Here is a 56,526-nt window from a genome sequence, read left to right as displayed (position 1 = left end):
TGGACTTGAGACGCGCCGCGGCAAACTTGACACCGACACCTCAAGCCTTTGTTTTATTACCGTTATCTTCCACCGAAGCCGGAGCCGACGCTGATGCCCTTGTAGATTACCCTCTGCAGCACGATGGCGAGGATCACCCCCGGCACCATGGAGATGGTGGCGCCCGCCATAATGTAGTTCCAGGCGGTGCCCTGCTGCGTCTGAAACAGTGTGAGCCCGAGCGGCAGCGTGGCCTTTTCGAGCCCACTGGTGGCGATCAGCGGCCACAGAAAGCTTTTCCACTGCGCGATGAAAGTAAAGAGCGACAGCAGGCCGATCGCCGGCATGGCGAGCGGAACGATGACCCTGACCAGGATGCGCAGGCGCGAGGCCCCGTCCATCATCGCCGCCTCGTCGAGATCCTTGGGAATGCCGAGGATGAACTGCCGCAGCAGGAAGGTGCCGAAGGAAGAGAAGGCGACCGGCAGGATCATGCCGTGATAGGTGTTGATCCAGCCGAGCTTGCTGACCAGAAGGAAGAGCGGGATGACCAGCATCACCTGCGGGATCATCAGTGTGCTGAGATAGGTGAGCAGCAGTCCCTCACGGCCGGGGAACCGCAGCCTGGCGAAAGCATAGGCCGACAGGCAGGAGACCACGATGACGATCGCGGTTACGCCGCAGGCAACGACGAAGGAGTTCAGCAGGAAGGTGCCGAAGGGCAGCGACACCAGCGCCTCGACGAAATTGCCCCACTGGTATTCCTCGGGAAGAATGCGAACCGGCACAGCCAGCACTTCGGTGTTGGAGCGAACCGCATTCGACACCATCCAGAAGAAGGGAAAGAGGAAGAGCAGCGCGATCAGCGACAATGCAGCGTAGCTGACGAAGGTGCCGATCCCCCGCATAATGCGGTACCCGTTCCGGGACTGGGAATGCGGATGCGGATGCCGTGGGGCCGGGTCAGTCGTCATAATGCACCCATTTGCGCTGCATGTGGAACTGCAGGATGGTGAGCGCCATGATCATGACGAACATCACCCAGGCGAGCGCCGACGCGTAACCCATCTGGAAATTGGTGAAGCCCTTCTGGTAGATGGCGAAGCCGAGGGTCGCCGTCGCCGAGCCAGGGCCGCCACGCGTCATGGCGAAGATCTCGTCGAAGACCTGCAGCGAGGTAATGGCCGTCATGACGGTGGCGAAGAAGACCGTCGGTGAGATGAGCGGCAGGCGGATGCGCCAGAAGCGTCGCCAGGGACCGGCGCCGTCGATCATCGCCGCTTCGAGATAGTGCTTCGGCACCAGGTCGAGCGCGGCGTTGAACATCACGACGTTGTAGCCGACATTGGCCCAGAGCGTGACGAGCACGACCGCCTGCATGGCCCAGCTCGAACTCAGCAGGAAATTCGGCAGGCCGAGGCCGAGCGAGCGGATGACGCTGTCGGCGAGCCCGTCCGGCGTGAAGATCAGCAGCCAGACCACGGAGGCTGCGATCGTCGGGGTAAAGGTCGGCAGGAAGAAGATCACCCGAAAGATCGCCTTGCCGCGCTTGAGACTCGATATCCAGACCGCGAGCGTCAGCGAAACGATGATATTCACGGCCAGATACTCGACAGCGAAGAACAGCGTGTTGCGCAATATGGTATAGAAGGCCGGATCGACGGTGAAGAGCTTGATGTAATTCTGAAAGCCGACGAAGGACGGAGTCGAGATCAGCTGCCAGTTGGTGAAGGAGAGCGCCAGCGACGCAACGATCGGCAGGGCCATGAAGATCATGAAGCCGAGGAAACTCGGCAACAGGAACAGCATGGCCGTCTGCGTCTCGGGCTTCAGGAAGCGCCTGGACTGACCGGGCTGCAGGGCAATTTCGGCAATGGCGCTTTCCGACATCTCTTCCTCCATGCACGGCAGCTCCTGCCGCCGCGCTCTAGCGGCACGCTCTATTGCTGCGCGAGGCTCTGGATGGTTTCCATTGCCTGCTTGGCGTCGGCGCTGCCGCCGAAGGCGGGCGGGAAATACTGGTTGAAGAGATTTTCGACCGCAGCCCAGTTGTTGGTGATGACATAGGGCACCGAATGCGCCAGCGAATAATCCAGCGCCTCGCCCCCATTGGTGATGTCCTTGGCAGCCACCTTGTACCAGGAGGATTGCGAGGCCGTACGCGCCGGCAGAGCGCGGCCCTGCTCGGCGAGATACTGCAATGCTTCCGGGCTGGTCAGCACCTGGATCGCCTTCCAGGCCGCGTCCTTGTTCTTGCTCGTCGTGGCAATGCCGAAACCGGAGCCCGCCGTGACGGCCGTAAGCTCTCCGTCTGCGCGCGGCAGCGTGGTGGAACCAACCTTGAACTTGACCTTGTCCTTCATGCCGATGATCGACCACGGACCGTCGACATACATGGCGACATTGCCTGAATAGAAGCGGCCCTGGATGACCGTGCCGGCATCGGCGCTCGACGGCACCAGCGGCGCGATCTTGTCCTTGGCGGCAAAGCCGATCACCCTCTCGGCAGCGACAATGGCGCTCGGATTGGTAAGATCGAGCTCGCCGGCATCGTTGACGTATTTAACGCCCCAGGCCGAGGCCAGCACCGAATAGTTCTGCGGGGTGATGCCGAAGCCATACTGGCCGTCTTTCGTCAGCTTCTTGGCGGCATCAGTAAACTCGGCGAGCGTCCAGCCCGGCTTCGGTAAAGGAATACCGGCGGCTTGGAGCGCATCCTGGTTATAATAGATGACCCACGGACCGACGTCATAGGGCAGGCCGTAGAGCTGCTTGTCGACGGACATGCCGCCGATGATCGAGGGGGTGAATGCCCCAACGTCGAACTTGTCGGCCGCGATCCGGTCATTCAGCGGTTCGAGCAGCGAATAGAAATTCGGCATACGCAGCGACTGCATCGAAACTATGTCGGCGAGCTGGCCCGACGCCGCCAGCACCGGCAGCCGCGTCCAGTAGTCGACCCAGCCCGTCGTCGTCAGCGTCACCTTGATATCGGGATATTTGGCGGTCACCATGTCGGCCAGGTGCTGCCAGCCTTTGGTGTCGGCGTCGGATCCGGTCCACATCTGCCAAGTCAGATTGACCTGTTCGGCCGAGGCGGATGTGACAAAGAGGCTGCCGCCAATCGCGGCAAGCAAAAGCGTTTTCTTCAGAACCTTCATGGGTTTCTCCTCCCTCCATGACGCAATGAACACGCGAGTGCGACCGAGTTCACGCCTTGAGGACGATCTCGATCACCGGGACGGTAACGTCAGGTCGCCGGACCGGCAGTTCGAGCGTGATCATGCCTTCCGGCACCATCACGCCGATATTGGAATCCACATCCCTGGTGTGGCTGAGCCAGCGCACTTCGCTGGCGTCGTGCAGGAACTGCGCATAGGCGATCCTGTCGGCGAGCCCCTCGATATGGATGTGGCGATAAGGCCAGTTATAGACATGCAAGTAGAGGCGGTTGCCGCGCTGGGTGTAGCGGCAGCCGGCCGGCACTGGAAATGTGGACGGACCGGCGCCGTAGATCGAACGTGCGTTGACCTCCATCCAGTTCTGGTAAACCTCGAGCGCGGCGATGGCGCGGGCATCGAAGGTGCCGCGGCCGGTCGGGCCGACGTTCATCAGGAGGTTGCCGCCGAGCGCGACGGAATCGATAAGCAACTGGATGATCTGCTCCGGGCTCTTCCAGCTATCCTCGTCGCGATGATAACCCCAGGAACCGCTGAAGGTGTGGCAGGCCTCCCAGAGCACTCCCTGGCTGGCGACAGCGGGCGCCACGCGCGGCGTATATTGCTCTGGCGTCGTGATATCGGGCAGCTTGCCCGGCGGCAGATCGAGGCGGTTGTTGACGATGATCTCGGGCTGCAACTCGCGCACCAGCTCGACTAGGCGTTCGCTCTCCCAGTCGGCGCGCCCTTTGCCGGGCAGGCCGCGATATTCGCGGCCTGGATAGCTGAAATCAAACCAGATGATATCGATTCGGCCGAAGCCGGTCAGAAGCTCGCGCACCTGTTCGCGCATATAGGCGGCATAGTTGGCGATGTCGCGGCCGGCGTTCAGCGCCTCGGCTTGCGGGTGATTGCGCAAGGGGTGGTGGACGTCGATCGGGAAATCGGGATGGTGCCAGTCGAGCAGCGAATAGTAGAAGCCGATCTTCAGCCCCTCAGCCCGAAAGGCCTCGACCAGCGGCGTCAGCAGGTCTCTGCCGCAGGGCGTGTTCGGCGCCTTGTAATCGGTGACCTTGCTGTCCCAGAGACAGAAACCTTCGTGATGCTTGGTCGTCACCACGACATATTTCATGCCGGCGAGACGTGCGCGGCGCGCCCACTCCTTCGGATCGTAAAGATCGGGATCGAAATTGTCGAAATAGCGCTGGTAGTGGTCGTCGGTCAGCTCTTCACGGTTCTTCAACCACTCATGCCGCGCTCCGAGGGCATAGAGGCCCCAATGGATGAACAGTCCAAGACGATCATGGCTGAACCAGGCGTGCTTACCCACTCCCGGCACCGAATTTTCCGACTGGCGCTCCGAACTCGTCACAGGTTTCTCCTCCCTGTTTTCCGGTTCCACTTCATATCGAACCGGTTCGGCGATTGAGCATCGTCCTTGACCCGGCACCTGTCAAGCCGAAATTCGCAGATGGCGGAACGATCCTTGAAACCGCGCGCCAGCAGCCAATAATGCGCAGCGTGTTGCAACAACAAATAAAATCTGACAAAAGAAAGCTTTAGAACCGGTTCGATAGACATGACGACCATACGAGATGTCGCGCGCCTGGCGGGGGTTTCGATCTCGACCGTCTCGCTCGCGCTCAATAGCCCCAAGCGGGTCGGCGCCGAGACGCTCGACCGCATCCAGAAGGCGATACAATCGACCGGCTACCGCATCGATCCCGTGGCCCAGACGCTGGCGCGCGGGCGCAGCTCGCTCATCGGTTTCGTGTCCGCCAATCTCGGCAACATGTTCTTTGGCGACATCCGCCGCGAGATCGAGCATCAGGCGCTCGACCACGGCTATTTCGTACTGATTGCCGATTCCTCCGGCAGGGCCGATCTCGAACGGGCGCTCTTGGAGCGGCTGCAGGCGCAGAAAATCGCCGGCATCGCCTTGGCGGCAAACGGACGCGGCGAGGAATACGCAACCTTCCTGCGCGACTTCAAGACGCCGATCGTGATGTTCGACCAGAAGGTGGAGGGCGCCGAGCGCGACTTCGTCGGCTCCGACAATCCGCTGACGACGACGATCCTGACCGAGCACCTGCTGCAACTCGGCCATCGGCGCATCGCCTTCATCTCCGGCCCGAGCGGCCTGCACACCGCCGACGAGCGCCTGAAGGGCTTCGTGGACACGATGGCCGGCGCCGGCGTCGACGTCGACCCGTCGCTCGTGGTCGAGGGCGGCTATACCAGGAGCGGCGGCCATACGCAGGCGATGCGCCTGCTCACCCGCCGCGACCGCCCGACCGCCATTATCGGCGCCAACAACATGACGGGGCTGGCAACCCTGCAGGTGATGCAGGAAATGGGCTTCCGCTGTCCCGACGACGTATCGCTGGCAATGGTCGACGACGTGCCTTGGAGCAACGTCATCACGCCCCGCATCACCATGGTCGTGCAGGATGCGCAGAAGCTCGGCGAACTGGCGGCACAGCGCCTGCTCGCCAGGATCGGAAGCCCGGAAGCCGCCGCCGAGCCGCCGCAGGATTTCATCCTGACGCCGAGATTCGTGCGCGGGGAGTCAACCAAGCGGCTGTAAGGGCTTGGCTAAATCTCATCACCAGGCGAGGAAAGAGGCGAAGAGGACATCGACTGGAGCCCCAAGAGAGCCTCATCCTTGTATGTTGCCGTTGGTGTATAAACGGGCTGCGCGACGGGGATGAGGGGCGCGGGAGAATGCCGCGCCCAAAGCTTACGAGATCCCATCCAAAAGACCATTCTTGCTGGCGATCCGGTAACGGCAGGCACGGTTCATCCATTGAAAGACCGCAATATTTGTCATACATGTGTGATGAATCGTAAATTTCGGCGCGCGGCTGGTTCCAACGGCGCCGGATCGAAGCCGATGCGGGGGTCGAGGCGTGGCTATGCAGGGGAAGGATCGCAGCAGGGGCTCGGGGTCGCTGGTTTCACAGGTCGGCGAAAGCCTGCGGCAAGCGATCCTCAGCGGCCAGTACGCCGCCGGCGACAAGCTTCCGAGCGAGCACGAGCTGACCGAGACACACAGCGTCAGCCGCACCGTGGTACGCGAGGCGGTGGCCGCGCTCCGTTCTGACGGGCTGGTCGAGGTGCGCCAGGGCGCGGGCATTTTCGTGATCAGCCCCGACCTGGCGCTGTCGGGCCGCAAAGTCGACAAAGCCCGCGTCGCCTCCGATCTGGAAGTGCTGGAGATCCGCACACCTGTCGAAATCGAGGCGGCGGGGCTTGCCGCGCTCCGCCGCTCGCCGGCGCAGGAGGAAGCGATCTTCGAATGCCACCGGAAAATCCTCCAGTGCATCGAGACTGATCAATCGATCCGCGAGGCCGATCTCGAACTCCATGTCGCGATCGCCGAGGCGACGAACAATCCGCTGTTCAAGCACTTCCTGGAGTCCCAAGGCTCGGCGATCATCCCGCAATCGAGGCTCGTGCCGGAAACAAGGACGGCCGAACAGACCGCCTACCGAAAGCTGATCCACAGGGAACACGAAGCGATCGTCGTCGCCATTTCCGACAGGGACGATCAGGCCGCCCGCAACGCCATGCGCGAGCATCTGGTCGGCAGCCAGGCGAGATATCGCAACCTGCTCAAGGATCTGCGAAACTTTACCAGCTGATATCCACTCCCGAGCGTCCGGGCGCCTTGGCGGGAGACAAAGCCAGCGGAAACGCTCTGCCGCCTTGTAAGCTGCCCGCCTTGCTGGCTCGGGCGCCGGCCCATCATTTTCCCCGCCGATTCACGCGATAGATTGATCGTTCGCGGCTGAAAGCTAGTTGAAAGCTTCGACGTCTTAGGAAAAGGCAGCATCGTGGAGGAGACACGGGTTGAGGTGACGAGACGACGATGCAGGCAAACCAACAGGAGGAGATATCAATGCGTTCTTCACGCAGCCTTTTTCACACCGTCGCTTTTTCCGCGCTTCTCGCCGCAGCCTCGTTCACGTCAGGCACCGCCCACGCGGCCGACAAGATCACCATCATGGTCGGCGGCTATGAGAAACAGATCTATCTGCCCGCTAAGCTCGCCGAATCCCTCGGTTACTTCAAAGACGAAGGTCTCGACGTCGAGCTGCTGAATGAAGCTGCCGGCGTCGATGCCGAAAACCAGCTGCTGGCAGGCGCCGTCCAAGGCGTCGTCGGCTTCTATGACCATTGTGTGGACCTGCAGGCCAAGGGCAAGTTCGTCGAATCCATCGTCCAGTTCAGCCAGGCGCCGGGCGAGGTCGAGATGGTTTCGAGCAAACATCCCGAGATCAAGTCGCCGGCCGACTTCAAGGGCAAGAGCCTCGGCGTTACCGGTCTCGGCTCCTCCACCAACTTCCTCACCCTCTTCATGGCCTCCAAGGCCGACCTCAAGCCTGGCGACGTCGTCACCATTCCGGTCGGCGCCGGCGGCACGTTCATCGCCGCGATGCAGCAGGATCAGATCCAGGCCGGCATGACGACGGAGCCGACGATCTCGCGCCTGATCAAGACGGGCGAAGCGAGTGTTCTCGTTGACATGCGCACGGTTGACGCGACCCGCAAGGCGCTCGGCGGAACCTATCCGGCCGCTTCGCTCTACATGGAAACTTCCTGGGTCGAGGAACATAAGGAAGAGGCACAGAAACTCGCCAACGCCTTCGTTAAGACGCTGCGCTACATCAATACGCATTCCGCCGCCGAGATCGCGGACAAGATGCCGAAGGATTTCTACGTCGGCGACAAGGACGGCTACATCAAGGCTCTCGACGAGGGCAAGGGCATGTTCACGCCTGACGGCGTGATGCCGGAGGACGGTCCGCAGACCGTGCTTGCCGTGCTCTCGGAGTTCTCCAAGAACGTCAAGGGCAAGCAGATCGACCTTTCCAAGACCTACACGACCGAGTTCGTCAAGAACGTCAAGTGAGGCCGTCGCGTCGCTTCCAGCTCCTGAGCGGAAGCGGCGTCCGTTCGATCATGGGCATTGCGTGCGCGCCCTTAAGCACGCCTCCAGGTATCACCATGCAACAGGACACCAAACAGACCCCAGCGATCGAGCTGATCAATGTCAGCCGACGCTTCGTCTCGCCGACCGGCAAGTCGCTGACTGCGCTGCGCGATTTCAACATGACGGTTGCCCGCGGCGAGTTCGTCGCCGTCGTCGGCCCCACCGGCTGCGGCAAGTCGACGACGCTCAACCTCGTGACGGGCCTCGCACGCCCGAGTGCCGGCGAAGTCCGCCTGATGGGCGGGCCGATCACCGGCATCGACCCGCGTGTCGGCTTTGCGTTCCAGACCGACGCGCTCTTTCCCTGGAAAAACGTGATCGACAATGTCATGGCCGGTCCGCTGTTCCGCGGCAAGTCGCGCGCCGAGGCGGAACAGAGCGCCCGCGACTGGCTGGCCCGCGTCGGCCTGTCGAAGTTTCTCCACCACTATCCCCATCAGCTTTCCGGCGGCATGCGCAAACGCGTCTCGCTGGCGCAGACCTTCATCAACGAACCTGAAATCCTGCTGATGGACGAGCCATTCTCGGCACTCGACGTGCAGACCCGCACGGTCATGCACGAAGAACTGCTGAAACTCTGGGCCGAGCGCAAGGCCTCGGTGGTGTTCGTCACCCATGATCTCGAAGAGGCCGTGGCACTTGCCGACAAGGTCTATGTTCTGACCGCCGGCCCCGCTACGGTGAAATCGGTCTATCCGATCGATCTTCCCCGCCCGCGCGTGGTGTCGGAGATCCGCTACGAGCAGAGCTTCATCGACTACTGCAAGACGATCTGGGAGGATCTCCGCGAAGAGGTCGAGACCAGCTACCGCCGCGCAAGCGAAGCGGCCTGACGGAGGATATCATGGCACACGTCACATTCGAGGCCGGTTCGGCCACCCTGTTTCGCCCGGGCACGTCAGATGCCGAGATCGAAGCCTCCGCGCTGAAGGCGATACGCCGGCGCAACACGTTGGTGCGCTTCTGGCAGATCGCCATCCTGGTTTTCGTAATCGGCATGTGGGAGCTCTCCTCCAACATGCAATGGATCGACCCGTTCTTCTATTCGAGCCCGAGCGGCGTGCTTGAGCGGCTCTACGAATGGGCGACCGAAGGCACCACCGAAGGGTCGCTCTGGTATAATCTTTGGGTGACGATGGAGGAGGCGCTGATCGGCTTCTTCGCCGGCTCGATCACCGGCGTCTTCGTCGGCATCGGCCTCGGCCGCAACCGTTTCCTCTCCGATATTTTCTCAGTCTACATTAAGGCGATCAACTCGATCCCGCGCGTCGTCCTGGCCCCGATCTTCATCATGATCATGGGTCTCGGTCTGCCGTCCAAGGTGGCGCTCGCCTTCATCATGGTGTTCTTCGTCGTCTTCGCTAACGCGTTCCAAGGCGTGCGCGAAGCCGACCGCAACATGATTGCCAATGCCCGCATCCTGGGCGCATCGGACTGGCAGGTGACGCGTACGGTTGTCATTCCCTCGGCGATGAGCTGGATCTTCGCCAGCCTGCATGTCTCCTTCGGCTTTGCGATCATCGGCGCAATCGTCGGCGAATTCGTCGGCGCCCGCTTCGGCATCGGCCAGTTGATCTCGATCGCAAAGGGCACCTTCGACGCGGCCGGCATGTTCGCGGCCATCCTCCTCGTCATGGTCGTCACTCTTTTTGCCGAATACATCATGACGTTGATCGAAAACCGCCTTGCGAAATGGCGTCCGCAGCAGCAGCTTGATACGCAGTAATCCGCCTCCTCCCAAGGCAGATCGAAGCGAAGGCCGGGCGCTATGCCCGGCCTTATTCATTTGATGCGTCGCCTGTTTTAAAGCGGAAGCCGCACCGTCACGACGAGGCCGCCGCCTTCAGCAGCACCGAGTGAAACCGAACCTCCGGCGCCGTCAACGACCTCGCGCACGATCGCAAGCCCGAGGCCGCTCCCTTCGCTTTCGGTTCCCATGATCCGGTAGAACCGTTCGAAAACCTGCTCGCGCTCCCCTTCGGGAATGCCCGGCCCATTATCCCAGACGGTGACGACGGCGTGGCCGTTCTCCTGCCCGACGGCGACGGTCACCCGTCCATCGGCTTTGCTATAACGGATTGCGTTGTCGATGAGGTTGACCAGCATCTCGCGCAGCATCGTCCCGTCGCCTTCGACGACAACGGAGCGGTCCGCCTCCAAACCGAGATCGATGTTGCGCTTGAGCGCCTCTTCGGCATAGGTCTCCAGGATCTCGCGGGCAGCTTTGCTGAGATCGGTCGCATCGCTGCGCGGGCGGCGGCTGCCGGGCTCGGCCCGCGACAAGGTCAGAAGCTGACTGGCGAGGCGCGAAATCTGCCGCGTGCTGGTGCGCAGGGCAGCAAGCGCCTCGTCGCGGCGGGCTGCATCGTCTTCGCGGGACGCGACACTCGCCTGCGTCGAAATCAGCGCGAGCGGCGTCCTCAACTGATGCGCCGCGTTCGATACGAAGCGCCGCTGTGCGGCCATCTGGTTCTGGACGCGCTCCATATGATCGTTCAGCGCATGGACGAGCGGGCGCAGCTCGCTCTGGACCATCTCCGGCGGCAGCGGATCGAGACGGTTGCGCCCGCGCCGGCGCACGGCGTCCCGCAGCCTCAGAGCGGGCGCAAGGCCGCGCTGGAGCCCCAGGATGGTCACCAGGCTTGCGAGGAAGACGAGCACGAACTGCTTCGAAAAATCCGAAAGCCACAACTGTCTTCGCATCGCATATTGGCTGTTATGCGTCACGGCGACGGTCACGGAGATCGTGCCGTCGTTGGGAAGACCGACGACCGGATGATCGAGCATCAGTATGCGCACATCGGCGCCGTGGAAGGCGCGATCCTCGCCGGCGCGCTGGACGGCCGGCAGCGGCAGATCGGGAAAGCCGCTCACCAGATTGCCCCAAGCGGTGATGACTCTGTAAAAGACGCGGTCGCCGAAGCCGGTATCGAACATCTCGAGCGCGGCCGGCGGCACATCCACCTGAACATTGCCGCCCTCGTCGACGCGCACCGCCTCGGCGATGACGCGCGCCGAGGCGAGGAGCGTTCGATCCGTCACCAGCTTTGCCGTCACGTCGGCCGACCAGAAGCTGTCGTAGAGATTGAAGGCGATGGCGCCGAAGAGCGTCAGCAGGACCCAACAGAGCAGTTGCACCCTCAGACTCTGGCTGAGCCGCACGATCGCTCCGCCGGCCTTTGTCACTACATTATTGGACATGTCTGAGGAGATAGCCGAGCCCGCGCAGCGTCGCGATCTGAACCGAACTGTTCTCGAGCTTCTTGCGCAGCCTGTGGACGTAGATTTCGATGGCGCTGGGATCGGCCTCGTCGTCGAAACCGAAGACGCTTCCGGAGAGGGCGGCTTTCGAGACCGTGGTGCCGAGCTTCATGACGAGCTGTTCGAGAACGGCATATTCCCGCGGCGTCAGTTGCAGCGGTTCGTCTGCGACGAAGAACTGCCGCGTCCCCCCGGAAAAACGCAGGTTCCCGACGGTGATCTCGGAGGATGCCCGGTCCTGGCCGCGGCGCACCACGGCACGGATCCTCGCCTCGAGTTCAGCAATTTCGAAAGGCTTGGCGAGATAGTCATCGGCGCCGCTGTCGAGCCCGGCCACACGGCCGTCCAGGCTCGCATTCGCAGTCAGGATAATGACCGGCAGCTTGCTGCCGGACTGTCTCAGCCGCTTCAAAAGCGTCAGCCCGTCAAGCTTGGGCAGCGAAAGGTCGAGGATCATCGCCGAATATTCCGCCACCTTCAGCAGATGCTCGGCGTCCTCGCCGTCATAGGCAAGGTCGATAGCGTATTGCGCCTGCCGCAGGGCTTTGCCCAGCCAGGCCGCCAGATCCTTGTTGTCCTCCACCACAAGCAGTTTCATCCGTCCCACTTAGCACGTGCTGAGGGCTTGGCGGAAGCGTGCGCATGCAAGGCCGGCAGGCGTTGGATATCGCCTTCCCCTCCGGGCTCAATCTCATTCATGGCATTCATTGGCGCGAATTGTCCGCTATTTGTCCAGTGCGGGCATTTTCCTGTGGCTTGAGATTGCCGAATATGGCTTCATCAGCAATATCCAAGGAGCAAGAAATGTCCGGCTATGATACCATTCTTCTCGTCATCGACGCCCAGGAGTCCTTCCGGCAGCGTGATTATTGGGATGAAAGCCTCGCACCCGCCTATATCGAACGCCAGCAGGCTCTGATCGACGGCGCAGAAGCCCGCGGAATACCCGTCATCCAGATCTTTCATGTCGATGGAAGCGGGCCGTTTTCGGAAAGCTCGGGCTTCGTCAGAACGCTCGCTCCGCTCAGGATCGCTCCCGAAGCGATCTTCAGAAAGAACCGTCATAGCGCACTCGTCGGTTCCGGCCTCGACGTATGGCTGACCAGGAATGGCGTTCGCCGCATCATCGTCTCCGGCATCCGCACCGAACAGTGCTGCGAGACCACGACCCGTCATGCCTCGGATCTCGGTTATCAAATCGACTACGTCGGCGAAGCGACCCTGACCTTCCCGATGACCGACGCATCGGGACGCACATGGAGCGCCGGGGAAATCCGGGGCCGCACGGAACTGGTCCTGTCGGGCCGTTTCGCCCGGATCGCCACCGTCGAACAGGCGCTGGCGGGGCGCGGAGAGCAACTCGCGGCATGACTGATAGAGCGCAGCCCTTCGATATTCCTGTCTACGTCGTCGTGCCCCCGCGCGTGCTGCTGCTCGACATCGCCGGTCCGATCGAAGTGCTGCGCAAGGCGAACCTCGAACAGAAGGCAGTCCGTTTCAGCGTCACCTATGTCGGTCCGTCGGCAACGGTCGGCAGCTCGATCGGCCTTGCGGTGACCGGTGTCGCCGCCTTGCCGGAGCGATTGCCCGATCATGCGCTTGTAGTCATCGCCGGCAGCGCCGACGTGCCGATGGAGAACAACCGTCCCTGGGACGAAGATGAGCGCGCCGCGCAGGCCGCGATCGTCTCTTGGCTGAAGCGGGCTATTCGTCCGGGGGTTCGGCTGGCCTCGATCTGCTCGGGCGCCTTGCTCGCTGCCGAGGCCGGAATGCTCGACGGCCGCGAATGCACCACCCATCACGGCTGTATGGAGGATCTGGCAAGGCTCGCGCCCACCGCGCGCGTCCGGGACAATCGGCTCTACGTCGAGGATGGGGAGCGCCTGACGAGCGCCGGCATCACCGCCGGCATTGACCTCATGCTGCACATCGTTGCCGAAGCGGCCGGACCTGCCTGCGCGCTTGCGGTGGCGCGCTATCTCGTCGTCTATCTCAGGCGCGGCGGCTCGGATCCGCAGCTTTCGCCCTGGCTCGAAGGCCGCAACCATATCCACCCGGCCATCCATCGCGTACAGGATGCAGTCGCCGCCGATCCTTCCCGCGACTGGTCGGTCGCCTCTCTCGCACGCCTCAGCGGCGCCAGCCCGCGAAACCTCTCACGGCTGTTCAATGAACATACCGGCATGAGTGTCACGGATTTCGTCAACCGCATGCGCGTAGCGCTCGCCCGGGAGATGCTCGCCGGCTCAAGGTTGGATATGGAGGCCGTGGCCATGCGCGCCGGCTTCGGCTCGGCCCGGCAACTGCGCCGCGCCTGGAACCGCCTGCATGACAGCCCGCCGAGCGCGGCCCGGACGAAACCGGCGGTAGACTCATAGAGAAAGAGCAAGGGGCGCGCGCCCGACCTCATCTTCGACGCCGGAGATTGCAGCGCCGGCCACCTCCGTTCCCCAGATTTCGATCTGCGTCAGCGCCGGAAAGGGCGAGATGTCCTCAGCCTTGATGAGGCCGTGTAGTTCAACCCATTCGACTATGCAAGGCTCGATGGAAAAGCCCTGCGCCGCGCCGGATTTGACGAGCGGGAAACGAGAGGTCTTGCCGCTCGAGAAGGTGACGCTCACCTCTTCCCACCAGGAATCATGCGGGAAGTCTGCGCGAAGGTAGAAGACAATTTCATCGACGCGGACCGGCCTGCCGAACTCCACCGTCAGCGCCGCTTGTGGATCGCGATTGATGCCCCAGCTCGTATAGGGCCAGAAGCCATGATCGTCATTGGCCTTTTCGCCGTCGATGGCGTTTCTGGCGGCAAAGACCGCTTCGCCTCGGGTTTCGACATTGGCGCGCGCATGCGGAAACAGCGCCCGATTGGCGTGATCGTCCCAGGGATTGAGCGCAAGATTGCGTCGGTGAGCGATCTCCTCGGGGCGCGTGCAGCGCACGGACAGCCGGTGGATATCGCCACTGAACGCGTTCGGGGAATAGGATTTGCGCTTGTCGCCGAAAGGCACTGTAAGCGCATAGGCGCATTGTTTCATATAGACCAGGCTGGGTTGGATCGCACTGTCAAGCGCGAGGAAGACATGTCCGGGCCTGGAGACTTCCACAATCACCTGCTCGCCTTCGCGATAGCTTTGGCGATAGACCAGGAAGGTCTCATCCTGCCCGGTGGCGCTTGCCAATACGAACCCGTCGGCATCCACGATCTTCAGCGTCAATTCCATGTTCGTCCTCCTCAGAGCCTGATGATTCCTGATAGCATCAGGCTCTAGCCATCTAATTTATCAGCAATTTCAGGAGACACCCCGCAAGCGGAATGCGTAGGCGATAGAGCTTCTCGGGCCAGGCCGACCTCAGCCTGACATCATTCACCTCGATCTCGTCGATTTCGATCGGCCCGGCGCCGTCGACGAAAATGCTGCCGAGATCGGCAAGATCGATCCTGTCCCGGGTGATCGTCGGCGGCAGGCATGTCATCAGCGATAGAACCGCCGCCTTGTCGCCGTCATAGGTATCGACGATCTCGACATGGCGTCCGCGAACCAGGGAGACGGCACGCCGATAGCTGCGCAGTTGCGCTTCCGCCGGATAGGCGCCTGCGATGTCGAGAGATATGCGCGCCAGGTTATCACCGAATTCAGTTTCGACATCGCGCGCGCCGAAAGCTTCCCCGGCGGACTGCATGACGCCGTCGAATGTCGGCAGGTTGTGATAGGCCGACTGCATCGTCCATATCTCGTAGCGCCGCGGCGAAAAGGTCTTTGCCGTATAGGTCTCGACGCCGACATCGATCAGGAACGGGTGCCCGTCCTTGTAGAGGGTCACGCTGCCGACGTCGTTGTGATTATGGCCCTCACCATTGTTGCCGCCCTTGACCGCAAGCGAGAACCGATCGTCGCGGGCAATAAACAGGCCGATGCCGGGATAAAAAATGTCCGGCCGCGACAGCGCACACGGCTCGGCGATCCGGATCTGCGAACCGGCCAGCAGTTCCTGCACGCGATACCAGAGGTTCCATTCCCCGGGCAAATGCGGGTGTTCGGCGGCAGCCCTGTCGGCTGCGGCGAAGTCCGCCAGCATCTGCGAACCAACCGCTTTGCCGAACAAATATTCCCGTGCGCTGCAGGGCTCGAGGACGGAGGAGGAATCCGCGAAGTTGAAATAGTAGCGGCCGGCTACATGCATGTTGGCGATATATTCGGCCATGTTTCGGATCTTCGGCTGCTGCCAGATCCCGGCAAAAAGGCCTGGCGCCGCGGCGTCCAGAACGGTCAAGGCGCCATGGAGACAAAGCGCCGCGTGGCGATAATAGAGCACGCCCTCCTCACAGGCTCCGTCCTCGGCATAGTCCTTCAGGAAAGCGTCGAGGCTCGCGAGCGCCTTCTCGACAACCGCCCGGCGCGTCGCCTGATCGGTGTTCAGCGAGAAGGTCGCCAGCAGGACGTTCTGGGTAATCCAGGCTGTCCAGTTGTTCATCCTCTCATTGCCACGGCCCATCCACCAAAAGTGCCGACCGAGATAGGGCAAGAGAATGCGGCCTTCGATCTCGCGCGCCACCCGTGCGGCGATCTCAGGGCTGACGCCGTCGAGCGCCTCGCCCAGCACGGCGACGATCGTTGCGAGCAGGGCTGCCGTTTCGGCGGCGAAGAGGTCGACAACGGGCTGGGAATTATCGGGAAGCGGCAGGCGCGGGCCACCACGTTCATAGGCGTTATGCGCCGGAAGCTGCCAGCCGCTCTCCTCCGCGATCAGGAAGATGCCGTCAATGATCTTTGACAGGAACCGTCCATTGCCTTCGACGAGCTCGCCCAGCACGACATCATTGAGCATCCGCCGCCTGGTGAAATAAAGCTCCTCAAAACGCGAGCGATTGCCGCTCGTCGTGTATTCGCGATAATCCGAAGCGGTGATTAGAGGCCATGCCCGCGCGAATGTAGCTTCGGCATCGCGAATAACCGCCTCGCGCATCGCCTGCGGCACCGCGCTCCATCTGTCTCGATCGGAAGAAACCGCTCCGGGCGTGAAGTCGCCCAGGCTGTCAGTCAGATCTCCTGAAATCTCGCTGAACATGTTCCTCCCCGCGCTGAAAAAGCCGCCACAAGCGTCTGGCCTCCATGCTCACCTATCATATGTTTCCAGCGTCTACCATAAAATTTGTATGATCTATTCATAACTTGTTTGACGAGTGCCAGATATGTGCTATGCCGCTGGACGGAGGGAGAATTGCGGCGGCCGGCAGAGGAAATCCACAAGCCGTCAGTCGCAGAGATCCGCGCAGGAGGAAGGCATCGGTGTCCATATCGAATTCGGTCATCGCAACGGATGGCGCCCCGGCAACTTCTGACCGGAAGGTCGCGGTCTTGTCCAAGCGGCAGCGCAAGATCCGCAGCGCGCTCATTGCTTACTCTTTCATCGCGCCGAATTTCCTCGGCTTCGCCGTCTTCACGCTCGGGCCGATCCTCTTCGCTTTCGCGCTCGCATTCATGCATTGGGACGGCTCGAACGCGATCACCTTCGCGGGGCTCGACAATTTCTGGCGGCTCTTCGAGGACAAGGCTTTCATCGCAGCCTTCTGGAATACTATCATCTACACGCTTGCCTCGGTGCCGGCGACATTGCTCTGCGCGCTCGGCCTCGCCGTTCTCCTAAACCAGAAGATCGTAGGGCGCGATTTCTTCCGCACCGCGATGTTCTTTCCCTATGTCGCATCGCTGGTCGCCGTCGCGGTCGTGTGGAACATGATCTTCAATCCCGAGATGGGGCCGGTGAACATGATCCTCTATGCGCTCGGCCTCGATCCGAAAAACATGCCGGGATGGGCGGCCGATCGCCACTGGGCAATGGTGACGGTGATCCTCTTCGGCATCTGGAAGAACATGGGCTATTACATGGTCATCTATCTCGCCGGGCTGCAGGGCATTAATTCCGAACTCTATGAGGCCGCCGATCTCGACGGCGCCAATTCCTGGCAGAAGTTCATCCATGTCACCGTGCCGCAGCTCGGACCGACGACCTTCTTCGTGACCGTCATGCTGACGATCCAATCGTTCAAGGTATTCGACCAGATCTACATGATTACCCAGGGCGGCCCCGGCACCTCGACGCTGGTTCTTGTCTACCACATCTACAACGAGGCCTTCATTTCCTGGGATCTCGGCTATTCCAGCATGGTGGCGCTCGTCCTGTTCTTGCTCGTGCTCGCCGTCACGGTCTTCCAGTTCCGCCGTCAGAGGGAGGATGAGGCATGAAGATCGCGGGACGTAAGATTACCGCCAAAACGGTCCTCCTTTACGCCATCGTTATCACGGTGACGATTGTCATGCTGATGCCCTTCGCCTGGATGCTCTCGGCATCCCTGAAGCTCAGCCGCGACGTCTTCGCTTTCCCGATCGAGTGGATACCGTCACAGCCGCAATGGCAGAACTACGTGGATATCTGGACGAAGATCCCGCTTGCGCTCTTTATCTACAACACCTCGAAGCTGACGATCATCGTCACGCTGCTGCAGCTTCTGACCTCAAGCTTTGCGGCTTACGCCTTCGCCAAGCTGAACTTCCCCTACAAGAACACGCTGTTCCTCGGTTATATCGCCACCATCGCCATGCCCTGGCAGGTCTATATGGTGCCGCAGTTCCTGCTGATGCGCGAGTTCGGCCTCAACAACACGCATCTGGCGCTGATCTGCCTGCAGGCCTTCACTGCCTTCGGCGTCTTCCTGATGCGGCAGTTCTACATGTCGATCCCGACCGAACTCTGCGAGGCAGCCCGTATCGACGGCATGAACGAATATCAGATCTGGGCACGCATCATGCTGCCGCTGTCGAAGCCCGCCCTCTCGACGCTGACGATCTTCACTTTCGTCAGCACCTGGAACGATTTCCTCGGGCCGATGATCTATCTCACCAAGACCGAGCTGAAGACCGTCCAGATCGGCCTGCGCATGTTCATCTCGCAATATTCGGCCGAATACGGGCTGATCATGGCGGCATCCGTCGTCGCCCTCATTCCGGTTCTCGTCGTCTTCCTCTCTCTGCAGCGCTTCTTCGTCGAGGGCATCGCCTCGACGGGACTGAAGGGTTAAATCCATGAACGCCGTTTCCTCAGTCGCCCCGCAGCCGATCACCGATGAAGAGGTCAAAGCCGCGCTCGATCTTGCCGTCACGCAGATCCGGCGTAACCTTCCCGAATTCACCTACGCCTCGCAGAACCATTCGAGTGTCGGAAATTTCTATCCCGCCGTGGCGAACACCCAATGGACCGCCGGCTTCTGGCCCGGAGAGCTGTGGCTCGCCTTCGAGCACGGCGGCGATCCGGTTTTCCGGCATGCGGCGCAGATCCAGGTCCAGTCCTTCCTGCATCGGATCGTCAATCGGATCGAGACCGACCACCACGACATGGGCTTTCTCTATTCGCCGTCCTGCATCGCCGCCTGGAAGCTGGTCGGAGACGAAGACGGCCGCAAAGCCGCGATCCTCGCTGCCGACCAGCTGATCGAGCGCTTCCAGCCGATCGGCCAATTCATCCAGGCCTGGGGCCACAAGGGCAAGGCAGAAGAATATCGCTATATCATCGACTGCCTCTTGAACCTGCCGCTCCTCTATTGGGCAAGCCGCGAGACCGGCGATCCGAAATATCGCGAGATCGCGCTTATTCACGCCCGCACCACGCTTGCCAATTCGGTTCGCCCTGACGATTCCACCTATCACACCTTCTACATGGATCCGGTGACCGGAGCGCCTGTGCGCGGCGCAACCAAGCAGGGCTACCGGGACGACAGCGCCTGGGCGCGCGGGCAGGCCTGGGGCATCGCGGGCATGGCGGTCTCCTATCGCTACGAGCGGATCGATGAATATCGCCAAACCTTCGACCGGCTGCTCGCCTTCTATCTCAACCGGCTGCCGGCCGACATGGTGCCCTATTGGGATCTCGTCTTTTCCGATGGCGACGGCGAGCCGCGCGACAGCTCTTCGGCATCGATCACCGCCTGCGGCCTCCTCGAAATGGCCGACCTCGTCGAAGCCGAGGCCGCCGAGCGCTACCGGACGTTGGCGCAGCGTATGATGAAGAGCCTTACCGATCACTATGCGGTCAAGGACCCCGCGGTTTCAAACGGCCTCGTGCTGCATGCCACCTATTCGAAGAAATCGCCCTTCAACACCTGCCGCGGCGAAGGCGTCGATGAATGCGTCTCCTGGGGAGATTATTATTACATGGAAGCTTTGACGCGCCTTTCGCGCCGCTGGTCTTCCTATTGGTGACGTGAGGAGAAACCCGATGGCCAGCATTTCGCTTAAAGAGCTGAACAAATCCTACGGCGCGCTCACCGTCGTCCACGACATCGATCTTGAGATCGCGGACAAGGAATTCATCATCCTGGTCGGCCCCTCCGGCTGCGGCAAATCAACGACACTGAGGATGATTGCCGGTCTCGAGGAGATATCGGGCGGAGAGCTCCGGATCGGCGGCGACGTCATGAACGACGTTCCCTCCAAGGATCGGGATATCGCCATGGTCTTCCAGAACTATGCGCTCTATCCGCATATGACCGTTTACAAAAACATGGCCTTCGGCCTGCAGCTGAGGAAGGTTTCGCGCGATTTCATCGACAAGCAGGTCCAGGATGCGGCCAAGATCCTCGACATCACCCATCTGCTGAACCGCAAGCCCAAAGCGCTTTCGGGCGGGCAACGCCAGCGCGTGGCGCTCGGCCGCGCCATGGTGCGCAATCCCGCCGTCTTCCTGCTCGACGAACCGCTTTCCAATCTCGACGCCAAGCTGCGCGGGACGATGCGCTCCGAAATCACCAAGCTGCATAAGCGCCTCGACGCCACCTTCATCTACGTCACCCACGACCAGGTGGAAGCCATGACCATGGCGGACCGGATCGTCGTGATGAAGGACGGGCACATCCAGCAGGTCGACACGCCGCAGAACCTCTACGACCGTCCCGTCAACATGTTTGTCGCCGGCTTCATCGGCGCGCCGCAGATGAACATGCTGCCCTCGACCATTCAGCGCCGGGGCGGCGGCTTCGTTGCCGTGTTCGACGGCCGGGAACTGCCGCTGCCCGGTCATTTCGACAAGGGCAGAATCGCCCCTTACGAGGGCCGCGAGTTGGTGCTCGGCATCCGTCCGGAGAACTTCCACGAACTGCCGCCGGCCGACATTCCGCCCGAGAACCTGGCGCCGCTCAAGGCGGTGGTGGAGCTTGCCGAGCCGATGGGTTCGGAAGTGCATCTGAACATGGTGGCCGGCGGGCGCAATCTCATCGCTCGCGTGTCGCCGCGCTTCCGGCCTGCGATCGGCGACGAGGCGACGCTGGTGGCGGACATGAGCAATGCCCAGCTGTTCGACAAGGAAACCGAACGCTCGATTCTTTACTGAGGCGCCAGCGGGAGACGGCGATGCAGTGGCTGCGGGACATGTGGACGAAGGAGGGGCCGGGCGTTCCGAAGGATGCGCCTGCGAAGACCGGCGTTGCCCTGTTCATCGAGACCCTCGCCCGCGAATGGTGGGAGGTGGTCAAGCTCAACATCCTGTTCCTCCTGGCCTCGCTCCTCGTCGTGACGCTGCCGGCGGCACTCGCCGCCATGGCGCGGGTTTCGGTGGCTTTGGTGGAGGATCGCAACACCTATCTCCTCAGGGATTTCACGGAAGCGTTCCTGCGTTACTTCCGGCGCGCCACCGCCTGGGGTCTGGCGCTGGCCGCGGCCTTTGCGATCTGCATCTATGTGATCCTCACCTATGGCGCCGGAGCGCGGGACAACTTGATTCTCGCCGCCCCGCTCGCCGTGGCGCTTGTCGCCACCGCCTTCCTTGCGGTCACCGCCTGCCATCTCATCGTGCTGATGGTGATGCGCGACCTGCCGGCTCTGCGGCTCCTTCGTCTCGCCGCGCTCGCCTCTGTCGTCCGTCCGCTTCCGGCAATCGTGGCACTGGCCTTCAACGCTGCCCTGTGGCTGGCGCATATCCTCTTCTATCCGGTTTCCGTGTTCATGCCGGCGACTTTCAATTTTTCACTCGGAATGTTCGCCGTCGCATTCGGCGTCCATCGGGCGGCAGTGATGGTTGTGGACCAGCCGGAGACACCGCAGCCGCACCGTAAACCGCATGCACCAAACGCATCATAAAACAGTCGATCCAGAGACGATCCAGGGAAGGAGAACAGAAATGTATTTGGATAAATTCGGGAGGACGGTGAAACTCGCCGTAGCGGGTTTCACCTTGGCCGCAACAACGGCCGGTACAGCGCTCGCTCAGGATGCTGTGACCCTGAAATGGGCTTTGTGGGACTGGGACAAGACAGCCTATTACAAGCCGCTGATCGAGGCCTATCAGGCCAAGCACCCCAATGTGAAGTTCGAGCCGATGGACCTCGGCTCGCAAGACTATCAGCAGATGATCTCGACGCAGCTGACCGGCGGCTCGAAAGACATCGACATCGTCACCGTCAAGGACGTGCCGGGCTACACCAACCTGGTGCGCGCCGGCAACATCGCCGATCTCAGCGGCTTCGTGAAAGATCAGAAGATCGATCCGGCTCCCTATGGCGGCCTGATCGAGGAACTGACCATCGACGGCAAGATCTATTCGATACCCTTCCGCTCCGACTTCTGGGTCGTCTACTACAACAAGGACATTTTCGATAAGGCCGGCGTGCCCTACCCCACCAATGACATGACCTGGGCGCAGTTCGATGCAACCGCCGAGAAGCTTGCCGGCGGCATGGGCACCAACAAGACCTATGGCGCGCTGCTGCATACCTGGCGTTCGACCGTTCAGTTGCCCGGCATCCTCGACGGAAAACACACGCTCGTCGATGGCGATTACGCTTTCCTGAAGCCGTGGTACGAGCGAGCGCTCACCCTGCAGAAGGACGGCGCCATTCCCTCCTACGCCTTCCTGAAGACGTCGAACACGCATTATTCGGCGCTCTTCTTCAACGGCACGATCGGCATGCTGCCGATGGGAACCTGGTTCGTCGGCACCCAGATCACCAAGGTGAAGTCGGGTGAATCGAAGAGCAAGAACTGGGGCATCGTGAAGTTCCCGCATCCCGACGGCGTTGCGGCCGGCACGTCGGCGGCGCAGATTTCGGGCCTGGCGGTCAACGCCAATTCCACCCACAAGGAAGCCGCGCTCGATTTCATCAAATTCGTCACCGGTCCGGAGGGCGCGGCCGTTATCGCGTCGACAGGCACCTTCCCCGCGCTCAAGACCGCTGACGTCAGCGCGAAGATCGCAGCAACGCCCGGCTTCCCTGAGGACGCGGCCAGCAAGGAAGCGCTGATACCGTCGAAGACCTACCTGGAGATGGCGGTCAATCCGAACGCCGCCAAGATCGAGGTCGTCCTGAACCGCGCCCATGACGCGATCATGACCGATAACGCCTCCGTTGACGACGGCTTGAAAGAAATGACCGAAGGCGTGAAGGCCATCAAGTAAACGCCATACGACATCGCGGCCGCGGGTGAGCATTTCGCCCGCGGCCGGTTCCTGTTCTAAAAATTGGGACTGACGATGATCTACGATCCCACCAAGGCCAATCCGCTTTCCGGCAACCCGCTGAAGACACGCGGCGATCTGGCCAAGGCCATCATCGATCTCTTCAAGCCGCTTCTGCCCTATTTCTCCGAAGGCGGCGCCCGTGTGCGCCTTAGCGCTACCGGCGCGATTTTCGACCGGGCGGCAGCGGATCTCGAAGGATTTGCACGCCCGCTCTGGGGCATCGTTCCGCTCGTTGCGGGCGGCGGCCACTTCCCGCATTGGAACCTCTATCGACGCGGGTTGGCGAATGGGACGAATCCTGCGCATTCCGAATACTGGGGCGACCTGGCCGACCGCAACCAGAGGCTGGTCGAGCTCGCCGCCGTCGGCTTTGCGCTGGCGCTGGTGCCCGAACACATCTGGGAACCGCTGAGCGACGGCGAGAAAAGGACCGTCGCCGCCTATCTTCTTGCAGCGCGCGAACTGGAATTCATCGACAACAACTGGAAATTCTTCCGCGTCCTGATCGACCTCGGGCTGGAGCGCGTCGGTGTCGCTTTCGACATGGCAAAAACCGCCGCCTATCTCGATGAACTGGAAGCTTTCGACATCGGTGAAGGCTGGTATCGCGACGGACCGGTGCGGCGGGTCGACCATTACATTCCCTTCGCCATGCATTTCTATGGCCTGATCTACACGGTACTGGCGCGCGGCGACGAGGCGCGAAAGAACCGGTTCCGCAATCGCGCCAAGATCTTCGCCGTGGATATCCGCCATTGGTTCGGCCCTGATGGCGCAGCCCTCGCCTTCGGCCGCAGCCAGACCTACCGCTTCGCGGCCGGCGGCTTCTGGGGAGCGCTTGCCTTCGCCGGGGTGAAAGCGCTGCCATGGGCGGAGATCAAGGGGTATTATATGCGCCACATCCGCTGGTGGTCGGCCATGCCGATCGCCGATCGGGACGGCGTGCTCTCCATCGGCTATGGCTATCCAAACCTCTTGATGAGCGAGAGCTACAATTCGCCCGGCTCGCCCTATTGGGCGCTGAAATTCTTCCTGCCGCTCGCCCTTCCCCAGGATCATCCGTTCTGGACCGCCGAAGAGATGCCGCAGCCGGATTTCCCTGAGCCCGTGGCGTTGAAGCCGGCCGGCATGGTCGCCATGCACACGCCGGGAAATGTGGTCGTTCTCTCTTCCGGTCAGCAGCATGACAAGATGCGCGGCGCAAACGAGAAATACTCGAAATTCGTTTATTCCACCCGCTACGCCTTCAACATCGAAGCCGACGACCGGAATTTTGCCGCCGCAAGCTTCGACGGCATGCTCGGCCTCTCCGACGACGGCGTTCATTTCCGCATGCGTGAAACCATGGAGGAGGCACTGATCGCGGGCGACCGGCTCTATTCGCGTTGGCGCCCTTGGAACGATGTCACCATCGAAACCTGGCTGCTTCCCGCCAATCCCTGGCACATCCGCATCCACCGCATCGCGACACCGCGTGCGCTGAGCACCATCGAGGGCGGCTTTGCGATCGAACGCGCCGATTTCAACGCCGATCGATCGGAGCATGCGCAAGGCCGTGCTATCTGGTACGGCCAGACCGATGTCAGCGCGATCGTCGACCTCTCGCCTCATCCGAGAACCGGCCATGCGATGAACCCGATCCCCAACACCAACCTCGTCCACGCCAAGACCCTGCTGCCGCAGTTGCGCGGCGAAGTCGGCCCGGGAACCACCGTGCTAGTCAGCGCGGCACTGGCTCTGCCTGTTCAGGAGGACTGGGCACTGGCGCTGGAGAACCCGCCGGCCTGCCCGCATCTTGGCGAGTTGGAGCGGCACTTCCGCGAGAAAGGCGTTCGGGTGCCGGCATTCGCTCTCCTGATGTAGCTTGGTGAGGCGTGCGCCGTCGGCGGGGCATGGCGGATCGAAGTCGAGATGATTGAGCTCCGGCTCCATATGCGGCTTCTCAATCGCCGCAAGCTCCTGATCGCCGAGCATTCTCGTCAGGTCGACACTGCGATCGCGGCGGAGATTCCACAAGTTCGGCTTGACCATTCTGAAGCCGATAAAATCCAGACTGCGGCACCGGCAGTTCCAGCATTTCCTCTCTGGATAGTCGAAGATACATGCCTCGTATCAGCCTCCCCGTCAGCCCGTGGGATATGGCGATCGTCGTCGAGCGAAGTCCTGACAACCATTCCTCGACGCGGGCACAGGCTGCATCGAATGTTTCTCCATCCGGCGATCGAAAGAACCAATCGAAACCGGTGGCGCCTTCGAGCATGCTCGGATATTCCATGCTGATTTCATAGTGACTCATGCCGTCCCATGATCCAGTCGTGACCTCCATCAATCGTGGGTCATCGCGGCTGGCCAATGGCACATATCGTGCAATCCGCGCCGCCGTTTCCTTTGTGCGACCCAACGGGCTGACATGAACATCGATCTGATCGAAGGACCGCTCCAGTTCGCGGGCAAGAAGTTCACCCATCTGATCCGCTTGCTGCTGCCCTCTCTGAGTGAGGGGGGAATCCTTGTGACCTTGAAAGCGGCCGGCGGCATTCCAGGTCGTCTCGCCATGCCGAAGAAGAAAAATTATCGTCAATATCGTAAAACCTATGAAGAACTGCAGCAGCAAAGGCCTTAGCAACCGATAGGCTTATATGCTTTCCGACATTTGTACGGCCGCGTCCACAGACGCCGCGATAGTCCGTGTGAGGAGATCCGCGCTTGGCGCGATGAAGGCCAACGCTCTGATGGCCCTTCTTCAACACCTCCGCCAGCGGGCTAACTCCCGCCCTTGCCTAGCGGGCAGCAGCAACGCGCAGTTCATCCGACGTCTCGGCGCCAATCGGAAGCCGCAGCGTAAAGGTCGTGCCATTCCCGCGGCTGCTTGCCACTTCTATCGATCCGCCGTGAAGTTCGATGATCTGCTTGACGAGATTAAGGCCGATGCCAGTGCCGGCAATGCCGGTGGAACTTCTGGCGCGGAAATAACGCTGGAACATTTTCGGGAGGTCATCGGCGTCGATGCCGATGCCTTCGTCGCGGACAGTGATGTAAACGCCGTCCCCTTCCTGCCATCCGGTGACGTGGACGTTTGGAGAATCCGGCGCATATTTCACGGCGTTCGAGAAGAGATTGCTGAAGACCTGGTCGAGCGCAGGATGATCCCCATAAATGGTCGGAGGAAGCCGATCGAGGTCGAGCAGAAAACGGTGGGTGCGCCGGATGCTCTCCTGGCGGGCGCCGCAGATTTCGATGATTTCCGCGATCGAGCACGGCTTGTGCACGATATTGATCCTGCCGTGGTCCAACCGCCCGGCAGCAAGGATACTTTCCATCAGTTCGAGCATGCGCGAAACCGAACCGCGGATCTGATCGGCTTTTTCGCAAAGAAACTCCGGCGTCGCTGCCTCTTTGCGCCGAATGAGCCGTTGCGCCGCGCCGTCGATCACCGCAAGCGGGGTGCGGAATTCATGCGACGCCATCGAGACGAATTGCCGCTGCAATTCGTTGATCTGCTTTTCCTGTTCGAGCATGCGTTCGAGCTCTTCTGTCTGCCGCGCCAGTTCGACGGTGCGGGAGCGCACCATCTCTTCAAGCGTGTCGCGGTGCTGCAGCAATGCCTTTTCGGCGCGTTTGGCCTCGGTGACGTCGACGACAGCCATCAGCGATGCCGCCTGTCCCTTGTAGTTCAGGCAGGTGGAATAGACGGTGACCTCGATGGCCGTGCCATCTCCCTTGAGATGGCGGGAAGAGTGGGACGAGGCAGGATCCTCGACATCGAAAACGACGGCCTGCGGCGGGTTGGATTCCTGCGCCTCGATATCGGATAGCCGCATCGTCAGGAATTGCTCCAGACGATAACCGTAATGATCGATGGCAGCCTGGTTTACGTGGAGAAATCTCAACGTTTCATGATCGTAAACCCACATCGGCATCGGGTTGCCTTCGAACAGCAGCCTGAACGACGCCTCCTGCATTTTAAGGTCGGAAATATCGACGCGTATGCCGACACTGCCGCCTTCGGAGATCTGGCGTTCTTCGATCCGTATCCAGCGGTTTCCGGGTAGGCGCTGCTCGTGTTTGCTGGTGGGCTTTGCATGATGGGCCAGCCTCTCCGCCAGCCATTCCTCCTCGCGCCCGACCGCTTCCGGATATTGGCCGCGTTCGAGGCCAGCACGCAGGCGGTCTTCGAAGCGCATGCCTTTCACGAGCATATCGCCGCTTTCGGCGTAAAGCTGCTCATATCTCTGGTTCCACAGGACGAAGCGGTCTTCCTCGTCGAACAAGACGAGGCCCTCGGGGACGACTTCGAAAGCCGCCAGAAGACGTGCATGCGCCGCCCGCGCCTCCTGCTCGGCGCGTTCTGCCTGGACATGCGCCTTCGCAAGAGCCTTTTCAGCCTGCCAGGCCTGCGTGATGTCCTCATGGGTCGATACCCAGCCGCCGTCCGACGTGCGCTGATGATAGCCGCGGATGATCTGGCCCGACTTGAGTTCCTTGATCCAGTCTCGGGGCGTATCGCCCCTGTTGGTCGCTTCGGCCCAGGCGAGATATTCCGAGGTCGAGGTGGCGGGAACGGCGCCGACCCCCTGTCTCAGCTTGAGGATGTCTTCGAGTGACTGTCCCGGATGGATGACGGAGGGATCAAGTCCGTAGACTTCGGCATAACGGTTGTTTGAAAGCAGCAGCCGGCCGGCCTCGTCGAACAGGCAGACGCCTTGTCCCATGCTGGCAAGCGCCGTATCGAGTTGCTCGTTTCGCCGCCGCAGGTTCGCCTGGACTGCGCCGAGCTCGATATGTCGGTTAATGCGGGCGACGAGCTCCGCGGCGGAGACAAGATTGGAAACGCAATCGACCGCACCGGCGGCAAGCGCTCCGATCCGGCCCTCCTCATCCTCCGGCGAGACCACGATGATGACCGGAATATCACACGTTATGGGGTTTGATTTGAGACGCCGGCAGTCTTCGAGACCGCGTCCCTCCGGCGACAGGGCGTCCAGCAAAATGAGCGCCGGCAGCGGTCTTTTGGCAGCCAAATCGTGAAACTCAGCTCGGTCGAGGTGAAGGCGCAGCACGATACCATGCCGCTCAAGGGCGTGACCGACACCCTGCAGGCCTGCCAACGTGCTATCCATTGCCAAGATTGTGTGCAATTCGCCGGACACGACCGTTCCCCCTTCGTCCACATGGACGCGACTATAAGTCGTGCGGGTTAACACGCCGCTCACCCCAGGTCGGTGCCAGGGTGCTCCACGTTCTATGGTTGAAGAACGGTTGCGGGCGACGCGGAAAATATCAGGTGGAGCAAGAGGACGCGCGGCAGGATATTCCTTGAGATTTCGGCGTCGCCCAGGCCTAGCGTTCGTTCCGGATGTCGTGCAGGAGATCCAGGCCGCGCTGGTATTTTTCGGTTTTCTTGCCGGCTTGCTCGGCCTGTCGGAGATTGTCTTCGAGGTCGGCCTGTTTGACTGGCAGGGCCAGCGGATTCGATGCGGCGCGTCTGACGAATTCGTCATCAGTCTCCTCGGGCCGCCGCGTCAAGGCATCCACCGCGGAAATGATCGCCGGCGGGAAGCCTTCCTCCCTCAACCTGTCGAGCGTCCAGCCGCTGCCTTTTTCGGCGACGTCGTGAAGATAGGCGACCGTTCGCGCCTCGTCGCCCGACACGAGAAGCGCGACCCGCTGGCAGTGCTCGAAGAATGGCCGGCCGGTCTTGTCCACCTGCCCTTCATGCGCCTCTATGGCGATTTGCGTGGCATGGTCGAGATGCTGCATCGCGGTTACGGCCCTTCGGTCCTTCTGATTCTTCGCTGGGAAGGCTTCTCACCCGTTGTTATCTCGATATCGGGTGTCGTCGCCCCGGCAACTTGAGCAACGCCGGCTCGCGGCGGATCGAGATCACCGCTTTCCCCGGCTCCTTGAAGCAAGGCCGCATCATCTCTGTCGTCTTGATCAAGCAGGTCTTGCAGCGTCTCATGCTCGTCTTCGCCAGCCAGCTCGTCGCAGGCCTGCATCCAATGACGCAGGTCCGAACCTTCAGGGCGGCCTTCGGCTTCCCAGATTTCATAGGCGCGCCGCCGTATCTGCTCGTGTTTGTCTATGGCCATGATCTTCTCCAGTTTCGACCTGACCTTGCAGCGTTCGTCTGGCTCCGGCGCTCCCGACGGCTCTCAGCGCAGCTTCGTCTTTCAAGGCGTGTTGATGGTGGGAAGAAAATCTTCCACTTGCTTGCGCTCATCCTTTGGGAGGGTCTCCACCCGCTCTTTCCAGAAGCGTTCGGCCGCCGGGGGATCCTCCTCCCATTGGCGAACAGTGGTGATGTTGTCATCAATTTTGGACCGGCGGCGCCCGCCGAGGCTGAGATACTCCTTCGCGAGTTTCAGGCTTGGTGTCTCAGTACCGCTATCGCGATCAACCGTCGAACGAGCGTTGCTTCGAGCGGCTTCCAATGCCGCCTGGCGATCGGCCTCGGCTTGCTGCGTGTCGAAGGAGCGCGCATCGTCGGTTCCGTTGTCGGGAGACATGTTGGTTGGGGAAGTGGTCATGGATCACCTTTCGATGCTGTGATCCAATAACCTCCGCCAGCCGCGAGAGTTCCGCATGCTGGCGATTGATTCGGGCGGGCGGTCGAGCCGAACCGCGCTGCCGGCAATCAGTGAACGGCCATGCTCACCATGCGATAAGGGTGCACGGCCTCGAACTGCGAGATCATGGCCGTTGCCTGAAGCAACACGCGCTCGGCATTCTCGGGATCGTCGCGAGCGAGTTCGTCGGCATTGACGCGGATTGCTTCGGCCATGTTGTTGGAGAGTACGGCAAAGTGCGTATTGCCTTCGACAAGCGCCTCGCGCGCCGTATCCTCCAGCGTGCGAGCGATATCGACGAAGATCTCCTCGCGTTCCTCGATAGTGAGGTCTTTGATTATATTGGTCTTCTCTTCCATGTCACTCACTCCTAAAGACGTGGGACGGTGATCGAGCTCTTCGAGCCTCGATCGCCTGAGAGCTAGGAACGCCGACATCCGGATTCAAGCCATGTACAGTTTGAACTCGCCTTCGAGCCGAGGGGACGAGATCGTCATTATGCCGAACGCAGGAGTGGGCCTTCTGTTCCCGGGGAGAGCTGCTAGCAGTCGCCGGTAGAGAGTGCTAATTTTTCTCCTGCTCCTCTTGAAATCGAAAAACGCTCGAACCAGATCATTCGCGCAAGGCGCGACTTTGCACCCGAACCTCGTCAATCCGGTTCGGCCAGAGCCGACAACGTCGTCATTGTTTGTCTATGGAGGAAGACATGTCGTTCCGACCGCTTCATGACCGCATTCTCGTCCGCCGCGTCGATTCCGAAGAAAAAACCAAGGGCGGCATCATCATTCCCGACACCGCCAAGGAAAAGCCGCAGGAAGGCGAGGTCATCGCCGTCGGCCCCGGTGCGCGCAACGATGCCGGCCAAATCCAGGCGCTCGACGTCAAGGTCGGCGATCGCATCCTGTTCGGCAAATGGTCCGGCACGGAGATCAAGATCAACGGCGAGGACCTGCTGATCATGAAGGAAAGCGACGTGATGGGTATCATCGAAGCTCAGAGCGAGCGGAAAGAGGCCGCCTGAGTCCGTCAAGTCGAAAATCAATGCTAAAGCCCAGTGCGATCTCTGAGATTCGCTCCTCGCGCTTTAGATCTTAATTTCTACGCATGTCGTCCTCGCAAAACCGCTGTACACTTGGCGACATGCGCAAGCTGCCGATGAAGGAGTGAGGACATGGCTGCTAAAGAAGTCAAATTCAGCGTCGAAGCCCGCGAAAAAATGTTGCGCGGTGTCGACATCCTGGCCAACGCCGTAAAGGTGACGCTGGGTCCGAAAGGCCGCAACGTCGTGATCGACAAGTCCTTCGGTGCGCCGCGCATCACCAAGGACGGCGTCTCGGTCGCCAAGGAAGTCGAGCTCGAAGACAAGTTCGAGAACATGGGCGCGCAGATGGTCCGCGAAGTCGCTTCGAAGACCAGCGACATCGCCGGCGACGGCACCACGACTGCGACGGTGCTCGCCCAGGCGATCGTCAAGGAGGGCGCCAAGGCCGTGACGTCGGGCATGAACCCGATGGACCTGAAGCGCGGCATCGATCTCGCCGTCAGCGCGATCGTCGAAGAACTGAAGGCCAACGCCCGCAAGATATCCAACAATGCCGAAATTGCCCAGGTCGGCACGATCTCCGCCAATGGTGATGCCGAAATCGGCCGCTTCCTGGCGGAGGCCGTGCAAAAGGTCGGCAATGACGGCGTCATCACCGTTGAAGAAGCCAAGACCGCCGAGACCGAACTCGAAGTCGTCGAAGGCATGCAGTTCGACCGGGGTTATCTCAGCCCCTACTTCGTCACCAATGCCGACAAGATGCGGGTCGAGTTCGAGGACCCCTATATTCTCATTCATGAGAAGAAGCTGTCGAACCTGCAGTCGATGCTGCCGATCCTCGAAGCTGTCGTTCAGTCGGGCAAGCCGCTCCTCATCATCGCTGAAGACGTCGAAGGCGAAGCCCTTGCGACCCTCGTCGTCAACAAGCTGCGCGGCGGCCTGAAGATCGCTGCCGTCAAGGCGCCCGGCTTCGGCGACCGCCGCAAGGCCATGCTGGAGGACATCGCCATCCTGACCGCGGGCACCGTCATCTCCGAAGATCTCGGCATCAAGCTTGAGAATGTGACGCTCAACATGCTCGGCCGGGCAAAAAAGATCACGGTCGAGAAGGAAAACACCACCATCATCGACGGCGTCGGTTCGAAGGAGGAAATTTCAGGCCGCATTGCCCAGCTGAAGGCCCAGATCGAAGAAACCACCTCCGACTATGACCGCGAGAAACTGCAGGAACGCCTCGCCAAGCTCGCCGGCGGTGTTGCCGTCATCCGCGTCGGCGGCTCGACAGAGGTCGAGGTGAAGGAGAAGAAGGATCGCGTCGACGATGCGCTGCATGCCACCCGCGCAGCGGTCGAGGAGGGCATCCTGCCAGGCGGCGGCGTGGCACTGCTGCGCGCGGTCAAGGCGCTCGGCAATATCAAGACGGCCAATGACGACCAGCGCGTGGGTGTCGACATCGTCCGCCGTGCGCTCGAGGCCCCGGCTCGACAGATTGCCGAAAACGCCGGCGCCGAAGGCTCTATCATCGTCGGCAAGCTGCGCGAGAAGAGCGACTTCTCCTATGGCTGGAATGCTCAGACCGGCGAATTCGGCGATCTCTACGCGCAGGGCGTCATCGATCCGGCAAAGGTCGTTCGCACCGCACTGCAGGATGCATCCTCCATCGCCGGCCTGCTGGTGACGACGGAAGCGATGATCGCCGAGAAGCCGAAGAAGGATGCTCCTCCGGCAATGCCGCCCGGCGCCGGTATGGACTTTTAAGTCAGGGTCTCAGGCTCGCCCGGACACGCCGGGCGGGTCTTTTCCGAGAGAATGAAGATGGTTCAAACGATCCTAAGCCGATCGCAGGTGCCGTTGGACTCCCGCGATCTCGAAACCTGCCAACGCGTCTTCGACAAGCTCAGCGCCGATTACGCAGTGGCAAGAGACAGCGACGAAGCCGAACGAATGGCGAGCATCATCATCGAGCTCTATCGACAGGGCGTGCGCGATCCCAATCATCTGCAGTCGATGGTTCAGGCGGCCCGCGGCCTGTTTGAGACAAACGGACGCCCGACCACGCCGGTGACTGCGCCGGCACGCAATCGATGACGAGCGCATCCCGGATCCGCTTCAGCTCATAGCCGAGATCATATCGGAAGGGCTGACGCCGAAGGCATGTCGCCTTCGGCCGCCGTAACGGGCCGGCAGCAATCCGAGCCGCTCCGCACGTTTCACGCCACAGCCGCGATTGTGTCGCCGTCGTTCGGCAGCAGCCGCGCCACGGCGCTCAAAAGGTCGGTCTGCGATATCAGGCCGAGTATCCGGTGGTCGTCGTCGACGACGATAACGGCATGGGTGCGCCCGTCCGTCAGAACCGGCAGCAGCGACAGGGCGAGATCCGAAGCTCTTGCCACCGCCGGCTTGGAGATCGCGTGGGCAATCGTATCGCCGCCCCCAAACAATTCGCGCAAGCCGACAGTGCCGATCAGACGGCCTTCCCGATCTTTCACCGGCAGGGTGCGGATATTATGCTTCAAAAGAAGATGTCGCGCGGCGTCCGGGTCGGACGTTTCGCCGATGGCGATCACGTCCCGCGACATGATATCGGCGCAGCTGATCTTGTCGTTCGATCGGATGGCCGCCTGCAGCTCGACCTGCTGCAGCAGTCTCCCGAGGTCCGCACGATCGATATCGAATGTTTCGTCGAGCGCTTCGAGAGCGGCATCGACATCCTCCTCGCGAAAGCCCACCCGCGCGGCGGATGGCGGATCGATCGTCTGGTGGGTGTTCTCCGCCGGCTTCGGCACGACATGCGGATAGTTCCGCCTTGAAAGCTTGTGGAACAGCAGCCCGAGCCCGACGAGGATGCAGGAGTTCAAAGCGACGGGCACGAAGGGAAAGAGGAATCCCCACCCGGCAACGACGGGGCCGCCGAGCACGGCGGTCAGTGCCGCAGCCCCTCCCGGCGGATGCAGGCATCGCGTGAACGACATTGCGCCGATGGCCAGCGAAACGCCGACGCCCGTCGCGATGATCGGATCACGAATGAAATACGCCGCAATAATCCCCATCAGGGCGGAAATTGTATTGCCGCCGATGATCGCCCATGGCTGCGCCAACGGGCTTGCCGGCACCGCGAAAAGCAGCACCGCCGACGCCCCCATCGGTGCGACGATCAGCGGAAGATGCGGCCCCTGACCGAACAGATAACCGCTGATGACGCCAGTGAGACCGATGCCCAGCAAGGCTCCGAAACAGGCGATCAATCGTTCTCTTAGCGTCGCGCCGGCCAGAATGGGCGAAAACAATCGAAAGCGGCGAAAACGGCTCGGCCCTACCTTCGGTGAAACGGGAAATTGCATGCGAAGACCAATTGGGAGCGAGGGATTATCTGGAGGTGGAGGACGAGACGCCGGAGCTAGTTTGCCGCCAACCTGACATCTCTGCCTTTGGTTGCGCCAAGCACTTCATGAAAGGCACTGAAGGCGCTAGGGCAATCGTCCTTGCGGTAAACCAGCACGGTCTCGACCGGCCCGAGCTGATGGGTTTGAACGGCAGTCGGCCAGTGCATGAGATCGAGAACGGACCTTGGCATCACACCCGCGGCATTTCCGGTCGCAACACTCGCCAGGATCGCATGATAGGAACCGTGCTCGATCGTCGGCAGGCCGCTCGATTTGCGCGCCCAATCTTCGGCAATCCGGCGATAGGTGCAGCCGGGTTCCAAAGCCGCGAGCGACCCGACACGCAGGTCGGCCGCGGATTTGATGGCGGGATGCCCGGATGGCAGCACGATCAACAGATCTTCGATGAAGACCGTCTCCATCCCCAGTGCCTCGAGTTCGGCATCGAAATCCAGATCCTCCTCCCGCATCGCCTTCGGTGGGCGGGCAATAAGCGCGCAATCCAGCGCATCGGCCAGAACATCGCGGGCGAGATCGCGAGACGCGCCCATCGTCAGATGCAGCGACACGTCGGGCCACATCTGGTTGAATTGCGTCAGCGCCGCCGGCAGCCGGCTTGCCGCCGTGCTCTCCATCGTGCCAACCCGCAATGTTCCCGATGGGGCAAGAGGCCGCACGGCCTGGCGCGCTTCGAGCGCCAGCGCCATCAGCCGATTCGCATAGGCGACAAAGGTTTCGCCCTCCCGCGTCAGCGTCATCTTCTTCCCGTCACGGCTGAATAGGCAAGCGCCAAGGTCCTCCTCCAATTGCTGGATGCGCGTCGTCACATTGGACGGCACCCGCCCGACGGCCTTTGCAGCCTTCGTAACGCTGCGATCGCTGGCAACAGCGAGGAATATCTCGATTGACGAAAGGTCCAATAAAAATCTCTTTTCCGGAATTAAAGCGAGTCATCGTTCTCTATATAAAAATCATCACCCGAGCTCAAGCCGGTTTAGACACAGGCGCAAAAACCGGAATCGGGGCAGCGTGAGGGCTCCCGGGCGCGACCTTCTCATGATGTCCGCGCCATCGGCAGGCCGGACAGCCAAGTGATTGCCGAAAAAAAGATCGAGACGCCACCGAAATAGCCACGCAAAGTCCGGGATCGTCCCCGCTACCGGGCGTTTTGCAGCTGGCATGGAGATTGCGTCTCGATGCTGATCTGTAGAACGACCGGCGCCGACCATATGCTGCACCTTGTTTTGACCTGCCTTCTTCTAAGCGTCGCTTCAGGCCTGAGCATGCGGCGTTTTCTTCTGCCGTATTTTCCCGGCGGCGACCTCGCTGAGAAATCCGCTCCCGTCACGGTCGTCGCAAGCGCGGTTTTTCTGGCGGCAGTCGCCTTTACCATCTCCGACCAAAATCTCTGGAGCAAATCCGTCGTGCTGATGCTCTGCCTTTTGCTGGCGGCAATGTTCGACGACGCCCGCCCCAGTCTGACCATCGCGCTTTCTGCCATTAGCCTGGCGGCCTACCTCGGGCTGCGCCCGATCGGCTGAGCATCTGCTTGGCATCCTGTCCTGGCGATCGATGACACGGTGTTCTGGCTCGAGACCGTATACCGGCGGGAAACGGCGCAAGGCCTGTGGCAATATCGTTCCTTCCGACCCGAAGCCGAACGTATCTAGGCTTCGGCCGCCATGCCCATTATCCCGGCGCTTAATTTCCGTCAGCCGAGCGCCTGGCTGACCAGCGCATAGGTTTTCGGCCGATGCCCCACATGACCTCCCGGAATTGGAAGCCAAGGGTCGCCCAGCGACATGGTTGTCACGAAGTCAAAGACAGCAAGGCCACAGCGGGAGAGAAAATCGGCAAATAATCCGGCTTTCTCGCGCGTATCGAGGCGCAGGAATGACCCCGCATGCTCGAGCGCATGCGGATGAACGACGGCAATTGCGTCTGCGTCACTGACCGCCACGACCGGGCCGACGACATGGCTGCGCCCGAACCTTCGGCAAAGCGCGAAGGCCTCGACCCGGCCGGAGCGAACCAATACGACGCCCTTGGAATGTGCCATCAGCCGTGTCAGAAGCAGCGTGCGGTCCGTGCCGAAGGCAACGCGATCCAGTTCCGCGATCGCCTCCAGATCTTCAGCTTCTACGGGCCGTAGCAAGCTTGAGCTTTCCCGTGCGACGGAAATTGCAATCGATGCCCTCCTCGGTGACGATCGCCTCGATCGTATCGATGGACTCATCGAACGCCCGATAGAGCGCCATAGCCCTCTCCGCGCCGAGCGCTGACTTCGCGGACAGGAAGCTGTGAGCCAGTCCGTTGTTGAGGTGGCCGCCATTGCGCCCCGATGCCCCCCAGCCCACCCGTTCGCCCTCCAGTACGACGACCTTGACGCCGGCTTTCGCAAGCTGGCGCGCAGCTGCAAGCGCGGTAAAGCCCGCGCCGATCACGGCGACATCATAATGTCCTTCGACAGGACCTTGAGCCGCATCGGCAAAAGCACGCGCTGTGTCGTGCCAGTAGGACTGGAACTGCATCCTCTTATCTCCGTCAGAGGCCGACAACGCCAAGCAAGCCGGAGATGTCGGGAATCTCGACATAGCCGTAATAGGGATTTGCCGGCTCGTGACCGCAATTGACCCAGACCTTGTTTTTGATGCCGAGATCGTGGGCCGACATCAGATCATAGCGGAAGGAGGACGAGCAATGCAGCACGTCCTCTGGCCCGCAGCCGAGCATGTCGAACATGTATTCGAAAGCCTGGAAGCGCGGCTTATAAGCATTGGCCTGCTGAGCGGTATAAACCGCGTGGAAGGGCGCGCCGAGCTTTTCGACATTCGACATGATCTGGGAGTTCATGGCGTTGGACAGGATGACCAAAGGAATTTCCTTGGCAACTCTGGCAAGGCCCTCGGGTACGTCCCGATGCGCCCCCCAAGGGTGGGAACACGCTCGTAAACCATTTGCGCTGCTTCGTCGCGAAACGTGACGCCGTTGCGCTTGCATGTCCGCTCGAGCGAGTTGTGCACCACCTCGGCGTAGGGCTTCCAGGCGCCCATGATCTCGTCGAGACGATAGGCGGCGAAATTCCTGACGAACTCCGCCATGCGCGGCTCCTCGAGTTGATCGCCGTAGAGGTCGCGCGCCGCTTCCGCCATCTGGAAGTTGGTCAGCGTGCCGTAGCAATCGAAGGTGATGTATTTCGGGCGGAACGTCGTCATCTGCGTATCCTTGAATGACTGGAACCGGGATGTTTCACAATCATAGGCACCGCTTTATCCGTGGCTTACCCGAATTGGCGGCATCCGAAGCAGAATCTATCGTATCGAAAGCGGCGTTTGGCAGAAGGTTGCGCGCGCTCGGGTTCAGTCGTGATCGTGGTCATGATGCGACGGAAGATCGAGGCCGAAGGTATTGACGAGATCGGCGACCTGGGCCGGGCTGAGGAAACGGGGATTGAGGTTGCGCAACAGCAGATAGAGCTTCGCCGTTTCCTCCAGTTCCTCGGTCGCGAAGACCGCCGCCTCCAGGCTGTCACCGGCGACAACAGGTCCATGATTGGCGAGAAGCACCGACGAATATTTGCCTGCCAGTCCGCGGATTGCGTCAGCCACCGCCGGATCCCCAGGACGATAATACGGCACCAAAGCGGTCTCGCCGGCGCGCATGAGATAATATGGCGTCATCGGCGGCAAGGCGGCCCGCGGATCAATATCCGGCAGCATGGTCAGCGCCACCGCATGGGTGGAGTGAAGATGGACGATGGCGCGGGCGCTGCCGCGTGTCTCGTAGAGGGCGGTGTGAAGCGGGATTTCCTTGGTCGGCTTGTCGCCGGACAGCAAACGGCCTTGCGCATCGAGCCTGGAGATCCGGGCCGGGTCGAGAAAACCGAGCGAGGCGTTGGTCGGCGTCACCAGCCAGCCGCCGTCCTCCAGCCGCAACGATATGTTGCCGGACGAACCGGGCGTCAGCCCGCGCTCGAACAGCGAGCGAGCGTATAGGCAGATTTCCTCACGCAGGCGCGCGTCGGACATGGTGGTTCCTCCAGGTTACGCAGTTGCCCCTTCGATCAGTTCAAAACCGAGATCGATGGCCTGCGGCGGCGCGTTGGCGACGACCAGCTCAGCGGCGATCTGCCCCGTCGCCACACGCGGCGTGCGGATGGTCGATAAGGGTTGCGGTATTGCCCGGCCGATATCGAGGCCGTTATAGCCGAATATAGCGAGCTGCGAGGGGATGGCGATCCCTTGAGCGAGACAATGAAAATAACCACCGAGCGCCATGTCATCGTTGGAAAAGTAGACCGCATCGAGGCCGGTCGCTCGTGCGAGCAGTCGCTCCAGTCCCTGCTTGCCGTTTTCGACCGAGGAAGCGTCCGCGAGGATTTCCTGGGCGATGAGGGGGGTGCCGTTGGCTTCAAGAGTTTCACAAAAGCTCAAGAAGCGTTTGCCGGCGCGGGTGTCGCGGTCCAGGTCGTGACCGACATAACCGATCCGCCGGTAGCCCCGCCTGAGCAGGAAGGCAGCGCTCTCCCGCCCGGCCGCGCGATTCGAGAAGCCGACCGCAATATCGAGGGCGTCGCCATCCAGATCGAGCAGTTCCACGACCCGGCATCCGCTGGCGCGCAACATCTTCGCCGTACCCTCGGTGTGCTCGTAGCCCGCCAGCATCACTGCCGCCGGGCGCCAGGCAAGCATCGCGGTGGCGAGCGCCTCCTCCTTGCCCGGATCATAGTCCGTCACCGAAAAGACTGCCTGATAGCGGTTTTCTTCGAGAACGGCACCCGCTCCACGCAGCACGTCGGAAAATACGATGTTAGACAGCGAGGGAATGACGAAGGCGACAAGGCGCGAACCGGTGGAGGCAAGCGTTCCCGCGATCCGGTTCGGGACATAGCCCAGCCGCTCGACGGCAGCCATTACCCGCTCCCGCGTTCTGCCGGAAAACGATCCGTGGTTGCGCAGCACGCGCGACACCGTGCTCTCGCCGACGCCGGCCGCTTGCGCGACCTCTGCAAGGGTCACCGTCGCCTGATGTTTGAATTCCATGGTCAATCTTGAACCCGGCATCTGAAGCGCGAAGCTATCCTCGGGACACCTCGCTGCGATAGCCATTTTTCATCTCTTCCGACCAGAAGCAAGATATTTTTGGCAGCGCTGCCAATCTGCAGTTGGCAGCGCTGCCAAAAGGGAGTAGGAAAATGGCAGCGCTGCCAAAAGATCGCTCGCCGCCCAGGCATGGCTCTTGCAAGACTGGAGAAACTCCCATGACACCGCTTGCCGAACATTCAGGCCCCACCGTCATCGCGGCGGTGATCGGACTTGGCTCCATGGGCCTGGGAATGGCTCGCTCGATGAAGCGCGCCGGTCTCGACGTCATCGGATACGACATAACGCCGGCGGCAGTGGACCGCTTCGTCGCCGAAGGCGGACGTGGCGCGGCGACTCCTGCCGACGCCGCCAGGGAGGCTGACATCGTCGTCTGCGTGGTGGTCAACGGCGCGCAGACCGAGGCCGTGCTGTTCGGGGCAGAGGGTGTCGCGGCTGCAATGAAGGCGGGCGCCGTATTCATCTCCTCGGCAACCATGGATCCGGCCGTCGCACGCGATCTGGCGGGGCGGGCCGAGGCCCTCGGTCTGCACTATCTCGATGCGCCGATATCGGGCGGCGCGGCGAAGGCCGCGCTTGGCGAGCTGACGATCATGGCTTCCGGCTCCATGCAGGCTTTCGATGCGGCGCGGCCGGGCCTTGAGGCCATGGCCGGCAAAGTCTACGAGCTCGGCGAGGCGGCCGGAATCGGCGCCGCTTTCAAGATGATCAACCAGCTTCTCGCCGGGGTGCATATCGCGGCCGCATGCGAGGCCATTAGCTTTGCCGCCAAGCAGGGTCTCGACCTCGACAAGGTCTATGAAGTCATCACCGCCTCGGCTGGCAATTCGTGGATGTTCGAAAACCGCGTGCCGCATGTATTGGCCGGAGACTATACGCCGCTCAGCAGCATCGAGATCTTCGTCAAGGATCTCGGTATCGTTCAGGATATGGCCCGCTCCGAACGATATCCTGCACCGCTCGCGGCAGCCGCTCTGCAAATGTATCTGGCGGCGGCCGGGGCCGGCATGGGCCGCGACGACGATTCCTCACTCGCGCGCCTCTACGCCAAGCTTTCCGGCGCGGAGTTGCCCGGTTCCGTCAAGGAACCGCAGAGCCTGTAAAGGAAGTCAACATGCCTGCTTTCGCCGCCAACCTCACGATGATGTTCAACGAATGGGCCTTCCTCGACCGCTTCGACGCCGCAGCCGATGCAGGCTTTTCCGCCGTCGAATATCTCTTTCCCTATGAAGTCACGCCGGAGGCCATCGCCGAACGGCTCGCCCGCAACAATCTGCAGCAGGCCCTGTTCAACCTGCCGCCGGGCGACTGGGGCGCCGGCGAACGCGGCATCGCTGCCCTTCCCGGACGGTTCGACGAGCTGAAGGCCAATGTCGAGCGGGCGCTGGATTATGCGGCGGCGACGGGCGTCAAACGGTTGCACCTGATGGCAGGCATCGCCGATCCTCATGATCAGGGCGCCTCTTCCTCATACCGGCGCTCCGTGGCCTACACCGCCGGCCGGCTTGGGGAAAAGGGCATCGACCTTCTGCTTGAACCGATCAACGGGCGCAACATGCCGGGATATTTCCTAAACGATTTCGGCAGCGCCGAGCGGCTGATCGCGGAATGCGGCCTGCCGAACCTGAAGCTTCAATTCGACATCTATCACCGTCAGATCATCCATGGCGACGTTGCCATGGCATTGCGGCGCCTGCTGCCGATCACTGGCCACATCCAGATCGCCAGCGTGCCGTCACGCAACGAGCCGGATGGGGAAGAGCTGAACTATCCCTATCTGTTCAGCCAAATCGACGGGCTGGGTTATGATGGCTTCATCGGCTGCGAATATATTCCGCGAGGCCGCACGCTGGACGGTCTAGGCTGGTTCGCCCCTTTTGCACGGAGCTAGACGATGGCTATTTCACTCGGATCGATCGCTGACGACTACACGGGCGCATCGGACCTCGCCAACACGCTGACAAAGAACGGCTTGCGCACGGTCCAGACGGTCGGCATCCCCGATCCCTCGCTCGCACTGCCCGACGTGGATGCCGTTGTCGTCTCACTGAAAATCCGCTCCGTCCCGGCCGCGGAGGCGGTAACGGCAGCCACGGAAGCTGACCGATGGCTGCGCCAGCGGGGCGCCGGGCATGTGCTTTACAAAATCTGCTCGACCTTCGACTCCACTGATGCCGGCAATATCGGTCCCGTCACCGAGGCCTTGCGCGATGCTGCGGGCGGCGGCAGCGTACTGGTTACACCAGCCTTTCCGGAAACAGGGCGTACGGTCTATCTCGGCCATCTCTTCGTCGGCGGCCAACCATTGAACGAAAGCCCGCTCAAGGATCACCCCCTCAACCCGATGCACGACGCCAATCTCGTGCGGGTTCTTACTCGGCAATCGCGAGGCGCCATCGGCTTGATCGATCTGGCAGCCATCGCGGCCGGCCCTGCCGCCGCGAGGGCGAGGCTCGATGCGTTGCGCACGACAGGCGTGACCATGGCTGTCGCCGACGCGATTTTCGAAACGGATCTTGAAACGCTCGGCGAGATTGCGCTCGAAACGCCGGTATCGACCGGTGCCTCCGGCCTTGGCCTCGGCCTTGCCCGGGCGCTCGTCCGTTCCGGCCGCATATCCGGCCGCGCAACAGCTGAAGACGTCATTCGCCCTGTCGGCGGGTTTTCGGCGATCGTTGCCGGCAGCTGTTCGAAGGCAACACTAAGCCAGCTCGAGGTCGCCGAACGGGCGATGCCTGTGCTGCGGCTTGATCCGGAGCGGCTGATGTCAGGCCCCGATGAGCTCGCCGCCGCTATTTCCTGGGCCGGAGACCGCATCTCCGCCGGTCCGGTCATAGTCGCCGCGAGCGGGACGCCGGAAACGGTATCCCGCCTGCAATCGCAATATGGGCGGGAGGCCTCCGGCCACGCGATCGAGACCGCGACCTCGATCATAGCAGCCGAACTGGTTGAGAGAGGCGTGCGGCGCCTGGTGGTCGCCGGCGGTGAAACCTCGGGGGCCGCCGTCGACAGGCTCGCCGTCCCGGCATTTCTGATCGGCCCCGAGATTGCTCCCGGCGTGCCGGTGCTGCGCACGGTCGGCAATCGGCAGGGCGACATGCTTCTGGCATTGAAATCCGGAAATTTCGGTGGCGACGACTTCTTTGCGGCAGCGCTGGCAATGATGCACTGACCTGCCCGGAAGAGCCGAGCCATTTTGGCCCCGAGCCGGTTTGGATAGCGTGGATATCGTTCGGCTCTAGCATAAGATGCGGCAGCCCCTCGGCCAATGCTATAAGATACTGCCTGAACCGCGGCCTTCAGACGATCTGCCCGCCGGGGCTCCGGCAGACTTGCGGGCACGACATGAAGGACGGCCCGATGCAAACACGTCAGATCGAAATCGCTGCATTTAGCCCAGATCATCTGGAGGCAGCCGTTGCGCTCTCCAGGCGGGCGGGCTGGCCGCATCGGCCGCAGGACTGGCAGATGGCGCTGACCTTGAGCGAAGGCGTTGTTGCAATCGAAAACGACAGGGTCGTCGGCACCGTCCTCGTCACTCGATACAAGCGGGATTGTGCGACCATCAACATGGTGATCGTCGACGAGACCATGCGCGGCCGGAGCCTCGGCCGCAGGCTGATGGAGGTCGCCTTGCAGATCGCAGGCTACCGGCTTTTGCTGGGCGACCCAGAGGAGGCGCGGGCGCTTGGGGGCAGGCTGCGCGCCGGCAGCGTTCGCCTTAACAGTGCCGCCTGGGACAGCGCCGCGCCTTTTGGCGGCTACAAGCAATCCGGCAACGGCCAGGAATATGGCAAGTTCGGACTGCACGAGTTTACCGAGGTCAAGGGCATCGTTGGCTTCTTGAACGACTGAATCTCAAATCTGCGATATCCGGTTTGGGATGCCTGACGTATGACAAGGCCGTGCAGGGTCCAAGCATACTCGCGATGAGGTGCCTCGCCATAGAAGCGGCTGCTCGGCCACACAAACGTAGATCTGGCGCACAGCCTCTGTCGTGCGCCAACACCAACGAACCTGACTTCATGACAAAACCGTCACCTGCGCGAAGGGTCTTAGACCCCCGGTGCCCGCCATTGAAGGCCTTCGCCGCCCTCTCTAGTGCGGAAACAATGTGGTCAGCGGCATGTGGGCTTTGACGATTGGCGATTTCAGGACGACGAAACTGAAATATTTGTCGATGCCGACGTCCATGTCGGTGAGCCTTTCCATGATCGTCTGGTATTCATCGATCCCGGCGGTTACGAATTTCAGCAGATAATCATAGCCGCCCGAAACCAGATGGCATTCGATCACCTGGTCGACCTTCTCGATCGCTGCGAGGAAACGGGCGAAATCGATCTGCCGATGGTTTTTCAGGGTAATCTCGGTAAACACGGTCAGCGTCTGACCGAGTTTGCTGACGTTGATCTGCGCAGAATAGCCTTCGATGTAACCCTCGGACTGCAGCTTCTTCACTCGCATCAGGCAGGGGCTCGGCGACAGATTGACCAGCTCGGCGAGCTCCACATTGGTGACGCGGCCATTCTTCTGCAGTTCGTAGAGGATTTTTATGTCGATCCGGTCAAGTTTCATCATCACACGCGCCTTCGCTTGCTCGAGATCGGCCAACGGCGCAGCAGATTATGCTGCAGCCTTTACAACGTCGAGCTTAGCACATCACAAAGGGGTGTCGATCGGATTGCGGGACATGCCGAAGCACAAATGGCTGCCGGCTGGCCCGCAAGACGGAATCTTCTGCTGTCGCTGGATGAACTCCGGCAAAGGTGCCGCGTCGGATCCGCTAGACTGGCCTGAAACGGAGACCATACCATGCCCGCACCGCTCACGCGCGTCGACACCACACCGCAGCTGCCTGCTGCCGCAGATGCGGTGGTAATCGGCGGCGGCATCGTCGGCGTTTTCACGGCCTATTATCTGGCGCGACGCGGATTGAAGGTCGCCCTCGTCGAGAAAGGCCTTGTCGGGGCGGAACAATCGAGCCGCAACTGGGGCTGGTGCCGGCAGCAGAACCGCGACGCCCGTGAATTGCCGATGTCGACGAAGAGCCTCGATCTGTGGGAGCGCTTCGCCGCCGAGACCGGCGAGGACACCGGCTTCTGCCGCTGCGGCCTCTTCTATCTCAGCAACAGCGATGAGGAACTTTCCGGCTGGGCGCGTTGGCGCGATTTCGCCCGGTCGGTCGGCGTCACGACCCATATGCTGAGCGCTGCGGAGGCATCCGAACGCGGGCGGCCCACCGGCACGGCGTGGAAAGGTGGGGTCTTTTCGCCGACCGACGGGACCGCCGATCCTGCAAGTGCCGCGCCTGCAGTCGCGCGTGCGATCCTGAAGGTGGGCGGCACGGTGCATCAGTCCTGTGCGGCCCGCGGCGTCGACATCGAAGGCGGCAGAGTTTCAGGCGTCCTCACGGAGCATGGCACGATCCGGACGAAGGTCGCGATCCTGGCGGGCGGCGCCTGGGCCTCCTCCTTCTGTCGTCAGCTCGGCATTCGATTTCCGCAGGCCTCGATCCGCTCGTCGATCCTGTCGGTTTCGCCGGGTGCACCCGGCCTGCCGGATGCGCTGCATACGTCAGCTGTTTCCGTGACACGTCGCCGCGACGGCGGCTACACGCTTGCCATCAGCGGCCGCGGCCGCGTCGATCCCACCGCGCAGCAGTTTCGTTTCGCGCCGCAGTTCCTGCCCATGTTCGCCCGCCGCTGGCGGAGTCTGGCACCCGGCGGATTGGAGGGGATTCGTTCGGGCCACGAATCTCTGGCGCGCTGGCGGCTCGACAGGCCGACGCCGATGGAGCGCATGCGCATCCTCGATCCGGCAGTCGACCAGGCCACCATTACCCTCACGCATTCACGGGCGCTCGAGCTGCTGCCCGCCTTGAAGAACACCGAAATCAACGCGGCCTGGGCGGGCTATATCGACAGCACGCCGGACGGCGTGCCGGCAATCGGCGAGATCGCCACCCTTCCAGGTTTCATCCTCGCAGCCGGTTTCAGCGGCCACGGTTTCGGCATCGGACCCGGCGCCGGTCATCTGATTGCCGATATCGTCACCGGCGACGAGCCGATCGCCGATCCCAGGCCCTATCATCCCAACCGCTTCGCGGGGTCCGCCTGGGGCAAAGTCGCCGATTTCTAGAGCGCGTCGCAAAGAGAAGGCCGGGTCCCTCAGGAGGCCAAGGCCATCCGTGGGCTTACGGCAGGCGGAGCCTTGCGGGCGTCGGCGGTCTGGAAGCGGGAAATCCGCTCGTTCAGCAGTTCCACCTGCTGCCGAAGCCTGTGAATTTCGGCGGTGTTTTCCTCCACCATTGCGGCATTGTGCTGCGTGATATGCTCAATGTCGCGAACGGCGCTGTTGACCTCGTCGATGCCTTTGTACTGCGTGCTCGTGGCAGTCGAGATGACCTGCACCAGCCCGTTGATAGAGGTAAAATGCTCCATGATCGCCGAAAGCGCCTCACCGGTCTCCTCGACGAGCCTGACGCCCGTGCCCACCTGCGATGCGCTGTTGGAGATGAGATCCTTGATTTCGCGGGCAGCCTTGGCGCAGCGCTGTGCAAGCTCGCGCACTTCCTGAGCGACGACGGCAAAACCCCTGCCCGCCTCCCCTGCCCGTGCCGCCTCGACGCCGGCATTGAGGGCGAGAAGATTTGTCTGAAAGGCAATCTCGTCGATCACACCGATAATGCTGGAGACCTTGTCCGACGAACGGTTGATGGCGTCCATGGCGTCGACGGCCTTGGCGACGACGGCCGCGGAATGCTCCGCCTGCCGATGCGCCTCGGCGACGGAAACCGATGTCTGGCGCGCATTTTCCGCTGTCGTGCGAACGCTGGCGGTGAGTTCGCCAAGCACACGTGAACTGTCTTCGAGGGCGGCCGCCTGCTGTTCCGTGCGCCGCGCCAGATCGTCGGCCGCGCCTGAAAGATTGGTGCTGCCCTCGGCGATTTCGTGGGTGGTGTTGCGAACCTCGGCGAGTGTGCGGCGAAGCGCATCAATCGCCTGGTTATAGGTCCTGGCCATCGCGACATAATCGGCGGCCAGTGCCTCGCTCATCACGGCTGCGAGGTTGCCGTCGGCAAGCTTCCCGAGCATGTCGGAGAGTGCGTCCAGGGCCTCGCTCTGCTCGGCTTCGATGCGCGCCTGCTCGGCTGCGCGGCGGGCTTGCTCCTGTTCGTCCCGCGCCCTGTTCGTTTCAGCGACTTCTTCGAGCCTGGTCTTCTCGAGCGCCTGGTCGCGGAAGACGGTCACCGAGCGGATCATATCGCCGATTTCGTCGCCACGCTTGCCATCGCCGATCGGCACGTTGAGATCGCCGGCGGCAAGTCTCGTCATCGTCTGGGTGATCCGCTTCAGCGGTCCGCGCAGCGTTTCGATCAGCATGAGGCCGCCGATGATCGCAAGCACCGTGCCGGCAATCATCGCCGCGAGCGACATGGTGGCCGAACGCTGGCTGATGTCCTTGCCGCTCTCCTGCGCGGTGCTGACGAATTGCTCCAGAGTATGGCTTGCGGCGGCCACGAGCTCGGTCGCCGTCCCCCGCTCTGCCCGCCACCGGTCTGCGACCGATATCAGCAGCGACGTATCCTTTTCGATCGTGGCGAGGGAGGGCTCGATCTTCTTCGCAAGTTCCTGCAGGGCGGCGTTTTTCCCGCTCAATGGTACAAGCTGAGCAGCGCTTTCGCGCAGCGCCTTGAGATCGACAAGAACGGCGTCCCGCGCCTCGGCATCGACCCGCCTGTTCAGTTCACTCAAATGCAGGCGCAGATCGTCGATCGATTTGAAAGCGGTACCGACGATCGCCACCATCGAACGAAGCGTGCCAATGTTCGCATCCATGCCGACAAAACGCTCGATAGCGGTATCCGCATTCCCTGAGGCGAGCTTTACGAACTTCTCCTCAAAGCCCTGCAGATCCTGGTCGACGGGGGCATAGCCGTCGAGCGTAAGGTTAGCGCTGTCCTCGGCCATCGTCGCGAGCTTGTCCAATGCCGGCTTCAGCTCGGCAATCTGGCTTTGGGCCTTGTCGGAGGCGACTGCGGCGCTCCCGCCGACCTCCTTGACGAGCGGCGGCAGCAGGCTGCCGAGTGCGCCGGCGATATCCGTGGGTACCGTCGCCTGAGCGGTCGCCTTGCGCAATTTCGCAATGCGCTGGGCGATGTTCTTGTAAGCGGAGGCATCGAGAAGAAGCGCCCGGACGAAGGCTTCCTTTCCGTTCGCCTGATCCTGAAGGACGTCGAGCTGCTTGCGGGCAGTCTGGCTCTCCTTGAAAAGCTGCGCCACAGCCGTATCGATCGCCTGTTCGGTATTCGTGCGCTCCTGTGCAACGGCCCAAAGCGCGTCGGCGCTCCCCTGCATCTTGCCGCCGAGGTCGCGCACGGCCGAGATCTGCTGCTTCTGGGACGGATCGATCAACATGGCATCGAGCGTCGCAGCACCCTTCTCCTGATCGGAGATGCTGGCGATCAGCCGATCGCGCGTGGCCGCCGTCGGAAGATCGGTAAAGGCCGTCAGCGAGGATCTGAGCTGCTGGAAACTGGAAAGCGTGTCGATCGTCTGCCGTGTCAGGGTCATCTGGCCTTTGAGCGTGCCGGCGGTGAAATAGCCGAAAAGCCCTATACCCGCTATGAGGACGATCAGAGGCACCACGAAGAAGAGAACCTTCGTGACAATCCGCATCCGCTGCAACAGTCGATCAATCAATGCCATAAAAAGCCCCGCCCCAGGAATGGACACGCCTGATGGCGCGACGATAGCCGCAACTGCTAAAAAAATGGTCAATGGTGTCGAGTTTGTTCGGAGCATCGGAGGCGTGGCCGAGGCGCCGCATTTTCTGCCTCATCAGACTAGCTGACAAAGTTCGCTCTTTTACCCGACGTCATCCTCGGCCTTGTGCTGCCTTGTGCCGAGGATCTGTTGCCTTTTCGGCCGGTCGCAGATGCTCGGAACAGGCCCGAGCATGACGAAAGCGGAGTTGGAACCTGGGCAGCAGGCCTGGAGGGCGCATTTCTGCCCCCTCGGCCTATCGATCAGCCGATGGCCATCAGGCTCGCATTGCCACCCGCAGCGGCGGTGTTGATCGAGGTCGACACCTCCTCCAGCAGCCAGTTGAGGCAATAGGCTTCCGGATCGCTTGCCAGTTCCCCGCTCGTCGCGGCCTGGACCAAGAGAAGCGGGCCGGGCAGCGCGGCGATCTTCCGGTTGACGGCAAGAACCCTGTCGCGGTCCCCTTCGACGAGCGCGCCGGAGAACGGCCCGTCCTTTTCCCAGTCCGATGTCCAGGAAAGGCGGCTGGCGACAGCCGCCGGAAGATCTGCCAGCACCGACTTCGATATGGAAGCCGCATCGACTACGACGTGGTTGCCTGTGGAAAGGGCCGCGGCGATCTGGCGATGCAGTCCGGTTTCGGACTGCGGCACCAGCAGGATTCGCCCGCGCGGATGGAGCGCATAGAGATTGCGCTCGCCAACAGGGCCGGTGAGTTCGCGTTCGAGCCCGAGCGCCGAGCGGCTCGCATAGCCGCGCGCCGCTTCACCTTCGCCCGTCAGGCCCTTCTTATCGAGCCAGACGATGTAATCGCGAAGGGCGAGGTCGGTATGCACGGAATCCTGCTGCGGCGGCACGGGCGCGCGCTGCACCAGCCGGCCGATATAAAGCGGGCCGCCGGCCTTCGGCCCCGTTCCAGACAGGCCGCGGCCGCCGAAAGGCTGCACACCGACAACGGCGCCGATGATGTTGCGATTGACGTAGAGATTGCCGGCCTTGATACGGCTCGTCACATGCGCGATCGTTTCGTCAAGCCGCGTGTGAAGCCCGAAGGTGAGGCCGTAACCCGACGCGTTGATGTCGTCGATCAGGCGATCGAGGCCGTTTCTCTTGAAGCGGACGACATGCAGGACCGGCCCGAAGACTTCCTTCGTCAGGTCCGAAAGGGACTTGATCTCGATGATCGTCGGCGGAACGAAGGTGCCTTTTGCTGCGCTTTCCGGCAGCGGCAACTGTTCCACCTTGCGGCCGGCGCCGCGCATTGCTTCGATATGCTGGTCGATCTCCGCCTTCGCGCCTTCGTTGATGACAGGCCCGACGTCGACGCTCAAGCGATCCGTGCGGCCGATCGTCAATTCACGGAAGGCGCCCTTCAGCATGGCGAGCGTCCTGTCGGCAATGTCGTCCTGCAGGCAGAGAACACGCAACGCCGAGCAGCGCTGGCCGGCGCTGTCGAAAGCCGATGTCACGACGTCGGCCACGACCTGCTCAGCCAGGGCGGAAGAATCGACGATCATGCCGTTCTGGCCGCCGGTTTCGGCAATCAGCGGGATCGGCTTGCCGGTTGCCGACAGGCGTTCAGCGAGCTGCGCCTGGATCATGCGGGCAACTTCCGTCGAGCCGGTAAACATGACGCCCGCCGTTTGCTGCGCCCCGACCATGCCGGCGCCGAGGCGGCCGCTGCCGGGCACGAATTGCAGGGCGCCGACAGGCACGCCGGCCTCGTGGAGAATTTTGACACTCTCCGAAGCGATGATCGGCGTGACACCGGCAGGTTTCGCCAGCACGGGATTGCCGGCCACGAGGGCAGCGGCAACCTGGCCGGTGAAAATCGCCAGCGGGAAATTCCACGGGCTTATGCAGACGATCGGCCCGAGCGGCAGATGCGACGGACCGAGGGTTTTGCGCGCCTGATCGGCATAATACCGCAGGAAGTCGACCGCCTCGCGCACTTCGCCGACTGCGTTGGCGGCGGACTTGCCGGCCTCGCGCATGACGATGCCCATCAGCACCTTGATACGGGCCTGCATGATATCGGCCGCCCGATCGAGGCAGGCGGCGCGCTCGGCCGGCGGCACGGCAGCCCATTGCGGCGCGTATTCCGCCGCCATCGCAACGACACGGGCAGCCTCTTCTACCTTCACTTCGGTTACGGTGCCGACGACATCCCGGTGATCGGCGGGATTGAGGACCTCGCGCGTTACGCCGTCGGTGGAGCCGTCGGCGAGAATGGGAAACGCATGCCAGGGCGTCGCAGCCGTGGAGGCAAGCGTCTGCGCCAGGTCCGAAAGCGTGGCTTCGTTCGAAAGATCGAGACCGCTCGAATTGGCTCGGGCGCTGCCGTAAAGCGCCTTGGGCGCGGCAATCTGCACATGCGGGGCGCCGATGACAGGCATGGCCGCGACGGTCTCGGCCGGATCGGCAATCAGGGCCTCGACCGAAACGTTCGGATCGGAGATGCGGTGCACGAAGGAGGAGTTGGCACCGTTTTCGAGCAGGCGGCGGACGAGATAGGCAAGCAGCGTCTCATGCGTTCCGACGGGTGCATAGATGCGGCAGGGCCGGTCGAGCTTTTCCTTGCCGACGACCTCGTCATAGAGCGGTTCGCCCATGCCATGCAGGCACTGGAACTCATATTTGCCGACTGCGAAATCAGGCCCTGCCAAATGATAGATCGTGGCGAGCGTCTGGGCATTGTGGGTGGCGAACTGCGGGAAGACGGCATCGGCAGCGGCAAGCAGCTTTCGTGCGCAGGCGATATAGGCGACGTCGGTGTAGATCTTACGGGTATAGACCGGATAATCGTCGAGACCATCCAGCTGGGCGCGCTTGATCTCCGCATCCCAATAAGCGCCCTTGACGAGACGGACCATGATCCGGCGCCCGGAGCGGCGGGCGAGATCGATGATGTAATCCAGCACGAAGGGGCAGCGCTTGCCGTAGGCCTGGACGACAAAGCCGAGTCCGTTCCATCCGCCAAGCTCCGGGGCAAAGCACAGCTCTTCGAGAAGATCGAGCGAAAGCTCCAGCCGGTCTGCCTCCTCGGCATCGATGTTGAGGCCGATATCATAGGACTTGGCGAGCGCGGCGAGCGCCTTGACCTTCGGCAGCAACTCGCCCATCACCCGGCCGGCCTGCGCTCTCACATAGCGAGGATGCAGGGCCGAGAGCTTGATCGAAATACCGGGGCCGTCATAAATGCCGCGCCCATGCGCCGCCTTGCCGATGGCGTGGATCGCCTTCTCGTAATCCTTGAAATAGCGCTCGGCGTCTGCTGCGGTCGTCGCCGCCTCACCCAGCATGTCGTAGGAATAGCGGAACCCCCGGGCTTCCAGCGGACGGGCACGCTTCAGCGCCTCCTCAATCGTTTCACCGGTGACGAACTGCTCGCCCATCATGCGCATCGCCATATCGACGCCGCGTCGGATAACCGGCTCGCCGGCGCGCGCGATCAGCCGCGTCAGCGCAGCCGACAGGCTGCGGTCGTTGACCGTCGAGGTAAGCTTGCCGGTTACGACGAGACCCCAAGTGGCGGCGTTGACGAACATGGATTTGCCGCCGCCGATATGGGAGGTCCAGTTGCCCTCGGCGATCTTGTCGCGGATCAGCGCGTCGCGGGTGTCCGTGTCGGGAATGCGTAGCAGCGCCTCGGCAAGGCACATGAGCGCCACGCCTTCCTGGCTGGAAAGCGAATATTCCTGCACCAGCCCTTCGACGCCGGTACCCTTGTGCTTGGCGCGCAGCGCCTCGATCAGGGTGCGGGCAGTGCTGCGGATGTCATAACGCTTGGCCTCGGAAACACGTGCGGCCGCGACAAGCGGCGGCAGGCATTCGGTCTCCGGACGGCGATAAGCGGCGGTGATTGCCTGGCGAAGCTCGGATTGCGGCCGGATTGGCGGCGCGAAGGCCGAGAACGGCGCGGGATCATTGGATGGCGTGGTGTCGATCGCTGCGTTGAGCATGGAGGTCCCTATCAATCGATATCTGGTTTAACGGATGAATGAGACGCCGGGTTCATCGTCCCAGTCAGCATCATCCGTGACGACAGGGCCGGAATATTCAGTCTCGAAGAGCGGGCGCGCAGGCTTGTCGCGTTTGAACGTGAGCGCTGCCGCCACGGCCCTTATCGCCACCGGCCGGTAGTGGGCGATGAGGTCCGGCTTCTCGTCGTCGTCCTGCTTTTCCCTGCCCATGCATGACCCCATTTTGCGTGTGGCGCCGATGCGATCCTGACGATGCGTCAAGCGCCTGCGCCTTCCATCCCATTGTCCACGCATAACGTATCACAGATCGCCAATCACGATCTCACTTGATTTTCGCCATTTTCAGCCTGTATGAACTTATTAAATCGTATTTGAGAGCTCAAATGGCTAACGAACCCGACATCTTTAGTGAATTGGACCAATTCGACAGAAAGATCCTCGCAGCACTCGCCGAGGATGGCAGATTGTCGATCACCGATCTCGCCGCGCGCGTCGGGCTATCGAAGACGCCCTGCCAGCTCCGCTTCAAGCGACTGATCAACGAAGGCTATATCGAAGGCTTCAAGGCCGTCCTCAATCCTGCGAAAATGCAGCTCGACCACATCGCTTTCGTCGAGGTGAAGCTCTCCGATACCCGCGAGGCTGCCCTGAAAAGCTTCAACGAGGCCATCAAGAAAATTAGGGAGGTCGAGGAGTGCCACATGATCGCCGGTCGGTTCGACTATCTCCTGAAGATCCGCACCCGCGATATCGGCCGTTACCGCCGCGTCCTCGGTGAACGCATTTCGACACTGCCGCATGTGGCCAACACCTCGACCAACGTTGCGATGGAGACGATCAAGGAAGGTTGGGACAAGTTCGGTTCGAGTCTCTCGTGATTATTGATCCTACCGCTACATTGCCGCATTGAGCTTTCGGCTCGGCAGCATTATCAACGGTTCACGCCGGATGGCGGGGGACCCATGCAAAGTCGTTTGGACATGATCGGGAAATGGCTGGTGCGCATTCTGTGCGCCGTCGCACTCGTGTCAGTCGGATTTGCCCACCAGTCCCCGACGATCGCGGCCGACCCCGTCAACCTTGCCGAATATGTGCTTCCGGACGGGACGCTGCCCACGCTTTGCGTCACGGTTGCCGACGACGAAGGCGAGACGGGCGCTGATCACAAAGCCCACACCCATGGCTGCGAAGCCTGCCGGATCAGTGCTTCCGTCCTCCTGCCGCCGCCTGCAGACATCGCCGGGAAAGCCGTGGCATTTTCCGTTCGGGTGGATCTTCCCATTCGCATGGAAGCCTTCCATCGGCAAATTTACCCACCCAACACTGGTCCCAGAGCCCCTCCTTCCGATCCGATCCTGACCTGAACCAGCGCGTCAGCCACGCTGAGGCGCGCCCTTTGTTCTCGGCCGCGCCTTTGCCAGCGGCCACGGATTCGGAATTTCATCATGTCGACCATCACTTCCACCGCTCCGGCGGAAAGCGCCGTACCCGGTGTCTCGCTATATCGCGCTATCTGGCGCTGGCACTTTTTCGCCGGACTTTTTGTCCTCCCCTTCATGCTGAACCTCGCGATCACCGGCTCGCTCTATCTCTTCAAGAACGAGATCAACGAAAGCGTCTTCGCCTACCGCTATGACGTCGTCGCTTCAGGCCAACCACTGGCGCCGGAAAAGCTGGCGGAGATCGCGACGGCCGCCGTGCCCCGCTCCGCGGTCACCGCCTACAAGGACCCGGCAACGCCTGAGCACTCGGCCATCGTAACGGTGTCAAGCGATGCCGGCTCCACGCTCGTCTTCATCGATCCCTATAACGGCAGGATTCTTGATACGGTCGGCGCAACCGAAGAGTTCAACTACGTCGTCAAGCGCATCCATAGTCTTGCTCTGTTTGGGAGCCTTCCAAACAAGCTGATCGAGATTGCCGGCGGATTCGCCATGGTGCTTGTCGTGACCGGCATCTATCTCTGGTGGCCGCGCCGCCAGACGGGCGGCGTCGTCACGGTCCGTGGCACTCCGGCCCGACGCGTCTTCTGGCGCGACCTGCATGCCGTAACCGGTGCTTTCGCGGGCATACTGATCTTCTTCCTGGCGATCACCGGCATGCCGTGGTCGGGCTACTGGGGTTCGAACGTGCAGGCCTGGCTCGGAAGCCATGGCCTGGGCTATCCCACGCAACTCTGGGACGATGTGCCGAAATCGCGGAAGGTTACCCAGGACATCCTGCCTGTGGTCGGCTGGACAGTCGAACAGGCTCCGGTCCCGCTCTCCGACATTGCCGTCGCCCGGTCGAAGAAGCCGATCGGCCTGAACAAGGCCGTCGACGTCGCAAAGGCGGCCGGTCTGACGCCGGGTTTCGACATTGCCATGCCTTCCGGTGAAGCCGGCGTCTATTCGGCGGCGATCTATCCCGATGATCTCGCCAAGGAGCGGACGATCCACATCGACCAGTATTCGGGCAAACCGCTCGTCGACATCTCCTACCGCCAGTACCCAATTTTCGGAAAGGCCATCGAGTGGGGCATCAATGTTCACCAGGGGCGCGAATTTGGCCGCGCCAATCAATTCCTGATGCTCGCCACCTGCCTGGCGATCATTCTTTCCTGCGTGACCGGCATCGTCATGTGGTGGAAGCGACGCCCGTCCGGACGTGTGGGGGTTCCACCGCTGCCGCCGCGGCGATCGGTTTATGTCGGCCTATGGACCATCACGGCCGTCTTCGCCCTGGCGTTTCCGCTGACCGGTCTCGCCATCCTGCTGATGGTCGCGACCGACCAAGCCATCATTCGCACGATCCCACCGCTTCGGCGTGCGTTCGCTTGAGGAGGCGACATGAAGACAATCCGCATTCAGCCCTTCGGTGACGCTTTGACAAACGACCGCGTCAACTGGCAACTTCGAAGGAAACAGATGAGATGACTATGTCAAAACTCCCCCTGATCGCTTCCATCGCACTGATCTTGACGGCCGCGGCCGCCAGCCAGGCCCTGGCTCACGCCCACCTGAAAACGTCGAGCCCGGCGGAGAAGACGTCCGTCGTCTCTCCCAGCGAACTCGACCTGACTTTTACGGAAGAACTCGATCTCAAGTTCAGCGGCGTGAAGGTCACCGACTCCAGCAAGGAGGAAATCAAGCTTGGCGAAGCCGGACTGAAGGACGATGGCAAGGTTCTGACGGTTCCCGTTTCTGCAACATTAGCGCCAGGCGACTACACAGTCAGCTGGCATGTGCTTTCGGCCGACGGTCATAAGACCAACGGCAGCTATACCTTCACCGTTAAGCCGTGATCACGCCCGAGACGGCCTATATCGCTTGCCGCTTTTTCCTAGACGTCGCTGCCCTGTATCTGTGGGGCAGCTCCGCATATCTGTGGCTGCTCGTTCCGGCCTCCCTTTCCGGGAATATCTTGACACGGCAATCTTGGCCGCGAGCCCTTGCGGTCGGCTGCACAGTCGCTGCAACGGTCCTTGCCCTCCCATTCAGGTCCGCGATCCTCGGTGAGGATTGGGCGCAGGCATTTGATTTCAGCGCAATGCTAGATATTCTTTCCGGCACCACGATCGGCACGGCGTGGATGTGGCAGGCGGCAGGAGCCGCCGCGCTTTTGATCGCATACATCGCGACGCCCACGCGATTGCGGGCCGCCGCCATGACGTTCGCGGCGGGATTCCTGCTGGCCGGTCTTGCCGCGAGCGGCCATGCCGCCATGAACACCGGCTGGTTTCGCGCACTGCATCGGGGAGTCGATATCGTCCATGTCCTGGCGGGAGGCGCCTGGTTCGGGGCGCTGATCCCGGTCGCGATCATTTTGCCGCTGTTGTCCGATCACCGGGCCGGCCGCGACGCGACCACGGCGCTCGTCCGTTTCTCCACGGCAGGCCACATCGCCGTCGGCATGGTTTTGATCTCCGGCGCCGGCAACATGTTCATGATCATCGGGGGTTTTCCGCTCGACTGGTCCGTTGTCTATCAGCTTCTACTTTCCCTGAAGATACTGCTCGTCCTGTCGATGATCGGACTGGCGATCCTCCACAGGTATGTGCTCGTGCCAAAACTCTCCTGGTCTGATGGAGCTGTGACGGCACTCAGGATCGGCACCGTTGTCGAAATTGTCTTCGCATTCGCGGTCGTCGGCCTAGTGGCATGGTTCGGCACGCTGGAGCCGGCAGCCATGTAAGTCACGCTGAGGCATCGCGCAACGACCGCTTCGAGGCAACCGGCCAGCGACCGGTCCATCCTCTGCATCTTGCTAGCGAACCGCTTACGGGGTCTGATACCGCCAGGAGATGGATGGCTTGACATAGACGAGTCTTCGGCGACCGACCTGAGAATGAGGAGCAGGATGAATCACGTCAACAGCCCTAAGGCATCGGCGAGCGAGGAGAGGGAAGCGCGCCGGCTGCAATATCTTCCCTGGGAGCGCATCGCGTCGGACCTCGATCATCCCGCTCACCTCGCCCGCAAGGCAGCGCTCCGGCGATCATGCGCCGCCGAACTAGCCGAGACCTCCTATATCGCCGAGAATGCCGCGATCTTCACCGAAAGCCTGACGATCCTGATCTGCCCATACACCGCCAAGGCGTCGTCAGCCTCGGCATCATAACCCGCGACGGTGTATGGATCGGCGCCAATTGCGTGATCCTCGATGGCGTCACGATCGGAAACGGCGCCCTCATAGCTGCCGGGGCGGTCGTCACCAGGGACATTCCCGCGATGGCGATTGCGCTGAGGGATGATCCGAAGGCGCTCTACAACGTCCTTTCGGTCGGCTATGCGCTTGAACTGCT

51 protein-coding genes and 3 pseudogenes (1 of these 54 running past the window's edge) are annotated in these 56,526 nt (G+C 61.7%); 29 read left to right on the top strand and 25 right to left on the bottom strand.

What is annotated here, in order from left to right:
* Positions 1–62: 62 nt before the first annotated feature.
* Genes ACQ7C1_RS03685 through ACQ7C1_RS03670 form a run of 4 tightly spaced genes read right to left on the bottom strand, consistent with a single transcriptional unit; the run spans position 63 to position 4,509 of the window.
* Positions 63–953 (bottom strand): carbohydrate ABC transporter permease, encoded by an 891-nt coding sequence (locus ACQ7C1_RS03685; protein WP_430957359.1) that lies wholly within the window; start codon positions 951–953, stop codon positions 63–65.
* The gene (locus ACQ7C1_RS03680; RefSeq protein ID WP_430957600.1) at positions 943–1,869 is read right to left on the bottom strand and encodes a carbohydrate ABC transporter permease; all 927 of its coding nucleotides are present in this window, start codon (positions 1,867–1,869) and stop codon (positions 943–945) included. Before ACQ7C1_RS03680 ends, ACQ7C1_RS03685 begins: the two co-directional genes overlap by 11 nt.
* A 50-nt stretch (positions 1,870–1,919) precedes the next feature.
* Positions 1,920–3,140, bottom strand: a complete 1,221-nt coding sequence (locus tag ACQ7C1_RS03675) for an ABC transporter substrate-binding protein (RefSeq protein WP_430957358.1) — start codon at positions 3,138–3,140, stop codon at positions 1,920–1,922.
* Positions 3,141–3,189: 49 nt separating this feature from the next.
* A complete protein-coding gene (locus ACQ7C1_RS03670; RefSeq protein WP_430957357.1) occupies positions 3,190–4,509 on the bottom strand; it encodes an alpha-L-fucosidase in 1,320 nt (439 codons plus the stop codon).
* A 207-nt stretch (positions 4,510–4,716) separates the two neighbouring features.
* On the opposite strand from ACQ7C1_RS03670, the gene ACQ7C1_RS03665 reads away from it, so the two are divergent.
* The 5 genes from ACQ7C1_RS03665 (at position 4,717) to ACQ7C1_RS03645 (ending at position 9,859) form a co-directional block, all read left to right on the top strand.
* Positions 4,717–5,724 carry a LacI family DNA-binding transcriptional regulator gene (locus ACQ7C1_RS03665; RefSeq protein ID WP_430957356.1) on the top strand — a complete coding sequence of 336 codons (1,008 nt, stop codon included), beginning with the start codon at positions 4,717–4,719 and terminating at the stop codon, positions 5,722–5,724.
* Between the two features lie 328 nt (positions 5,725–6,052).
* Entirely contained in the window at positions 6,053–6,781 is a 729-nt protein-coding gene (locus ACQ7C1_RS03660) for a FadR/GntR family transcriptional regulator (protein ID WP_430957599.1), read from the top strand.
* 257 nt (positions 6,782–7,038) lie between these two features.
* Complete coding sequence (locus ACQ7C1_RS03655; RefSeq protein ID WP_430957355.1) at positions 7,039–8,052, top strand: ABC transporter substrate-binding protein; 1,014 nt, start codon at positions 7,039–7,041, stop codon at positions 8,050–8,052.
* Positions 8,053–8,147: 95 nt separating this feature from the next.
* Entirely contained in the window at positions 8,148–8,966 is an 819-nt protein-coding gene (locus tag ACQ7C1_RS03650; protein WP_430957354.1) for an ABC transporter ATP-binding protein, read from the top strand.
* Between the two features lie 11 nt (positions 8,967–8,977).
* Positions 8,978–9,859 (top strand): ABC transporter permease, encoded by an 882-nt coding sequence (locus ACQ7C1_RS03645; protein WP_430957353.1) that lies wholly within the window; start codon positions 8,978–8,980, stop codon positions 9,857–9,859.
* Positions 9,860–9,936: 77 nt separating this feature from the next.
* Here the strand turns inward: ACQ7C1_RS03645 and ACQ7C1_RS03640 are convergent, their stop codons facing one another.
* A complete protein-coding gene (locus ACQ7C1_RS03640) occupies positions 9,937–11,334 on the bottom strand; it encodes a sensor histidine kinase (RefSeq protein ID WP_430957352.1) in 1,398 nt (465 codons plus the stop codon).
* Positions 11,324–11,992 carry a response regulator gene (locus ACQ7C1_RS03635; RefSeq protein ID WP_430957351.1) on the bottom strand — a complete coding sequence of 223 codons (669 nt, stop codon included), beginning with the start codon at positions 11,990–11,992 and terminating at the stop codon, positions 11,324–11,326. The genes ACQ7C1_RS03640 and ACQ7C1_RS03635 overlap by 11 nt, the downstream gene beginning before the upstream one ends.
* Before the next feature lie 206 nt (positions 11,993–12,198).
* On the opposite strand from ACQ7C1_RS03635, the gene ACQ7C1_RS03630 reads away from it, so the two are divergent.
* Complete coding sequence (locus tag ACQ7C1_RS03630) at positions 12,199–12,765, top strand: isochorismatase family protein (protein ID WP_430957350.1); 567 nt, start codon at positions 12,199–12,201, stop codon at positions 12,763–12,765.
* The gene (locus ACQ7C1_RS03625; RefSeq protein WP_430957349.1) at positions 12,762–13,772 is read left to right on the top strand and encodes a GlxA family transcriptional regulator; all 1,011 of its coding nucleotides are present in this window, start codon (positions 12,762–12,764) and stop codon (positions 13,770–13,772) included. Before ACQ7C1_RS03630 ends, ACQ7C1_RS03625 begins: the two co-directional genes overlap by 4 nt.
* Here the strand turns inward: ACQ7C1_RS03625 and ACQ7C1_RS03620 are convergent.
* Both ACQ7C1_RS03620 and ACQ7C1_RS03615 read right to left on the bottom strand, forming a co-directional pair.
* Positions 13,767–14,615, bottom strand: a complete 849-nt coding sequence (locus tag ACQ7C1_RS03620; protein WP_430957348.1) for a carbohydrate-binding protein — start codon at positions 14,613–14,615, stop codon at positions 13,767–13,769. The genes ACQ7C1_RS03625 and ACQ7C1_RS03620 overlap by 6 nt on opposite strands.
* Positions 14,616–14,667: 52 nt before the next feature.
* Positions 14,668–16,461, bottom strand: a complete 1,794-nt coding sequence (locus tag ACQ7C1_RS03615) for a heparinase II/III domain-containing protein (RefSeq protein WP_430957347.1) — start codon at positions 16,459–16,461, stop codon at positions 14,668–14,670.
* Between the two features lie 221 nt (positions 16,462–16,682).
* Here ACQ7C1_RS03615 and ACQ7C1_RS03610 point away from each other — a divergent pair, with 221 nt between their 5' ends.
* The 7 genes from ACQ7C1_RS03610 (at position 16,683) to ACQ7C1_RS03580 (ending at position 24,762) form a co-directional block, all read left to right on the top strand.
* On the top strand, positions 16,683–17,639 hold the full coding sequence (locus ACQ7C1_RS03610; protein ID WP_430957346.1) for a carbohydrate ABC transporter permease: 957 nt from the start codon (positions 16,683–16,685) through the stop codon (positions 17,637–17,639).
* Positions 17,636–18,472 (top strand): carbohydrate ABC transporter permease, encoded by an 837-nt coding sequence (locus tag ACQ7C1_RS03605; protein WP_430957345.1) that lies wholly within the window; start codon positions 17,636–17,638, stop codon positions 18,470–18,472. Before ACQ7C1_RS03610 ends, ACQ7C1_RS03605 begins: the two co-directional genes overlap by 4 nt.
* Before the next feature lie 4 nt (positions 18,473–18,476).
* Positions 18,477–19,649 (top strand): glycoside hydrolase family 88 protein, encoded by a 1,173-nt coding sequence (locus tag ACQ7C1_RS03600; RefSeq protein WP_430957344.1) that lies wholly within the window; start codon positions 18,477–18,479, stop codon positions 19,647–19,649.
* A gap of 16 nt (positions 19,650–19,665) precedes the next feature.
* On the top strand, positions 19,666–20,775 hold the full coding sequence (locus tag ACQ7C1_RS03595) for an ABC transporter ATP-binding protein (protein WP_430957343.1): 1,110 nt from the start codon (positions 19,666–19,668) through the stop codon (positions 20,773–20,775).
* A 20-nt stretch (positions 20,776–20,795) separates the two neighbouring features.
* Positions 20,796–21,521 (top strand): DUF624 domain-containing protein, encoded by a 726-nt coding sequence (locus tag ACQ7C1_RS03590; RefSeq protein ID WP_430957342.1) that lies wholly within the window; start codon positions 20,796–20,798, stop codon positions 21,519–21,521.
* 40 nt (positions 21,522–21,561) lie between these two features.
* Positions 21,562–22,836 (top strand): ABC transporter substrate-binding protein, encoded by a 1,275-nt coding sequence (locus tag ACQ7C1_RS03585; protein WP_430957341.1) that lies wholly within the window; start codon positions 21,562–21,564, stop codon positions 22,834–22,836.
* 75 nt (positions 22,837–22,911) lie between these two features.
* A complete protein-coding gene (locus ACQ7C1_RS03580; protein ID WP_430957340.1) occupies positions 22,912–24,762 on the top strand; it encodes a DUF2264 domain-containing protein in 1,851 nt (616 codons plus the stop codon).
* A 79-nt stretch (positions 24,763–24,841) separates the two neighbouring features.
* Here ACQ7C1_RS03580 and ACQ7C1_RS03575 read toward each other — a convergent pair whose 3' ends face one another.
* The 6 genes from ACQ7C1_RS03575 to ACQ7C1_RS03550 all read right to left on the bottom strand — a co-directional run bounded on the left by ACQ7C1_RS03575 (position 24,842) and on the right by ACQ7C1_RS03550 (position 29,827).
* Positions 24,842–25,480 (bottom strand): histidine phosphatase family protein, encoded by a 639-nt coding sequence (locus tag ACQ7C1_RS03575; protein WP_430957598.1) that lies wholly within the window; start codon positions 25,478–25,480, stop codon positions 24,842–24,844.
* A gap of 199 nt (positions 25,481–25,679) precedes the next feature.
* Positions 25,680–28,019 carry a PAS-domain containing protein gene (locus ACQ7C1_RS03570; protein ID WP_430957339.1) on the bottom strand — a complete coding sequence of 780 codons (2,340 nt, stop codon included), beginning with the start codon at positions 28,017–28,019 and terminating at the stop codon, positions 25,680–25,682.
* A gap of 220 nt (positions 28,020–28,239) precedes the next feature.
* Positions 28,240–28,659 carry an HD domain-containing protein gene (locus ACQ7C1_RS03565; RefSeq protein WP_430957338.1) on the bottom strand — a complete coding sequence of 140 codons (420 nt, stop codon included), beginning with the start codon at positions 28,657–28,659 and terminating at the stop codon, positions 28,240–28,242.
* Between the two features lie 5 nt (positions 28,660–28,664).
* Positions 28,665–28,991 carry a DUF2934 domain-containing protein gene (locus ACQ7C1_RS03560; RefSeq protein WP_430957337.1) on the bottom strand — a complete coding sequence of 109 codons (327 nt, stop codon included), beginning with the start codon at positions 28,989–28,991 and terminating at the stop codon, positions 28,665–28,667.
* Positions 28,992–29,072: 81 nt separating this feature from the next.
* The gene (locus ACQ7C1_RS03555; protein WP_430957336.1) at positions 29,073–29,429 is read right to left on the bottom strand and encodes a hypothetical protein; all 357 of its coding nucleotides are present in this window, start codon (positions 29,427–29,429) and stop codon (positions 29,073–29,075) included.
* Positions 29,430–29,536: 107 nt separating this feature from the next.
* Complete coding sequence (locus ACQ7C1_RS03550) at positions 29,537–29,827, bottom strand: hypothetical protein (RefSeq protein WP_097600515.1); 291 nt, start codon at positions 29,825–29,827, stop codon at positions 29,537–29,539.
* A gap of 347 nt (positions 29,828–30,174) precedes the next feature.
* Between ACQ7C1_RS03550 and groES the strand changes: the two genes are divergently transcribed.
* From groES to ACQ7C1_RS03535, 3 genes are all read left to right on the top strand, one after another.
* Entirely contained in the window at positions 30,175–30,489 is a 315-nt protein-coding gene (groES, locus tag ACQ7C1_RS03545; RefSeq protein ID WP_430957335.1) for a co-chaperone GroES, read from the top strand.
* Positions 30,490–30,639: 150 nt separating this feature from the next.
* On the top strand, positions 30,640–32,268 hold the full coding sequence (gene groL / locus ACQ7C1_RS03540) for a chaperonin GroEL (protein WP_085781737.1): 1,629 nt from the start codon (positions 30,640–30,642) through the stop codon (positions 32,266–32,268).
* Between the two features lie 57 nt (positions 32,269–32,325).
* Positions 32,326–32,598, top strand: a complete 273-nt coding sequence (locus ACQ7C1_RS03535) for a hypothetical protein (protein ID WP_085782065.1) — start codon at positions 32,326–32,328, stop codon at positions 32,596–32,598.
* Between the two features lie 122 nt (positions 32,599–32,720).
* On the opposite strand, the gene ACQ7C1_RS03530 is transcribed toward ACQ7C1_RS03535, so the two are convergent.
* Both ACQ7C1_RS03530 and ACQ7C1_RS03525 read right to left on the bottom strand, forming a co-directional pair.
* Positions 32,721–33,851 carry an HPP family protein gene (locus tag ACQ7C1_RS03530; protein WP_430957334.1) on the bottom strand — a complete coding sequence of 377 codons (1,131 nt, stop codon included), beginning with the start codon at positions 33,849–33,851 and terminating at the stop codon, positions 32,721–32,723.
* Between the two features lie 56 nt (positions 33,852–33,907).
* A complete protein-coding gene (locus ACQ7C1_RS03525) occupies positions 33,908–34,813 on the bottom strand; it encodes a LysR substrate-binding domain-containing protein (RefSeq protein ID WP_430957333.1) in 906 nt (301 codons plus the stop codon).
* Positions 34,814–35,122: 309 nt separating this feature from the next.
* On the opposite strand from ACQ7C1_RS03525, the gene ACQ7C1_RS03520 reads away from it, so the two are divergent.
* A complete protein-coding gene (locus ACQ7C1_RS03520) occupies positions 35,123–35,434 on the top strand; it encodes a hypothetical protein (protein WP_430957597.1) in 312 nt (103 codons plus the stop codon).
* Positions 35,435–35,604: 170 nt separating this feature from the next.
* Here the strand turns inward: ACQ7C1_RS03520 and ACQ7C1_RS03515 are convergent.
* From ACQ7C1_RS03515 to ACQ7C1_RS03495, 5 genes and pseudogenes are all read right to left on the bottom strand, one after another.
* Positions 35,605–36,042, bottom strand: a pseudogene (locus ACQ7C1_RS03515) (GNAT family N-acetyltransferase); the annotation flags it as partial.
* A pseudogene (locus ACQ7C1_RS03510) lies at positions 36,041–36,424 on the bottom strand (NAD(P)/FAD-dependent oxidoreductase); the annotation flags it as partial. The pseudogenes ACQ7C1_RS03515 and ACQ7C1_RS03510, both read right to left, overlap by 2 nt.
* 13 nt (positions 36,425–36,437) lie before the next feature.
* Positions 36,438–36,893, bottom strand: coding sequence for an HAD hydrolase-like protein (locus ACQ7C1_RS03505; RefSeq protein WP_430957332.1), 456 nt, complete (start codon positions 36,891–36,893; stop codon positions 36,438–36,440).
* Positions 36,894–37,252: 359 nt separating this feature from the next.
* Positions 37,253–37,921 carry an aldolase gene (locus ACQ7C1_RS03500; protein WP_430957331.1) on the bottom strand — a complete coding sequence of 223 codons (669 nt, stop codon included), beginning with the start codon at positions 37,919–37,921 and terminating at the stop codon, positions 37,253–37,255.
* A gap of 15 nt (positions 37,922–37,936) precedes the next feature.
* Positions 37,937–38,935, bottom strand: coding sequence for a LacI family DNA-binding transcriptional regulator (locus tag ACQ7C1_RS03495; RefSeq protein ID WP_097600510.1), 999 nt, complete (start codon positions 38,933–38,935; stop codon positions 37,937–37,939).
* A gap of 218 nt (positions 38,936–39,153) precedes the next feature.
* Here ACQ7C1_RS03495 and ltnD point away from each other — a divergent pair, with 218 nt between their 5' ends.
* The 4 genes from ltnD (at position 39,154) to ACQ7C1_RS03475 (ending at position 42,850) form a co-directional block, all read left to right on the top strand.
* Positions 39,154–40,098, top strand: coding sequence for an L-threonate dehydrogenase (ltnD, locus tag ACQ7C1_RS03490; RefSeq protein WP_097600509.1), 945 nt, complete (start codon positions 39,154–39,156; stop codon positions 40,096–40,098).
* 11 nt (positions 40,099–40,109) lie between these two features.
* Complete coding sequence (otnI, locus tag ACQ7C1_RS03485; RefSeq protein ID WP_097600508.1) at positions 40,110–40,886, top strand: 2-oxo-tetronate isomerase; 777 nt, start codon at positions 40,110–40,112, stop codon at positions 40,884–40,886.
* A 3-nt stretch (positions 40,887–40,889) separates the two neighbouring features.
* Positions 40,890–42,167 carry a 3-oxo-tetronate kinase gene (gene otnK / locus ACQ7C1_RS03480; protein ID WP_430957330.1) on the top strand — a complete coding sequence of 426 codons (1,278 nt, stop codon included), beginning with the start codon at positions 40,890–40,892 and terminating at the stop codon, positions 42,165–42,167.
* Between the two features lie 188 nt (positions 42,168–42,355).
* Complete coding sequence (locus ACQ7C1_RS03475) at positions 42,356–42,850, top strand: aldehyde dehydrogenase family protein (protein WP_430957329.1); 495 nt, start codon at positions 42,356–42,358, stop codon at positions 42,848–42,850.
* A 243-nt stretch (positions 42,851–43,093) separates the two neighbouring features.
* On the opposite strand, the gene ACQ7C1_RS03470 is transcribed toward ACQ7C1_RS03475, so the two are convergent.
* Positions 43,094–43,570: an Lrp/AsnC family transcriptional regulator gene (locus ACQ7C1_RS03470; RefSeq protein ID WP_064693246.1), complete on the bottom strand. Its 477-nt coding sequence runs from the start codon at positions 43,568–43,570 to the stop codon at positions 43,094–43,096.
* A 237-nt stretch (positions 43,571–43,807) separates the two neighbouring features.
* Here ACQ7C1_RS03470 and ACQ7C1_RS03465 point away from each other — a divergent pair, with 237 nt between their 5' ends.
* Complete coding sequence (locus tag ACQ7C1_RS03465) at positions 43,808–45,133, top strand: NAD(P)/FAD-dependent oxidoreductase (protein ID WP_430957328.1); 1,326 nt, start codon at positions 43,808–43,810, stop codon at positions 45,131–45,133.
* Between the two features lie 29 nt (positions 45,134–45,162).
* Here the strand turns inward: ACQ7C1_RS03465 and ACQ7C1_RS03460 are convergent, their stop codons facing one another.
* The 3 genes from ACQ7C1_RS03460 to ACQ7C1_RS03450 all read right to left on the bottom strand — a co-directional run bounded on the left by ACQ7C1_RS03460 (position 45,163) and on the right by ACQ7C1_RS03450 (position 51,953).
* A complete protein-coding gene (locus ACQ7C1_RS03460) occupies positions 45,163–47,703 on the bottom strand; it encodes a methyl-accepting chemotaxis protein (RefSeq protein ID WP_430957327.1) in 2,541 nt (846 codons plus the stop codon).
* Between the two features lie 320 nt (positions 47,704–48,023).
* A complete protein-coding gene (gene putA / locus ACQ7C1_RS03455) occupies positions 48,024–51,722 on the bottom strand; it encodes a trifunctional transcriptional regulator/proline dehydrogenase/L-glutamate gamma-semialdehyde dehydrogenase (RefSeq protein ID WP_430957326.1) in 3,699 nt (1,232 codons plus the stop codon).
* A gap of 27 nt (positions 51,723–51,749) precedes the next feature.
* The gene (locus ACQ7C1_RS03450; protein WP_183698417.1) at positions 51,750–51,953 is read right to left on the bottom strand and encodes a hypothetical protein; all 204 of its coding nucleotides are present in this window, start codon (positions 51,951–51,953) and stop codon (positions 51,750–51,752) included.
* A 173-nt stretch (positions 51,954–52,126) separates the two neighbouring features.
* On the opposite strand from ACQ7C1_RS03450, the gene ACQ7C1_RS03445 reads away from it, so the two are divergent.
* From ACQ7C1_RS03445 to ACQ7C1_RS03420, 6 genes and pseudogenes are all read left to right on the top strand, one after another.
* Positions 52,127–52,621 carry an Lrp/AsnC family transcriptional regulator gene (locus tag ACQ7C1_RS03445; RefSeq protein ID WP_183698418.1) on the top strand — a complete coding sequence of 165 codons (495 nt, stop codon included), beginning with the start codon at positions 52,127–52,129 and terminating at the stop codon, positions 52,619–52,621.
* 84 nt (positions 52,622–52,705) lie between these two features.
* The gene (locus tag ACQ7C1_RS03440) at positions 52,706–53,107 is read left to right on the top strand and encodes a DUF2946 family protein (protein WP_085781764.1); all 402 of its coding nucleotides are present in this window, start codon (positions 52,706–52,708) and stop codon (positions 53,105–53,107) included.
* 81 nt (positions 53,108–53,188) lie between these two features.
* Entirely contained in the window at positions 53,189–54,562 is a 1,374-nt protein-coding gene (locus ACQ7C1_RS03435; RefSeq protein ID WP_430957325.1) for a PepSY-associated TM helix domain-containing protein, read from the top strand.
* Between the two features lie 98 nt (positions 54,563–54,660).
* Positions 54,661–55,026 (top strand): copper homeostasis periplasmic binding protein CopC, encoded by a 366-nt coding sequence (gene copC, locus ACQ7C1_RS03430; protein WP_198175583.1) that lies wholly within the window; start codon positions 54,661–54,663, stop codon positions 55,024–55,026.
* The gene (copD, locus tag ACQ7C1_RS03425) at positions 55,023–55,916 is read left to right on the top strand and encodes a copper homeostasis membrane protein CopD (protein ID WP_430957324.1); all 894 of its coding nucleotides are present in this window, start codon (positions 55,023–55,025) and stop codon (positions 55,914–55,916) included. The genes copC and copD overlap by 4 nt, the downstream gene beginning before the upstream one ends.
* Before the next feature lie 165 nt (positions 55,917–56,081).
* Positions 56,082–56,526: pseudogene (locus tag ACQ7C1_RS03420) on the top strand (acyltransferase) (it continues 670 nt past the right edge of the window).

The organism is Rhizobium sp. Nf11,1, assembly GCF_050587665.1.
Lineage (GTDB): Bacteria > Pseudomonadota > Alphaproteobacteria > Rhizobiales > Rhizobiaceae > Rhizobium.
This window is presented reverse-complemented; position numbering and strand designations above follow the sequence as displayed.

Bases quoted from the DNA above. Each gene is read 5' to 3' on its own strand.
- ACQ7C1_RS03685 (WP_430957359.1), bottom strand. From the start codon at position 953: ATGACGACTGACCCGGCCCCACGGCATCCGCATCCGCATTCCCAGTCC.
- ACQ7C1_RS03680 (WP_430957600.1), bottom strand. From the start codon at position 1,869: ATGTCGGAAAGCGCCATTGCCGAAATTGCCCTGCAGCCCGGTCAGTCC.
- ACQ7C1_RS03675 (WP_430957358.1), bottom strand. From the start codon at position 3,140: ATGAAGGTTCTGAAGAAAACGCTTTTGCTTGCCGCGATTGGCGGCAGC.
- ACQ7C1_RS03665 (WP_430957356.1), top strand. From the start codon at position 4,717: ATGACGACCATACGAGATGTCGCGCGCCTGGCGGGGGTTTCGATCTCG.
- ACQ7C1_RS03660 (WP_430957599.1), top strand. From the start codon at position 6,053: ATGCAGGGGAAGGATCGCAGCAGGGGCTCGGGGTCGCTGGTTTCACAG.
- ACQ7C1_RS03655 (WP_430957355.1), top strand. From the start codon at position 7,039: ATGCGTTCTTCACGCAGCCTTTTTCACACCGTCGCTTTTTCCGCGCTT.
- ACQ7C1_RS03650 (WP_430957354.1), top strand. From the start codon at position 8,148: ATGCAACAGGACACCAAACAGACCCCAGCGATCGAGCTGATCAATGTC.
- ACQ7C1_RS03645 (WP_430957353.1), top strand. From the start codon at position 8,978: ATGGCACACGTCACATTCGAGGCCGGTTCGGCCACCCTGTTTCGCCCG.
- ACQ7C1_RS03640 (WP_430957352.1), bottom strand. From the start codon at position 11,334: ATGTCCAATAATGTAGTGACAAAGGCCGGCGGAGCGATCGTGCGGCTC.
- ACQ7C1_RS03635 (WP_430957351.1), bottom strand. From the start codon at position 11,992: ATGAAACTGCTTGTGGTGGAGGACAACAAGGATCTGGCGGCCTGGCTG.
- ACQ7C1_RS03630 (WP_430957350.1), top strand. From the start codon at position 12,199: ATGTCCGGCTATGATACCATTCTTCTCGTCATCGACGCCCAGGAGTCC.
- ACQ7C1_RS03625 (WP_430957349.1), top strand. From the start codon at position 12,762: ATGACTGATAGAGCGCAGCCCTTCGATATTCCTGTCTACGTCGTCGTG.
- ACQ7C1_RS03620 (WP_430957348.1), bottom strand. From the start codon at position 14,615: ATGGAATTGACGCTGAAGATCGTGGATGCCGACGGGTTCGTATTGGCA.
- ACQ7C1_RS03615 (WP_430957347.1), bottom strand. From the start codon at position 16,461: ATGTTCAGCGAGATTTCAGGAGATCTGACTGACAGCCTGGGCGACTTC.
- ACQ7C1_RS03605 (WP_430957345.1), top strand. From the start codon at position 17,636: ATGAAGATCGCGGGACGTAAGATTACCGCCAAAACGGTCCTCCTTTAC.
- ACQ7C1_RS03600 (WP_430957344.1), top strand. From the start codon at position 18,477: ATGAACGCCGTTTCCTCAGTCGCCCCGCAGCCGATCACCGATGAAGAG.
- ACQ7C1_RS03595 (WP_430957343.1), top strand. From the start codon at position 19,666: ATGGCCAGCATTTCGCTTAAAGAGCTGAACAAATCCTACGGCGCGCTC.
- ACQ7C1_RS03590 (WP_430957342.1), top strand. From the start codon at position 20,796: ATGCAGTGGCTGCGGGACATGTGGACGAAGGAGGGGCCGGGCGTTCCG.
- ACQ7C1_RS03585 (WP_430957341.1), top strand. From the start codon at position 21,562: ATGTATTTGGATAAATTCGGGAGGACGGTGAAACTCGCCGTAGCGGGT.
- ACQ7C1_RS03580 (WP_430957340.1), top strand. From the start codon at position 22,912: ATGATCTACGATCCCACCAAGGCCAATCCGCTTTCCGGCAACCCGCTG.
- ACQ7C1_RS03570 (WP_430957339.1), bottom strand. From the start codon at position 28,019: ATGGATAGCACGTTGGCAGGCCTGCAGGGTGTCGGTCACGCCCTTGAG.
- ACQ7C1_RS03565 (WP_430957338.1), bottom strand. From the start codon at position 28,659: ATGCAGCATCTCGACCATGCCACGCAAATCGCCATAGAGGCGCATGAA.
- ACQ7C1_RS03560 (WP_430957337.1), bottom strand. From the start codon at position 28,991: ATGGCCATAGACAAACACGAGCAGATACGGCGGCGCGCCTATGAAATC.
- ACQ7C1_RS03555 (WP_430957336.1), bottom strand. From the start codon at position 29,429: ATGACCACTTCCCCAACCAACATGTCTCCCGACAACGGAACCGACGAT.
- ACQ7C1_RS03550 (WP_097600515.1), bottom strand. From the start codon at position 29,827: ATGGAAGAGAAGACCAATATAATCAAAGACCTCACTATCGAGGAACGC.
- groES (WP_430957335.1), top strand. From the start codon at position 30,175: ATGTCGTTCCGACCGCTTCATGACCGCATTCTCGTCCGCCGCGTCGAT.
- groL (WP_085781737.1), top strand. From the start codon at position 30,640: ATGGCTGCTAAAGAAGTCAAATTCAGCGTCGAAGCCCGCGAAAAAATG.
- ACQ7C1_RS03535 (WP_085782065.1), top strand. From the start codon at position 32,326: ATGGTTCAAACGATCCTAAGCCGATCGCAGGTGCCGTTGGACTCCCGC.
- ACQ7C1_RS03530 (WP_430957334.1), bottom strand. From the start codon at position 33,851: ATGCAATTTCCCGTTTCACCGAAGGTAGGGCCGAGCCGTTTTCGCCGC.
- ACQ7C1_RS03520 (WP_430957597.1), top strand. From the start codon at position 35,123: ATGCTGCACCTTGTTTTGACCTGCCTTCTTCTAAGCGTCGCTTCAGGC.
- ACQ7C1_RS03505 (WP_430957332.1), bottom strand. From the start codon at position 36,893: ATGCAAGCGCAACGGCGTCACGTTTCGCGACGAAGCAGCGCAAATGGT.
- ACQ7C1_RS03500 (WP_430957331.1), bottom strand. From the start codon at position 37,921: ATGTCCGACGCGCGCCTGCGTGAGGAAATCTGCCTATACGCTCGCTCG.
- ACQ7C1_RS03495 (WP_097600510.1), bottom strand. From the start codon at position 38,935: ATGGAATTCAAACATCAGGCGACGGTGACCCTTGCAGAGGTCGCGCAA.
- ltnD (WP_097600509.1), top strand. From the start codon at position 39,154: ATGACACCGCTTGCCGAACATTCAGGCCCCACCGTCATCGCGGCGGTG.
- otnI (WP_097600508.1), top strand. From the start codon at position 40,110: ATGCCTGCTTTCGCCGCCAACCTCACGATGATGTTCAACGAATGGGCC.
- otnK (WP_430957330.1), top strand. From the start codon at position 40,890: ATGGCTATTTCACTCGGATCGATCGCTGACGACTACACGGGCGCATCG.
- ACQ7C1_RS03475 (WP_430957329.1), top strand. From the start codon at position 42,356: ATGCAAACACGTCAGATCGAAATCGCTGCATTTAGCCCAGATCATCTG.
- ACQ7C1_RS03470 (WP_064693246.1), bottom strand. From the start codon at position 43,570: ATGAAACTTGACCGGATCGACATAAAAATCCTCTACGAACTGCAGAAG.
- ACQ7C1_RS03465 (WP_430957328.1), top strand. From the start codon at position 43,808: ATGCCCGCACCGCTCACGCGCGTCGACACCACACCGCAGCTGCCTGCT.
- ACQ7C1_RS03460 (WP_430957327.1), bottom strand. From the start codon at position 47,703: ATGGCATTGATTGATCGACTGTTGCAGCGGATGCGGATTGTCACGAAG.
- putA (WP_430957326.1), bottom strand. From the start codon at position 51,722: ATGCTCAACGCAGCGATCGACACCACGCCATCCAATGATCCCGCGCCG.
- ACQ7C1_RS03450 (WP_183698417.1), bottom strand. From the start codon at position 51,953: ATGGGCAGGGAAAAGCAGGACGACGACGAGAAGCCGGACCTCATCGCC.
- ACQ7C1_RS03445 (WP_183698418.1), top strand. From the start codon at position 52,127: ATGGCTAACGAACCCGACATCTTTAGTGAATTGGACCAATTCGACAGA.
- ACQ7C1_RS03440 (WP_085781764.1), top strand. From the start codon at position 52,706: ATGCAAAGTCGTTTGGACATGATCGGGAAATGGCTGGTGCGCATTCTG.
- ACQ7C1_RS03435 (WP_430957325.1), top strand. From the start codon at position 53,189: ATGTCGACCATCACTTCCACCGCTCCGGCGGAAAGCGCCGTACCCGGT.
- copC (WP_198175583.1), top strand. From the start codon at position 54,661: ATGTCAAAACTCCCCCTGATCGCTTCCATCGCACTGATCTTGACGGCC.